Source organism: Desulfoluna sp. (genome assembly GCF_030145185.1).
Taxonomy (GTDB): domain Bacteria; phylum Desulfobacterota; class Desulfobacteria; order Desulfobacterales; family Desulfolunaceae; genus Desulfoluna.
The window spans coordinates 1-57,671 of sequence record NZ_JAQYWB010000023.1 but is presented as its reverse complement, the minus strand read 5'-3'; the positions used below and the strand labels follow the sequence as shown (position 1 = coordinate 57,671).

Below are 57,671 nucleotides of genomic sequence, written 5' to 3'. Positions count from 1 at the left end.
TCACCCCGTCTTGTGTGGGACGCTCCGAGACGGACATCCCTTTAAGGCGTTTTACCAGGGGGATCTGGGTGAACAGCGAGAGGATTCTCTGGCCAGACGCTTCATTTTCTTGAAAGTAGCGCCAGACAAGGGAAATGACAAAGCTGCAGATGCCGATCATAAACATGTTTCGCCAACGCCAGGCGATAAAATTTTCAATGGTGTTTACCTTGATCACCATGATGGGAAAGGTGAGAAAGATAAACCAGAGGGCGACGACGAGCGATTTCTTTATTTCAGATAACTTGAACATCGGGATACCTGTATCCATGGTTGCGGTTCCGGGGGTGCCCGGTCAAAAACGTTCCGAGTCGAGTCCGGTTAAACTTTTTGGGTGGTATTGCGACCGAGAAGGCCGGCCGGCCTGAAAATGAGAATCAGGACCAACAAGGCAAAGGCGAAAACATCTTCGTAATCACTTGAGATGTAGCCGGTGGCTAAGCTCTCGGTCATGCCGAGGACCAGCCCCCCGAGGACAGCTCCGGGAATACTGCCGATACCTCCGAGTACAGCGGCGGTAAACGCTTTAATGCCTGCCATGAAACCAATGTAAAAGTTGATCTGACCCATTTGTGACGCCACAAGGACACCGCCGACGGCAGCCAGGCTGGAGCCGATCACAAAGGTGAAGGAGATCACTTTGTTGACGGAGATACCGACCAGCATTGCCATGGTGCGGTCCTGGGCGGTGGCTCGCATCGCTTTTCCCATGGTGGTGTATTTAATAATGTAGGTAAGAAGCATCATAATGATGACGGTGGAGACGAGGATCATCAGGGACGGGGAGCCGATGATATGAGAATAGGGCTCCCAGAACTCAAATTCAGGAATCAGCTCTGGGAAAGGGAGAAATTTGTCTGTCTGGGCCAAAAGGACATAGTTCTGAAGGAAGATGGACATACCGATGGCGCTGATAAGTGGGGAGAGTCTCGGGGCTTTTCTCAAGGGCTTGTAGGCCACTTTTTCCACCGTATACCCGTAGGCCGAGGCCCAGATAATCGCAGCAAGTCCTGCCATGACGACGATGGCCAGCTGAGGAAATCCGAGGACGGTGAGGACGCTTGCAACAATGAGGGCGGTGTAGGCCCCCAGCATATAAATTTCTCCATGGGCAAAGTTGATCAATTCAACGACGCCGTACACCATGGTGTAACCGAGGGCGATGAGGGCATAGATACTGCCCTTCACCAAGCCTCCCAAAAAGAGTTCAAAGAAATACTCCAGCTCCATATTATCCATCTCCAGTGGCCTTTTATGGCCGGTACTGCTTATCTACGGATGCGGGGTGGGGCAGGGACCCACACCGCATAAAGCAATGCATCATGTGTTTTAAATATCAGGTTCCTGCCTGCCCCGCGCCTTGGGGCAAGCGGCCTTCAATCAAGGCCTTCGGCGTTCCAGCGAAACAGGGGCGAATCTCAGTGAGATTCGCCCCTGTTTGGTTAACGGTCAGATACCCGGGGGCCGTCTCAGTTCAGTTCAACAAACTGACCCTTCCGGACCTGGTACATGGTGAACCCCACACCGATGGGATCGCCTTTTTCGTCAAAGCGGATCTTGCCAAGGGGAGTCTCTACGTATTCGGTCATCAGCGCCTTGACCACAGCGTCGTATTCAGTGCTTCCGGCTTTTTCAACGGCATTGAGGATGGCCAGGGTGGCCGCATAGGCTTCCAGGTAGAAGGCGCCGGGGTCATCGCCGTAGGCTTTCTTATGCTGCTCTTTGGCTTTGATGGCCAGGGGGTTCTTCGAGTAGTCCATGGGACCTGACACATAGACACCCTCGGCATCTTTTCCGGCCACTTTAATGAAGGTTTCGTCCTTCAGGCCATCGGCACCCACAAAGAAGGCCTTCATCTTCTTTTTGTTCATCTGGCGGATAATTTTGGAGGCGTCGGAGTGGTATCCGCCCCAGATCACGGCATCGGCACGGCTGCGCTTCACTTTCTGGACGATGGGGCCGAAGCTGACGGATCCGGAGGTGACCCCTTCAAATAAAACCACCTCGGCGTTGGGGTTGGCTTCAACAAACTGCTTGGCCAGGGAGGCCGCGCCTTTGCCGTAATCCCCTTTGTCGTGAAGGATGGCGATTTTCTTGGCACCGAGTTTTTCGATGACAAATTTTACCTGAAGCTCTGCCTGCACCTTGTCGTGGGCGATGGTTCGAAAAAAGTTGGGGTAGTCGCCACTTAAGGTCAGGTCCGGGGCCGTAGCGGAAGGTGAGATGCAGACGAGCCCTGCGCCGTGGTAGATTCCCATGGCTGCTTTGGTGGCACCGCTGCAGATATGGCCGAGGACAATATCCACGCCGCTGGTGACCAGTTTGGTGGCGGTGCTGGTGGCCACTTCGGGTTTGCAGACGTCATCTTCGATGATCAACTCCACCTGCTTACCGAGGACGCCGCCGGCGGCATTGATGTCTGCGACGACAAATTTGGCGGCATTCACCGTGGGGAGGCCATAGGATGCGAGGTCACCACTGTGGGCGCCTGCGACGCCAAGCTTGATGGTGTCAGCGGCAAAGACCTGGCCAGCGGTGAGACACAGTGCGAACAATACCGACATTACCGTTGCGGTAAGAGAAGTATGAAACCTTTTCATGTGTTTCCCTTTTCAATAAAAATTAGTGATCAACCGAAAATTGTTTCTGCAAATAAACATACGAAAACGTTCACCCCGAGGATTTCTTCTGACGAGTGAAAAGTGGGGCTTTGCGATTCAGTAATCTTTTTTCATAATATAACCTTTGCGTAAAAGTCAATTATAATTACGTGAAACGGCGCGGGGTCAATCCTTGTGATATGTAAATATTTCAGCGTTTTTACTTTATAATTATAGAGTTTTACTTGACAGGGGAACGTCATACGCTTTAATTTATAAGGGTTACCATTTTTTAAAATTTATGAGATAAAACATTTTTTTTTAAAGCGTTGTTTTCTGGGCCTGTGGGGGTTTAGACTTGACCGATTCGGGAATACCTGCGATGGCAAGTAGTTGACCTGTGTTTAAAATAGTAACATGTTTTCACAAAGGTTTTGTATTTCTTAATTTTTGATTTAGACAAGCAATGTATGGCTTAGAGAGGGAACGCCGCCTGTAGTCATTTTCCGTTCGTGTTTCCTTGAAAATCCAGTCTTTATCTTGAAAGTCCACTCTTTATCTTGAAAAATCCACTCTTATCAGGAGGGAGCAGTTATTATGTATGTTGGCAGAATCATGCACACCAATCTGATTACGGTTAAACCTGAGACGACGATCAAGCAAGCCATGGATCTCCTGAAGGAACACCATATCGAGCATCTCGTGGTTCTCGATGAGTCTGGCAATCTTAAGGGCATTCTTTCTGACAGGGATGTTAAGTATAACCTGGCCTCACCGGCAACAACCTTCAGCACCCATGAACTGAATTATCTTCTGGATCAGGTCACGGTGGGCATGATTATGATTAAAAATGTCATCACGGTGACCCCGGGCACGACTGTGGAAGAAGCGGCTCTTCTCATACGAGACAATGAAATCAGCTCCCTGCCTGTGATGAAAGACAATCATGCTGTCGGCATCGTCACCAAGACCGATGTCATGGGCGTGCTGATGGATGCCATTGGGCTGGGGGAAGAGAACGAGCGAATTATCGTTCTTGTCAGAAATCGACTCGGCAGGATTGCCGAAATTACAAGCCGTCTGAGGGATGAAGGGATCAATATCACCAGTCTGATTACCTGGCCTGAAAAGGGGCTCGACGGGGTCTATCAACTCGTCATTCGAGTGGCCGGAAAGGACAAGCGCAAGGCGGTGGATGCACTGGAAGCCATGCAGCTTAAAGTGATTACCGAATATATTGAAGATCACTCCACGTGTATATCCGATTGAATAGGTGGATGACGATTAGATGAAACAGATGGCCTGAAATTTGGGGTCAAAGGAGGTGACGTCATGATTGAGAGCACCATGAAACGCATTGAAGCCCTTCTTGAAGCCGCTGATCAGATGGATCCGGGCAGGCGCAGGGAGCTCCAGGCTCTTTTGGAGACTCTGAAAGAGGAGGTAGGGATTCTTGCCGAGAGTCATCAGGAGGAAGCGGAGAGCATCGCCGGGTTTACGGGATTGACCACCCACGAAGCGGTTCGGAAAAGCCCGGACCCCAAGCTAGTCTCTATTTCATCCGAGGGGCTTCTGGCCTCTGTGGAAGGATTGGAAGCCTCCAACCCACGGTTGGTGTCGGCGGTCAACGCCCTGTGCTCTTTTTTTGCCGGGCTGGGTATTTAGCCCGGATATTTCACGGAAAGAGTTCGGGGCATTTGTCTGAAAAATGATTCAATCCATATGAAAAGGGCGCAGCGACAGTGGCTGCGCCCTTTTTGTTGTCTACAGCCGCTCTTCACTTCGCGTATATGCCGGTTTCCCCATGATGTGGGTGGCCGTGATGAAGCGGTCGTCCCCTAAAATCATCAGAACGAAGAGACGTTCTTCAAGGCTTTCAGTGCGCGTGGTGCGCCGAGCCGCCAGGGGGGTGGCTTCCGGGTCAAGGACCAGAAAGTCTGCTTCTGACCCTTTCTGAAAGGACCCGATCCGCGTCTCTAAGCCCAGGGAACGTGCTCCTCCCAGGGTGGCCAGATAAAAAGCCGTGGTCGCGGCAAGGGGCGTGCGGCACAGTTGACAGACCTTAAACCCTTCGGCCATCGTGTAGAGCTGGGAAAAAGAGGTGCCACCCCCTACGTCACTTCCGAGGCCCACGGAGATGCTATGCCGTTCGGCGTTGTCCATGCGAAAAAGGCCGCTTCCCAGAAAGAGGTTGGAGGAGGGACAAAAAGAGACGGCAGCGCCACTGTCCGCGAGGCGCTCATATTCACCTTCGCTGAGGTGAATGGCGTGGGCAAAGAGCGAGCCTTTGCCCACGAGTCCGAAGTGATCATAGACATCCAGATAGTTTTCAGCTTTGGGGAAGAGCTCTCGGACCGTTCTTATCTCTTCGTGATTTTCTGATAAATGGGTGTGCATGATCAACCCGTCGGCTTCTTTCATCAACGCTTGCGCCGCATCGAGCTGTTGGGGTGTGGAGGTGACGGCAAACCGGGGAGTGACGGCATATCCGAGGCGACCTTTGCCATGCCAGCGTTCGATAAGCGAAAGGCTCTCATCAAAGGCAGATTCAGGGGTATCTGTAAGAAAATCAGGGGCATTGCGATCCATCAGGGTTTTGCCGGTGACGAAGCGAAGGTTGCGCTTTTCGGCTTCCCGGAAAAGGGCCTCGGCGGATTCGGCATGAACCGTGGCCATGGCCAGGGAGGTGGTGGTGCCGTTTTTCAGGGTTTCATCAAAGTAACGTTCCGCCCCCCGTCGACAAACCTCTGGGTCGGCAAACCGTCCCTCTTCGGGAAAGGTATAGGTATCGAGCCAATGGAGAAGCTCGGTGCTGTTGGAGGCGATGATCGATAGTTGAGGTGGGTGGATGTGGGTGTCCACAAAGCCGGGCAGGATTAATTTGCCGCTGTAATCATACCCGGTGGTTACGGCCTCTTCGTGGGCCGGGCAGTCACATCGGTCTCCTGCAAATTGAATGATGCCGTTCTCAATCAGCAGCATTCCGTCAGGATGATAATGCCATGCTTTGTCCCCTGCAATTCGGGGGTCTTCGGTAAAGTAGAGAATATTGCCCTTGACGGCAATCACGCTCCGGGATGATTTAAAATGAGACATTTTTATTTGGTTTCGTCTGTTGTCATTCATTACCAGGATAGAGACGCCCGTGTTACTCTTACGGGTCGAATCAAAACGTTTGCACGTCTCCTGAGGGGTCTCGGTTAAAGCCGCATAACTGGAGAGGCCAAGGCTCTCAAATCAAAATTTTAACACAAAAATTTTAGACTATTCATTTTAGTTGGTGAAATGCAAGTGATCTCTTTTTCTGCAGGGGTGAGATTCTTTAGACTTGCTGAAAAGGGGACTTTCATATATTTGGTTTGAGTTACTGCTTACATTGATGGTCCCGTACATCTTCGGGACAGCCTGCTTTCGATGTGCCGAAGACGATTGATTCGTTCTACAAGATTTCGTGGCATACCGGGGACGTGTTGGATCTCAGGATTCTGTGTCCTGCCCATCAAAGCCAATTCATATGTGGAGGATGATATGCGCAAGGTTCTGGTTCTGCTGGTGCTCGCCCTGCTTGTGGCTGGGGTGACAGCACAGGCGGCTGAAAAGAAAATGAAAATTGGTTTTGTCTATGTCTCTCCAGTCGGGGACGCGGGCTATTCTTATGCCCACGATGTGGCTCGAAAAGCCATCGAAGCCCTTCCCGGTGTGGAGGTCAAATTCCTGGAGTCGGTCAAAGAAGGTGCTGATTCCGAACGTGTCTTTTTAAAAATGGCACGCAATAAATATGACCTGATTTTTGGCACCAGCTTCGGGTACATGAACCCCATGCTGAAGGTTGCGAAAAAATTTCCGAACACTGTATTTATGCACTGTTCCGGTTACGAAACCTCGAAAAATATGGGCAACTATTTTGGCCGCATGTATCAGGCTCGCTATCTTTCCGGCATGGTGGCCGGTTCCATGACAAAGAGCAATGTCCTTGGCTATGTGGCAGCGTTTCCCATGCCTGAGGTCATTCGAGGGATCAACGCCTTTGCCCTGGGTGCCCAGGCTGTGAACCCCAAAGCCCAGGTGCGCGTCGTTTGGACCAAGACCTGGTACGATCCGGCCATTGAAAAAGAGGGCGCAAAGAGCCTTCTTGATGTGGGTGCCGACGTCATCGCCCAGCACCAGGACTCTCCTGGTCCCCAGGAAGCAGCCGAGGAACGCGGCGTGTACTCCATCGGATACAACACCGACATGAGCAGTTTTGCCCCCAAGGCCCACCTTGTGGCTCCCATTTGGAATTGGGCGCCTTACTATATAGAGGTGCTTAACAGCGTCAAAGACGGGACCTGGAAGAGCGGATCCACGTGGAATGGCCTGGCCGAAGGCGTGGTGGACTTAAGTCCCATGAGCGATATGGTTCCAGCCGATGTGAAAGCCACCGTCCTGGCACGAAGATCTGAGATCAAAAAAGGCGACTACGTTGTTTTTTCTGGCCCGGTCAAGGATCAGTCCGGTACGGTTCGCATTGCCGACGGCGTCGTCCCCTCCGATCAGGATCTTCTGAAAATGGGTTGGTTCGTCGAAGGGGTCATCGGCACCACCAAATAGTGCTCTGGCATTTGTGATTGCAGCATCGCGGGGGGAACGGTTGTTCCCCCCTATTTCTTTATGGACCCAAGGACAAATGAGTCACACAATAAGATGTTCGATTTAACCATAAGAAAACGTCAGGAAAGCCTGGGCTGGACCGCAGTCCTGATTTATTCCGGAGCCGTGGCCATGGCACTGCTCTTCAGCGCCGGCCTGTTGTTCTTTCAGGGCAACTCTCCCATCGAAGGGTTGAGCCTCCTGCTTGAAGGGGCTTTTGGTTCCTCGTATGCCATTGAGGATTGTCTGATCAAGGCGATTCCTATTTACCTCTGCGCATTGGGTGTCGCCATCGCCTTTAAGCTTCAGATCTGGAATATCGGAGCGGAAGGACAGTTTGCCCTGGGCGCCATCGGTGCCACCTGGGTGGCCATCACCTTTCCCGGACACTCTTCCTGGGTGATGATTCCGTCCATGATGGCGGCTGCCTTTCTCTGTGGCGGACTCTGGGGTGTCATTCCGGCGGTTTTGAAACTCAAGGCGAATGCCAACGAGATCATTGTGACCCTGATGCTTAATTATATCGCCATTCTGATTCTTGATTATCTGGTTTACGGACCCTGGAAATCCCCGGACAGTTTTGGCTTTCCCATGACCCAGGAGTTCTCCTCCGGGGCCATCATCGGCAAGATTGGAGAGACCAATCTTAACTGGGGACTTCTGATCTGCCTGATTTCGGGCCTCGTTATCTACATTTTTTTCAAGTTTACCGTGATGGGGTTTGAGCTTAAGGCCAGCGGGGAAAACGTTCGAGCCGCACGCTACGCGCGGTTTCCCTATGGGCGTTTGGTCATTATCTCCATGCTGCTCAGCGGTGCCTTTGCCGGTTGGGCGGGATTCGTGGAGGCCTCGGCCACACTGAACAGACTCCAGCCCACCATCATGGTGGGGTATGGCTACACCGCCATTGTGGTGGCCTGGCTGGCACGTCTTAACCCCTTTTATATCGGCATTTCATCCTTTCTCCTGGCGGGACTTCGGGTGGGGGTGGAAAACCTTCAGCTTGAGCTCCAGGTCCCCGCAGCCTTCGGTGAGATTATGGAGGGATTGATTCTTTTGACGATCCTTGCCGGAACTTTTTTCATCAATTACCGATTTGTACGGAGGCCGCGGCCATGACCCCCGATATCCTCATTCCTCTGCTGGCGGCCACGGTTCAGTCCGGCACCCCCATTCTTTTTGCGACCCTGGGGGCCATTTTTTGCGAAAAATCAGGGGTTTTGAACCTTGGCGTGGAAGGTATTATGGCGGTGGGCGCCCTGGCAGGGTTTGCCGTCTCATATTACACGGGCAGTGTTTGGTTCGGGTTTCTGGCGGGGGGCCTCGCCGGTATGCTGATGGGGGGCGTCCATGGCGTGGTTTGTCTCGGATTCCTGGGTAACCAGGTGGTTTCAGGACTTGCCCTGACCATTTTAGGGGTGGGGCTGGCCAATTACCTTGGCACCCCTCTGATCGGGTTGAGCGCTTCGGGGTTCGTCCCGGTGGACCTTCCATTGCTTGCCCGAATTCCCTTTTTAGGGCCCATTTTTTTTCAGCAGGACCCTCTGGTTTACGTCTCGTATGGGGTCCCCGTGGGCATGTGGTACTTTTTCAAATATACCCGGGCCGGGCTCAGGCTCCGGGCTGCCGGTGAAAATCCCGATGCCGCATTGGCTGCAGGTATCCATTCCGTCAATTATCGATGGCTGGGCGTGTTGTGCGGCGGTTTTTTCATGGGGCTCGGCGGGGCCTATCTTTCCCTGGCTTATACGCATATGTGGGCAAATCATCTTACGTCCGGACGGGGCTGGATTGCCGTGGCCCTGGTTATTTTTGCCTTTTGGAACCCGTTGCGGGCTGTTGCCGGGGCCTATCTGTTCGGCGGTGTCATGGCCTTTCAGTTCCGGCTTCAGGCATCGGGGACCCATATCCCCTCCTCGTTTCTTTTGATGCTGCCTTATGTTCTGACCTTGAGTGTGCTGGTCTTCTCTTCCTGGAAAGGGGGCAGCAGTGCTACCCCCCAAGCACTTGGGGTGAATATAGAACCGGCGGATTGATTTCTTGGATGAACGTCATCCTTCATTTATAATGAACCCTTAAACAACCCTTACCGATGCGTAAATGTGGAGTAAAGCATGAGCGATTCGACTCGATATCAGAGGCGCCACCCCATCTCTTGGGAGCAACTGCACCGTGACGCCAAGGCCCTGGCCTGGCGTCTTCTTGACATGGACATGACCTGGAAGGGCATCGCCGCCGTGACCCGCGGAGGGCTGGTTCCTGCGGCCGTTATCGCCCGGGAGCTGGAGATCCATTATGTGGAGACCATCTGTATCTCCAGTTACACCTGGAAAGAACAGGGTCAGGCCACGATTATCAAGCCCCTGCGGGACAGCGGGGAGGGGTGGCTGATTATCGATGACCTCGTGGACACCGGCAAAACAGCCCAGGTGGTGCGCAATATGCTCCCAGGCGCCCATTTTGCCACTCTCTACGCCAAACCCGAGGGCAAGCCCCATGTGGACACCTTTGTGACCGAGGTGACTCAGGATACCTGGATTCTCTTTCCCTGGGATTCCGAGTCCCGGTTTGTGGAACCCATAGCCGGGATGAATAAAAAGAAATGAAACAGCCAGCCGACATCGTCATTGCCCTTGAAGGGATCAGTAAATCCTTCGGAAAGGTCCACGCCAATAAAGACATTTGCCTCACCATCCGCAAAGGGACGGTGAAGGCTCTGCTTGGAGAGAACGGGGCGGGCAAAAGCACGCTCATGAGCATCCTGGCCGGTCGCCTTCAGCCCGATTCCGGGAGCATCACGGTGGATGGCACGCCCACGCATTTTTCGTCTGCCAAAGAGGCCATTGATGTCGGGATCGGGATGGTCTATCAGCATTTTAAGCTGGTGGAGTCCATGACCGTCGCGGAAAATGTTTTTCTGGGGCAGGAGGGAGGGCGGATGCTCAAGCCCCGCGCCATGGAAACGAGGGTGAGGGAGCTGGCGAACGCGTACAACCTTGATATTGACCCGGCGGCCACGGTGGCCGATCTCTCCATGGGTGAAAAACAACGGGTTGAAATTTTAAAACTTCTCCTGCGCAAGAGTCGGATTCTTATCTTCGATGAACCCACGGCCGTGCTCACCCCCCAGGAGGGGGATGAGCTTTTCAAGGCCCTCTCCTTTATGGCCGATCAGGGAAAATCCATCGTCTTTATCAGCCACAAGCTAGGGGAGGTGATGCGAGTGGCCGATGAGGTGGCGATCCTGAGAAAAGGGGAGATCATTGAGGAGAAGAGCATCTCGGAGGTCACCTCCAAGGATGATCTGGCCCGCATGATGGTGGGAAAAGAGACCTTCCTCTCCGTGGTGAAAAATAAGGTGGAGGGAGGGGAATTGGTCCTTGATGTGAAGGGGCTGGACGGAAATGGCCTGAAAGGCATTTCACTCAACCTTCGCCGCGGGGAAATCCTCGGCATCGTCGGGGTGGCTGGAAACGGTCAGAAACCCCTGGTGGAGACCATCTGTGGATTGCAGGCCCCCGAAAAAGGGGAGATCACCATTCTGGGGAAAAGCTGGAAATCTTTTTTTTCCCGGAGAAAAAATCAGGACACCTTAAGCTACATCCCCGAGGATCGCATCGGGTTGGCCACCTGCCCCTCCATGAACCTGTCGGATAATTTTCTGCTGACCACCCGCAAGGGGTTCAAGCGGGGGCCATGGCTACGACGCAAACGGGTAGAAAGTGAGTCCCAGAATGTGGTGGATCGCTTCAGCGTTCTTCCCGGGCATATTTCTGCCCAAGCTCGCCATCTCTCTGGAGGCAACCTCCAGAAGCTGGTGCTGGGCCGCGAGTTTTTTCGGAATCCCGGCTTGATTGTCGCGGAACAACCGACCCAGGGCCTTGACATTGCCACGGCCAAAGCCATCTGGGATCATCTGGTGACGGCCCGGGAAAGTGCGGGCATTCTTCTGGTTACCGGAGACTTGAATGAAGCGTTTTCCCTGTCGGACCGCGTGGCGGTGATGTTCGAGGGGGAGATTGTCGATCTCTTTGAGGTCACTGATATGGAAAAACGCGGGCGCATAGGCCTGATGATGGCCGGTGCGGCGTAAGGCGATGGCAGCACCGAGCTGTCGATGAATCAATTTTCGAGAAGCGATCAGGTAAGGATGCGGGTTATGGGTTTTACAATGGGTGAGGGGCGTCTGGGCAAGTGCAGTGCGCTCCTGATGCTGATGGTTATGCTTTGGGTCTTTACCCCCGTGTGCACGTGGGCCGGCACGGACTCAGCTGTGATTTTTATGTACCATCGGTTTGGGGATGCCCGTTTTTCATCGACCAATATCCGGATGGATCAGTTTAAGGCTCATTTGGCGTACCTTGAAGACAACGGTTTCAAGGTGGCGCCCCTTAATGAGGTGGTGGCCGCCCTTAAAAAAGGGGAAGAGTTACCGGATAAAACCGTCGTCCTCACCATGGATGATGCCTACGCCAGTTTGTATGATAACGCCTGGCCCCTGCTGAAGGAAAAGGGCTGGCCCTTCACGGTCTTTGTCAGCACGGATGTTGTGGACCACCATTATAAAGATTACATGACCTGGGATCAGCTTCGGGAAATCAGCGAGGGCGGGGCGCAAGTGGCCAATCACACGGCCTCTCACCCATACATGATCAAACGTTTCGATGAAGAGACCCAAATTCAGTGGCTTGGGCGGTTACAGGCCGACATTTTGAAAGCTCAGGGACGCCTTGAAGAAGAAATAGGCACCTGTCCTCAGCTGCTGGCTTATCCCTACGGGGAATACAACACCCAGGTGGCAAACATGGTGTCTGAACTGGGATACACGGCTTTTGGGCAGAATTCCGGCGCTGTGGGCACGTTTACCGATTTGAGGGCCATCCCGCGGTTTCCTTTGTCCGAAAGGTACGGAGACATGAAAGCATTTCATATGAAAGCCAACGCCCGCGCTCTGCCGGTTGTGTCAGAGACCCCGTGGAATCCCCAGACCCTGGAGACCCGTCCTGAGCTTGAGATTACCCTTGCTCCCACGGACGCATTGCTGGATGAGTTGAGCTGCTATGTGTCGGGCCAGGGGCGTGTGGAGATTCAATGGGTGATCCCCGGGAAACGATTTAAAGTGCAAGCCAGGGACGCTCTTTCTGTGGGAAGGCATAAATACAATATTACCGTTCCTGGTAAAGATAGGTCGATATATCACTGGTTTTCACGTCAATGGATTGTCCGTTAGTAAAACGCCGATTGCTTGTGTCCCCCCTGTGCAGACGTTTTTACGGGGGTGGCGGTATTTTTTGAGACGAAGAAAAAGGATTTGCCAGAGGCACCCATCTCATGTAATATTCCGGCCAAAAAAAAGGGCAACAAGAATCATTTCATTATTTTTTGAACCCAATCCGGTATTACCGGATTTTTTTGTACCCTTGATGGATATCCCTGACCCAAGGGGTATGCATTTTTACCGGTGACAGAGACACGCTGACGTTACCGGTTCTCAGGGGTGCCCATATAATCTTAGCAAGGCTTCAAGGACCGGGGGGAACCCGGCCCACAACCTGTCTTCTGCTACCCAACACCCGGAAATGGTCCAGTGGTACTGGCATTTTGTATTCGGATTTTATGACCGGAAGGGTGTCGTGTATTCAGGCGTTGGTGAAGGCGAGATCCACGCGTTTCTGGTGCGTCGGCTGCCTGTATGATGCACCGTATTTCTGCTTTATTCCATGGGGATAGGGCGGGTTACCGTATCTGCGACGTCTTCATTTTGTCTTGACTGTTAGAAGGAAGGTTCGGATTTTTATCCGTGAGGGCTTCGGTCTTTTATTACACATCCGCTTTTTGGAGGTAACGTTCATGAAAACCATTCCACCGGAAAATGCTTATTCCTTTGATGATGTTCTTCTTATTCCGAACTATTCCGATGTGCTCCCTAACATGGTGGACACCACCACGCGTCTGACTCGAAATATTACCCTTAATATTCCCCTGCTCAGTGCGGCCATGGACACGGTGACCGAATCCCGCGCCGCCATCAGCATGGCCCGCAGTGGTGGGATCGGCATCATTCATCGCAACATGCCCATTGAACGGCAGGTGATTGAAGTCAACCGTGTGAAGAAATCTGAAAGCGGGATGATCATCGATCCGGTGACTGTCAGGCCCGATGCCACCATCTTTGAAGTGAACAAGTTGATGAAGCATTACCGGATTTCCGGTGTGCCGGTCACTGTCGGGGAACAATTGGTGGGTATTGTCACCAACCGGGACCTCCGTTTTGAGACCAAGTTGGAACGAAAAATTTCTGAGGTTATGACCTCAGAAAACCTGATTACCGTTCCCGAAGGAACCACGCTCGAAGAGTCCAAAGCCCTTCTGCACAAGCATCGTATTGAAAAACTCCTCGTCGTAAATGTCGAAGGTAAATTGGCCGGTATCATCACCACCAAAGACATCGAAAAGGTTAAAAAATACCCCAACGCCTGTAAAGACAGCGTTGGCCGTCTGCGCGTTGGGGCTGCCATCGGTGTGGGTGAGGATATGATGGAGCGCGCCGAGGCCTTGATCAAGGCCAGCGCCGATGTGCTCTGTATTGATACCTCCCACGGCCACTCCAAGAACGTGATTGATTCCATCATTAAATTGAAAGCTACCTTTGAAGGCGTGGAGATTATTGCGGGCAACGTCGCCACCGCCAAAGGGGCTCAGGCCCTGGTGGACGCCGGAGTAGACGGCATCAAGGTGGGGATTGGTCCCGGTTCCATCTGTACCACACGGATCGTCTCAGGATGTGGTGTTCCCCAGCTGACCGCCATCTCCAACTGCAAGGCCGTTTCCGACCGTACCGGTGTGCCTTTGATCGCTGACGGTGGGATTAAGTTCTCAGGAGATATCGCCAAGGCCATCGGCGCGGGTGCCCACAGCGTCATGCTGGGTGGTGTTCTGGCAGGGACCGAAGAGAGCCCCGGTGAAACCATTATCTATCAGGGCCGGAGCTATAAAGTCTATCGCGGCATGGGGTCCCTGGAAGCGATGCAGTCCGGCAGCAAGGATCGGTACTACCTCGGTGAGGACGAAGAGAACGAAAAACTGGTTCCTGAAGGGATCGTGGGCCGGGTGCCTTACAAGGGCTCTCTGGTCGACAACATTTTTCAGTTGATCGGTGGCCTGAAGGCCGGAATGGGTTATGTGGGATCACGGACCATCGAAGAGCTTCGTGAGATGGCTCGTTTTGTCCGCATCACCAACGCAGGCCTTCGAGAGAGCCACGCGCACGATGTTATTATTACCGAAGAGGCGCCCAACTACCGCCTCGAATAAGCGGTTCGAGCCGTTTTTGAAAAAGGGGCGATGAGTTCATGGCCCTTTGACTGAGACAGGAATGAAAGACCCCCTCCTTTGTGGGAGGGGGTCTTTTTTGTTCGGGGGGCAAAAAGGGTTGCAACGGGGTGCCAATGGCGATATTTCTGACTCTGCTGTTGCTCTCTCTCCTCCAGGTGGCCGGGCATACGTAAATACAGTGCCACTGTGAACCTTGACCCTGAGGCTGCGCCGAGATCCCCTGCTTTTCAGTGAACAGGTGACGCGTCCTGTAAAGAATCAATGACTTGTCTTGTTTCTGACATAAACGCCAGAACGAATTTAAAAACCCCATACATCCCGATATACGAGGCCATGACGCAATCATCCGACGGTATTCCCGATTTTGTTCATCTGCATGTTCACTCCCAGTACAGCCTTCTGGACGGTGCCATTCGACTGGATCCACTCTTAGAACGGACCAAAGAGTTCGGCATGAACTCCGTGGCCGTGACCGATCACGGCAGCATGTTTGCCGCCGTAGAGTTTTACGATAAGGCCAACCACGCCGGAGTGAAACCGATCATCGGGTTTGAAGCGTACATGGCACCCCGGGGGTTAAAACGCAAAGAGGGGCTGGAAGATGGCACCGGTCTTGCTCACCTTGTGCTCCTGGCAGAAAACAACGTTGGGTACACCAACCTCTGCAAGCTGGCCTCCATCGCTCAATTACAGGGGTTCTACTACAAGCCCCGTATTGACCGTGAGGTGCTGGCAGAGCACACCGAGGGGGTCATTGCCCTGTCGGCCTGCCTGGCCGGAGAAATTCCCAAGCTCATCATGAAAGGGAAGCAGCAGGAGGCCGATGCTCTGGCCTGCCACTACCAGAAGCTTTTCGGAGAGAGAAATTACTTTCTGGAGGTCCAGGAAAACGGCCTGGTCGAGCAGTATAAAGTCAACGAGGCGCTCTTTGACATGAGCAAGCGCCTCGGCATTCCCATGGTGGCCACCAACGATTGCCATTACTTGAATTATGAGGACAATAAAGCCCACGAGGTTCTTCTCTGCATTCAAACGGGCACCACCATGGATGATCCGAAGCGCTTTAAATTCGGCACGGATCAGTTGCATTTCAAGTCCCCTGCCGAGATGGCCAGAGCCTTTGGCAGCACCCCGGAGGTGCTTGCAAACACCGTCGCCATTGCCGATCGGTGCCATATTGAGTTTGATTTCAATACCTACCATTTCCCCCAGTTTGATGCCACCAGCGAACACACCGCCGATGAGCTCTTCGAGATTCAAGCCCGAGAGGGGTTTCAAACCCGTATGGCGGCCATCGAGGCCAAAAACCCCGATGTGGACCGAGCGGTTTATGAAGAGCGCCTCGACTATGAAGTGAAGACCATCATCGAAATGGGATTCCCCGGCTATTTTCTCATTGTGGCGGACTTCATCGGCTACGGCAAGGCCAACGGCATCCCCGTTGGGCCGGGCAGGGGATCGGCGGCGGGCAGTATCGTTGCCTATTCCATGAACATCACCGAGCTTGATCCCATTGAGCATGGCCTGATCTTCGAGCGATTCCTGAACCCATCTCGAATCAGTATGCCTGATATCGACGTCGATTTCTGCATCCGTGGTCGGGAGAAGGTGTTTAATTACGTGGTTGGCCGGTATGGGGGCGGGGACTATGTAGCCCAGATTATTACCTTCGGGACCTTGAAGCCCAAAGCCGTCATCCGGGATGTGGGGCGTGCCCTCAACATTCCCCTCTCCGAGGTGGACCGGATCGCCAAGCTGGTCCCCGATACCCTGGGGATCAAGCTGAATCAGGCCCTCATCGATGAACCGGAACTCAAAGAGCTCGTGGATTCGCGAGCCGACTACACCGAACTCATCAATGTGTGTCGGGTTTTGGAAGGCTTGACCCGTCATGCCTCCACCCACGCGGCAGGGGTCGTGGTCTCGGATAAGCCTCTGGTGGAGTATCTTCCGCTGTTTAAAGGCCGAAACGGTGAAACCATTACCCAGCTGGACATGAAGCGGGTTGAGCAGATCGGCCTCGTCAAGTTTGACTTCCTGGGCCTTCGAAACCTGACCGTGATTGATGACGCCTTAAAGATGATTGAACTGCAGGGCATAGAGCGCCCCGATATGACCCATATCGATGTGGCAGACAAGCCTACCTTTGACCTCTTATGCAGCGGGAACACCACGGGCGTCTTTCAGCTTGAAAGCTCGGGCATGAAGGATCTTCTGGTTCGGCTCCGGCCCGAGGCCTTCAAAGACATCACGGCTCTGGTGGCCCTTTATCGCCCTGGGCCCCTCGACTCCGGCATGGTGGATGCCTACGTGGATCGAAAGCACGGCAGGGAACCCGTGGAGTACCTTCTTCCGGGGCTGGAGGGGATCCTGGAAGAGACCTACGGGGTGATTCTCTATCAGGAGCAGGTGATGCAGCTTGCGGGTGTCATCGCCAACTACACCATGGCGGAAGCAGACGGCCTGCGAAAGGCCATGGGCAAGAAAATTGCCGCGGCCATGGCCGAGCATCGCACCCTTTTTATGAAAGGGGCCCTTGAAAACAATCACCCCGAAGACAAAGCGGGTGCTCTGTTTGACTTGATGGAAAAATTCGGTGGCTATGGTTTTAACAAATCCCACAGCGCCGCCTACGCCCTGGTCTGCTATCAGACAGCCTGGCTGAAAGCCCATTTTCCCGTGGAGTTTATGGCGGCCCTTCTCACCAGTGAGATTGGAAACGCCGACGGCATCGTCAAATTTATAGCGGAATGCAAGAACAACCATATTGATGTGTTGCCCCCGGACGTCAATGAGAGCCTGGGCGTTTTTTCGGTCCTGGACGGTCGCATTCGATTTGGGCTCACCGCCGTCAAGGGTGTGGGCGAGGGCCCCATTGAGGTCATTCTCAATGAACGAAAGGAGAATGGCCCCTTTGTCAGTATCTTTGAGTTCTGTGAACGGGTGGACCTTCGCAAGGTGAACAAGCGTGTTTTAGATGCCCTCATTAAAAGTGGGGCCTTCGATTTTACGGGGGCATCGCGTAACCAGCTGATGGTGGTGATGGAGGAGGCCTTAGATCACGGTTCCCGCGTCCAGAAAGAGAAGAATGACCCGCAGCTCTCTCTTTTCGGGGATGCCTCAGGTGGGGGGGCCCGCATTAATGTCCCGGTCCTGCCGGATGTGCCGGCCTGGGAAGAGCGCCATCGTCTCACCCTCGAAAAGGAGGTGCTGGGTTTTTATATTTCCGGTCACCCCTTGAATCAGTATGAAGAGATCATGAAAGGCTATGCCACCCTCACCGGACTCAACAAGGAGAACGCTGTGGAAGGTGCCCCCGTGAGATTTGGGGGGATGGTCACCACGGTGAAGGTGATTCGAACCAAAAAAGGGGACCAGATGGCCTTTGTGTCCATCGAAGACCTCTACAGCGACATCGAGGTGGTGGTTTTTCCTTCCACCTTTGCCGATGCCCGTCATCTTCTGGCCCCTGACACCATCGTGATGGTCGAAGGCGTCTCCCAGGTCAAAGAGAACAACGTCACCATCGCAGCGGAACGTCTGGTTCATATGGATGATGTAACCGGCCTCTGGACCGGAGGCGTCGCACTTCATCTGGACGCCGGTGAAATTCAGATGGAGTTGATTCCTCGGTTGGATGCCGTGTTAAAGCGTTACCCCGGTCCCAGTGGGGTCATCGTGTATCTTCTGCTTCGAGGTCACTCCATGACCACCATTGAGTTGCCCGACTACGCTGGCGTGACCGTTTCCCCACAGCTTTTGGATGACCTGAAAGCCCTGGCAGGGAAGACACATGTCCGTACCATTGCGACACCGCCCAAAGTCAAAGAACGGAAAAAACCGGCCTGGATGAATCGGAAAAATGGCAACGGAAATGGAAATGGGAACGGGAAGGGCAATGGAGGCAATTAGATCTGCCTGTGTCGTTTAAGCCTCCTAACCCGGATATTTCATGAGAAAACAATCAAGACTAAGGAATAATCCGTAATGGCAGTTCTTCGCAGTCATATTTTCAGTCGTTTCAAAAATGCAAAATGTAATCCACGGTATTCTGTCTGATTTTCTCACCTTTCAGGCGAGCCGGGTGCACTCATCTGCCGCGTTATCAGAGCTTTGAGGTAAACCACTACATCTTCAGCTCTGATGCCTTGCATATGAGCGCACCCAACTCGTGAAATATCCGGGCTAAATAAATGGATGTTTTTAAAGACGCTGAGATCTATATATCGAAAACAAAACGGGTTTCAAGGCACTGCCTTGAAACCCGTTTTTATTTGTCGTAAGGGACAGGTCTTTGGATGACGTATCTGGCTATTTTTTACCGGAGGCGCAGCCTCGTCCAATATGAATTTCTGAGTCATCTCCACGGGTCATGTGGGTTGTTTTTCCATACATGCGCGTGTTCATTCGGATAAAATCGAGGGTGTCCTCATAAAAACTGAGCTCGTGATTGTATACCTTGACCTCTGTGACGGCTTTGTCCGTATTTAGTTTGGTGCAGGGTTGGCCCTTGTAGCAGGGGACAAGTTCAATGAGGCCGAGGAATTCTGACCCTTCGAACAGGCTGTAGGTGCCATAGCGAATGGGGATTCCCTGGAGCAGTTTGCCGTCACTGGGGACATTGCCGTAATACGTCATCAAGACGTCTTCCTTGGAGGTCTCGCTGTGCGTGGGGGCAATGCGTGCGATGTAGAGTTCTTTTTCCAGGGTGGAGCTGTTGGCAATGTTCTGCTTCTCTTCCAGTTTCAAGGTCCGAAAATCGGTCCGTGTAAATCCTTTATATCGGCAGAGGCGTTCCAGTCCGAGCACGTGGTTGTCTGAGGAGACGGATCCTAAAATAGAAGTGTCCATTAAATCCATGCCATACTCGGCCTTGATGATGGGGAGACGATAAATGAGTTCCCAGCCCTTGGTGTCACGCGTGCCCTGGCTGAAGGCGTCGTTGTATTTGATACGGTTGAAGAATTGGGTGATTTCACTGAAATGAATCACGCTGTTTCGGGTCTCCCCCAACTCGAGGAATGCTTTGTCGTAGTAGCTCAGGAAGGTCAGATTGAAGGGGTTTCCCTGATCGAAATCACTGACTTTCAGGTAGGCGTTGATGTTGTCAAGATCCGTCGGGAAAAAGTATTTCATCCGGAGTTCGACAATGTTGAGGTTTGCACTGATGAGGCGTTGCAGCCTCTTCAACTCAAGGGTCAGGGCAAAGGTCTGTTGTTTTCCCTCAATGTCCATCAGGGGAATGGTAAAGGATTTGGAGCCGATGGCATCGTTATTGGTCAAGGCGTGACTCATGGCAAAATCGCCGGTGCGCATGTAGGCATAGGCCAGAATATGATAAATTTTGGCCTCCAGATCCCGGACCTTGGTTTGCCCGCGGTTTGACTTGTTCGCCGTGGTGTCCGCATAGCTGATAAACTCTTCATAGAGGGCATCGAGTTGGCCCTCAAAATACCTCAGCTCCCGGATATAGCGCTGGATCATCCTTTTCGGGACGGGTCGGCCGGTTTCGATGTCAGACCAGAATTTCGGGTAGTCCCGGTTGACGAACAGCTCAATACCTTCCAGAAAAATGCGGCTGTCCTCGTAGATACTGGTGAGGTAATTGGCTTTCAGTTCTTCCATGGTGGTGGCTTCGGCAGAGAAGGTGACGGGCGGCAGGCAGAAGGTGACCAGCACGAGGGCACCTGCCAAAGACGTGGCGCGTATGAATGCCGTCAAACGGTTTGCGAAGGCACGCAGGAGAACCCCTGATGAGGGAGGGATCAGGTCACGGGATCTCCGGCCTTTCGGGAGATCCAGGAGGAGGGGCGATGTCTCTTCAGTTTGGCTATTCATTCTAACTCCTGTTTTGCTGTAATTTCAACTGAATGATCCGTTCCGCACGATATTCCCGAGGGACCGATGCATCGGGACTCGTGGGGTATTTTTTCTGATAGTAAAGAAAGAGGCCAAGAAAACTCTTGGAGTCCGGCATTTTTTGGAAAGCCGTAAAATCCCCCCCCTTACCGTTGAGTGAAAGTTTTTTGCAAAGGGTAAGGAAGGCTTTTCTGGAGTGATAAATGGCCATGGCTTCACTGCGGTTGTCATGGGCCCTTGCGTAATACTCCGCCAGGCACCTGTGAAAAACCGAGGCATATCGCCAGTAAGAGTTGGACGAGGAGGTGAGGGACTCCACCAGGTTGCCCTCCATTTCGGCGTATCTTCCTGAATCGGAGGTGAGCCCGGAGAGCCGTTTTGCATCCAGAATATTGGCCAGGAGGTAGGCCATGGTAAATCGCGAGGAGTCCCCGATGAACGGGCCTCCATCCTCTGGGCTGGGAATGCGGAGCCCCATCAGGCCGTATTGGTAGAGGACATCCTCCATGAGCCGAAGGTTGCCTGTCTCCACCCCCAGAAGAATCAGTTCGTTGTATATTTTTTTTCGGTAGGAGATGTTGTAGCGAATCTCCTGGGCTGCCCGGTCATAGTATCGCTGATAGAGCGTGAAGAGCTGAGCCCTCGTGGCGGGCAGGGTGTTGTTTCTCAGCACGGAAAATCCTCTTCGGGCGAGGTAGAGGCTCACCACAAAGTTGGTGTTGCCGGAATCTTTGTTGACCTCCTTGACGTACTGGGCATAGGGGGTGCCGTTGACGATGCCTCCCGATGTGCTCAAGTCGTTCAGTCGACTCAGGAGGGTGCGGGTCCGGGTGTGAGTCAGGGGGTCGGTTTTTTCATCATGGCGGAGGCTCCTCCCGAGAAAGTGATACCTGAGGTAGAGCTCGTACAGGGAGAAGAGTTGCGCTGACGAAGGGGTGTACAGGCTCTCCCCGCTTGTTCGGTGGTATCGTTTCCAGAGGGTCTCCAGCCAGTGCCAGGTTTTTGCTTCACAGGTGTGATGGATGGGCTGAGGGTTGTCCCCGTCGATCCAGTGTCCAGCCAGAAGCTCCGTTTCGATCATCATGGCCAGGAAGTGGACGTTTAAGTAGGTGTCGGCTTTGCCCCGAATCCTGAAGCTGACATCGTCCATCATGCGAAGGGAAGGCCCGTTACCGCTCTGGATTTGAGTCAGTTCCAGAAAAGGTGAGATGTAGTGGCGGCTGAGCATCAGGTATTGCCTGAGCTCTGCATCGGTGACGGGAATATTTTCTTCCTGAGGTCTCTTCTCCAATCCAAATCCATATTTGATCTTCTGGAAGTGGAGGTAAAGAAGAAAATATTCGTAAGAGATGTCAAACCGAAGGCGCTGCAGACGTTCCCCGTCCTTGGAAATTTCAAACTCTTCGGTGAGCCGGTCGATGCGTTTTACCATGGTTTCGATGTCATCCACCGGGAGAAAGGGCCCCTCCTCGGGGACGACAGCCAGGGTATTCACCCGGGCCATGTCACGATCGCTTAAGGCCGTGATCCCTGTGTGGGCCGGAGGCTGTTGCTGGGGGACCGCATGGAGCAGATAGAGGCTTCGCCCGCGGGTCTTGAATTCCTGCATAAAATCCGCGCTTGCAGGGCTGCTCCATAGAAAAAAAACCATAAGGGTCAGGTAGATCCGTTGCTTCTTCATTATAAAAGATACCCCTCCGGATTCCTTGAATCCTGCATCCGGTTGTAAAGATCCACATCCTCTGGGGGGAGCAGGAGGAGGACTTTTTTGCCGAGTTTTTGTGCGATCGATTGATAGTATTCGTATTGCCGTTCGTAATCATCTCTCTCTGTTGCGTCGGAGGGGAGGGCACCCGGCAGGGTGCCGGAGATGAACCCTTCTCGTCGCGCGGCCTCAAGGTAATAGGAGCGCGCCAGGTCAAAACTTTGGGCGGCGACTTTCAAGGCTTGGGTGCGAAGTCTCGGGGTCGCAAGATAGGTGTCGGCGATGATGCGGTAAATTTCATATCGGTTGTCTTCTTTATGCACAAGGACTGAGCCCAGGGTATACTTTTCGGATCGAATAAATTCTGCCAATTCCCGTTCATGGCGGATGATAAGGCTCACCTTGCCCTGGGCCGACAACTCACGAAACAGGAGGGTGTAGGCCCCCAGCAGGTTTACGTGGTTGACGCGAAGATTCGGTGCTTTAACAAAGGCTGCGGTAAAGTCGTGCAGGCAGCTTCGCGTGGCGTTGGCCAGGGGAAGCCTCGCATCCGAAAGGGTGGCTTCGAAGAGCCCGGCCTGGAGGAATTCAAAGATGTAATCAATCTCTCCCCGGTACCGGTGAAAAATATGGTTGATGCTGGTGGCCTTGTATTCTCCTCCGTAAATTTCTTCCCCTCCGAAAATTTTTTCCAGATCGGTAAAGACGATGTCGATTTTGGCCCTGGCTTCGTTATAGAGGGGCTGAACGCTTGTGTTGAAGAGGCGTTCTCGTTCCTCCCTGTCGAGGCGTTCCCACCCATCGGCATGTTTCTTTAAGGCCTCCAGAGGCTCACGACAGGAGTAGAGGTTATAGAAAATCCATCCTGTGGGGCAGACGTTGAGTTCATCGAGAATTTTTTTATACGTGGTCCGGTCTTCGACTTTGATTCCTTGTTCTATCTGCTTGAGAAGCCAGCTCTTCATGGCCGACAGAACCACCAGGTCCACTTCCCGATTGTCCATCTTCAACATATCGAGGGTTTCTTTGAAAAGTTTCTCCACGCTGAACTGCTTGGTCCCCTGATTGATAAAGAGCATGAGAGGGAGGACGGTTCGGTGCGATACAGCCTGCTCTGTCCACGTTTGCCGCAGGGAATGGGCGATGATGAGACTGCTGATGGACAGAGGGAGATGACGCTTGAACCAGTCGTAACTGTTCAGGGCGATGTGGGTCTCTATGTCCATAAAGTAAGCAAGGGTGGCGTCAAGCCACGCGCTCTCATCCGGGGTGAAGATGCGTTCCCAGGGTGAGGTCTTGGAGGAGAGCCCGCGACGCCTGAGGTTGTCCAATTCCGTACACACCATCACCATGGTTTCAAGACCTTTGATGTCTTCCTTTTTAAAAGGCGGAGGGGTTTCCGGACTGGATGACAGCTGGGCCACCGTGGTGTTGATGGCCTGAATAAGGTGCTCCTGGGTCAAATAGAGATAGTAGTAAAGGCACTTATAGTAGAGCTCCTCTTTGACGAAGAGCGACCGGTTGGGATAGTACCCGTTTTCAAAATAGCGAATAAAACGAGCGGCTTCATCCGTACGGTTAAGCACGCAGGTTTCAAGGTAGAGACCATTGTAACCGGTAAGATTGATCTTTTCGTCGAAATAGATGTTTGAAAAGGGTTTCACCTTGAGCTGACTGTACTGGGTCAGTTGCGCTTCCGTCTGGCGTGCGGTGGTGATGTTGAGATGGCCGTCCTTCTCAATACCGAGGTGGGAGTCCAGCAATTTAAAAAACGAGGCCCGCTGCCGGGATGTCATCTGGTCTCTCATGTAGAGTTTGCCTACGGCAGAAATCCAAAGCATGGGGCTCTGCTTATTGGACACAGAAATTTTGGGTTCGGAAGAGCTCCGCTCATCCTCCATCTCCATCTCCATCTGGAACTCTGTCATCTCAGAAACCGCGAAAAGAGGGAGGGGAGACATCAGCAAGCCCCCCAGGAGTGTCATCAGGAAGGTAAAAATCCAGAGATGGCATCTACCCAAGGGGCGGGGTGGGGTCGTTTGGTTTGCAGTGATCATGGATTACATTGTCCTCCGTGGCAGGATTCGCTCAAGGGTGGAGACCACCTCAAACGTGGCGTCGTTGGGTTGAAACGTAAGCGTGGCTATGGGATTCGTACCGCTTTGGATAACCACCGTGCAGGTATACCCCTGGATGCGATAGCGATAAGGGCTTTTTTCTGGCTTCATGTACCTGATTTTGCGATAGATCTCCTCTTTGAGGCTCGTAACACGCAGGGAATGCTTCAGGGTGCTTCCATGGATGGTCACCCATGTGTGAATATCCTGCGGCGTTTCAAGGGCCGACGCCTCCACAGGGACGGCGGGCAGATGTGAGGGCAGCGCCCCGGAGGAGAAAGATCGGGCACGTTTGGCGGTCTGCGGCGGCGAGGTCTCTTTTTCAAAGGAGGCCGCAGCAGGAGGAGCCGATGGGGCCGAAAACTGGGTGATAACCGGTGCCGGCCCCGACCGTTTTATAGCCGATACCCTCGTTGCCTGAGAGGCAAGCTCAGGTTGCCGGGCTAAAACCTTAGCCGAGACACCGGCAAGGGCCATGGGGCGAAATTTTTTTTGAGAGGGGGCCTCCGATGGCGTCGGGTCCCTGTGGGGCTTTGTCCGCGGAACAAGGGCGGATGGGGTCACCGATTGGGGCTGGGGGATCCGTTTCCGGCTCCGCATCCGTTCAGAACTCTTAGCCACGGGACGAGGGGAGGGCTGGGCGACGTTCAACGTCTCTGGCATTGAAAGGGGTGGTGTGCTTGACACCTTTCGGAGCCTCTGTTCCCTGATCGCCGGGGTTTGGGAGCGCGAGGGTGCAGGTTTTTGGGCAGGGTGTGTCGCAGGCAGCCGGGGTTGGGGTTTCACCGGAGAAAGTCGCCTTTTCTCGGGCAGAGACTGTTTCTGCAGGCGCAGGGGAGGCACCAGGGGCTTGGGGGTCAGAGTCAGTGCCTTCTTCTTCGGGGGAGGCAGACGGACCGGAGGCGTTCGTTTGATGACGGTTGTCGGAGGCAACACCCGCTTCGGAAGGGGTTTGGGTGATTCGAGAATCCGCGTCAGTTCTTTTTTTCTGGGCGCGGCACTTTTCTTTGCGGCCTCTTTGACCACCGTGAGAAAGGTCAATTTTTTCTCCACGGTGACTTTGGGGAGCATGGGTGCCTGGGGAAGCAGGATAATGGTTCGGGTGGGGGGAAGATTCAGCGCGTCTGAAAAAATGATTTTATACAGGGTGAAAAAAGTCAGGGAAATAACAAGAATCATAAAAGAGGGACTGACGATCCATTCACGGCGCGCATGGCGTGCGACGGCTCGGGGCATGACAATACGCGCCGAACCGTATCCGAAATATTGCATGGGCATCGAGCGCATAAAAATTTATTCCCCCTTGTCTCCGGGCTTTATGCTGCGGGCTTCTCATATCCATGCCCTCCGGAGACGCGTTGTCTCAGACAAAAAAAGTGATTTAAAGCGGTCCTGAAATCTTTTGGACGGTGACTCGCTTCTCATCGTCGTCGTAAATCTTTTCGATGAGGGCCATGGCCATCAGAGTGTCTTTACTCAATGAAAATTGGTCGGGAACCAGCATGGGACGATTTTTGCCTTCATGCTTCATGTCTGTCAGGCGGTCTTGCAGGCTTTGAGCATTCAGGGTGTGTTCTTCGGGTTGTACCTTTCCGTCAACCACCGTGACCCACTGAAACGGAGTGGTCTCCGGGATGGTGGGCTTGAGAACGCGAATCTGGAAAGAGATTCGGGCCTGGTCCAGCGTGGAGATGCTTTGGGTATCCACAACCCTTGGGATCGTCATTTCGCCGATGTGCACCGGGTTTTTTCCGATGGTGGAGGCCTGGGTAAAGGCAATCAACAACAGAAAGGCCAGATCGGCAAAGGAGAAAAGCCAGATTTTAGAATCTTCGTATCTCATGGTCATCGCCTGGGTTTAAAGGGTTGACGTTTCCACCGAGTTGGCTGACGCATCCGGGTCCGTTGCAGCACAAATATAAGGATGAAAGCTCAGTGCCCGCTCAATACGCGAGGTGGACAAGTTAACCAGGCTTTTTTTGAATACCTCAAGGATCACAAAGCAGGTGAGGGCGATGAGCGTGGTAAAGAGCGCGATGCCGAGGCCGGTGGTGTTCAGGTCACTGTTTGGATCGCCTTTGGCCAGGAAAATCATGATCATCCCAAAAATGGTCCCGATAAAACCCATGGGGGGAAGCAGGTTGGTGATCATGGTGATTTTGTTGATATAACGCGTGTGAAAGATGTTTTCCATCATCTGGTGGGTGGCATCCACCAGAAAAGAGACAGGATAAGGGCTTCCTTTGTGTTCATCATGAGCGGCCCGGAGGGTTTTGGCGGCCACGGTCATCAGCAGGTCATCAAGACAGGGCGGCTCGCAGGCCACGGCCGCGAGTGTCTTTTTTTTGACGAGCCGGGCATGGCGATAGGCCTGGATAATAAGCCAGATGGCGTTAAAAAATAAAATAGTGCTGCCAATGTAAACCAACCCCTGAACAAGATCACCGACCAGGTTGGGGTAGAGCTTGAAGATGTGAATGATGAATTCCATACGGCCTCGGGATCTCGGATTATCTGTGTTATTAGATAGTCTGGATATTTAAATAAATCAGAGGATAAGCATCGGTGCGGGGCGTCTTTGCCCAGGATGTCTTTGACCAATGCGTGAGGTACACTTTGTACCGATAATGAAATATATGATTCATATAGTTTACAATGTAAACTCAGGTATGCAAATTAGGGGATATAGCCTTTATTGTCAATAGGTCAATCCCATTTATGGCTTCTTCCATCCGCAGGAAACAGGACGATTGTGTGAACCATGGACGGAGAAAGATTCATGATTATCAAAATGTCGTCTTGCACAGCCGCAGCGCAAGTGGCATATGAACACAAGGCTTATATAACGACGAACGTTTCACGATATCGGAGATGAAAGCGCATGGACGCTGGGTTGAATTTGTTTACAGGAAATCGTCTGGAGATACTGGCCAGGGCCCTTTCCAAAGTACTGGAAGCCCCCATGGGGAACCCGCTGGAACCCGATGTCGTGGTTCTTCAGAGTCAGGGCATGGCCCGGTGGCTCTCCCTGGCCCTCGGCCGGAACAATGGAATCTGCGCCAACGTTCGATGGCGTTTTCCCAATGCTTTCCTCCAGGACATGTTTGGGCTGGCTGTCCCCGACCTGGCTGACACGCGGCGATTTGACGCCAAATCTGCCGCGTGGAAGATCATGGGGTGCCTGCCCGAGTGGGTGACGCAACCCGCTTTTTCTTCCCTGGCCCATTACCTGGGCAACACGGATGAGCCCTTGAAACGTTACCAGATCTCCGAACTTCTGGCGGATACCCTCGATCAGTACCTCACGTATCGACCGGACATGATTGATTCCTGGGAGGCAGGGGAGGGAGATGATTTTCAGGCGATTCTTTACCGTGACCTCCTCGGCTCCCTTGGCTTTCGTCATCGCGTTCACCTGATGAAAGACTTGAAGGCTTGCATTGAAACTCATCGGAATGATAAGGGGATATTCCCTGAACGGATCTGCGTTTTCGGTATCTCTTCTCTGCCTGAATTTCATATGGAGCTTTTTATTGCCCTTTCGGAGGTTTCTCAGGTGAACCTTTTTCTGCTGAATCCCTGTCCTCAGTTTTGGGGAGATATTCTCTCCGATTCTGAAAAACGACGCCTCAAACAGAAACAGGGACTTGAAGAGGAAGAGGACGCCACCCTTCTTATGGAAGAGGGGAACCCTCTGCTGGCATCCATGGGTGGCCAGGGCCGGGAGTTCTTCGACATGATGGCTGAACGTGGGCTGGAAGAGATCCCTCTGTTTGTCGACCCGGATGAAGAGACCCTCCTCGGCTCGGTTCAGGCCGATATCTTTCATTTAAGGGACCGCACCCGGGATGCCTGTGAGCGTTTCTCCCTGGAGGCCTCGGATACCTCCTTTACCGTTCACAGCTGCCACAGCCCCCTCCGGGAAGTCGAGGTGCTGCGGGATTCACTTCTGGCCATGATGGACGAAGACCCGGGTCTCCGGCCATCGGATATCCTGGTCATGGCCCCGGACATCGATACCTACGCGCCGGTCATCGAAGCGGTCTTCAGCCGCCGCGTGGAAGGGGCGATCCGGATTCCCTTTTCCATTGCGGACCAGGCCAACAAAAGCGGGGATCGTGCTGTTGAGGCACTGCTTCTTCTTCTTGATCTGACGGGTTTTCGCTTTGAAGCGGGGGGCATTCTTGAACTTTTGGAAAATGATCGCATCCGAAGTGCTTTTGGGATGGCTGAAGGGGATCTTGAGCGGGTCAGCCATTGGATTCAGGAAACATCCATACGCTGGGGGGCAGACGGTGAGCAACGCGGCGAGGAAGGTTTCTCCTGTTTTGAGGCCAACAGCTGGAAGGCAGGCTTTGACAGGCTGTTTACAGGTTATGCCGCAGGGGACGAAGAGTCGTCTCTCTACGACGGCATCCTTCCCGCCGGACCGGTGGAAGGGGAGCACGGGATGCTGCTCGGTCGCCTGGCTTATTTTATGTCCTGCCTGACAGGGTACGTGAAAGATCTGGAGCGCCCTCGCAGCGCCAGGGCGTGGACTGATTTTTTTGAAGGGGTTCTGACCACCTTTTTGACCGATGATGAAGGGACAGGCGAAGGACTCCAGGGGATTCGAAACGCCCTTTACCGCATGGCCGATGCCGCCGAGGAAGCCGGAAATGAGGATGCCGTTGTTTTTCCCGTGGTGCGCTTTATCCTTAAGACCGCCCTGGGCGAGCCGGATCCTGTTTCGGGATTTATTACCAGCGGCGTCACTTTTTGCGCCATGCTCCCCATGCGCAGCATCCCCTTTCGGGTGATTGGCATCCTTGGCATGGGGCACGGCACCTTTCCGAGGCAGCAAAAGGCCCCCGGATTTGATCTCATCGCGGCATCGCCAAGACGGGGGGATCGCTCCCGACGAAAGGATGACCGCTATCTGTTTTTGGAGATCCTTCTCTCCGTCCGGGAAAAACTTTGGATCAGCTACACCGGGCAGAGTATCCGGGATAACGGCACCCTTCAACCCTCGGTGCTGATCTCAGAACTCTTGGATTATGTGGACGCCACAACCACAGAAGGGGCGTCTCATCAGATTAAAGTAAAACATCCCTTGCACCCCTTTTCCAGCGCCTATTTTCAGCCCGGAAATCCCTCCCTCTTTACCTTTGACGCGGCCAGTCGCCGTGTGGCGGTCCGTATGACGGAGCCGCCGGTTGCTCCCCCGCCTTTTTCCAGCCTTGCAGAGGTGGAGGGCGAATTTCTCCAGCCGGCTCAGATCTCTCTGGAGGTCCTTGAGGCTTTTCTGATACACCCCTGCCGGTATTTTCTGCGTGAGCAGCTGGGCATGGAACTAAGGGGGGGAGAAGACGCCCCGGAAAATTGTGAACCATTTACTTTGACAGGGTTGGAACGCTTCCAGGCCGGGACCCTTCTTTTTGAAAGCGCCCTCGCCGGAGAGAGCCTTGAGTCCCCTCTGGATGTGGTGTCGGCCATGGGGCTCTTGCCTCGCGGGGAGGTGGGCGTCCATCTGCTCAGGGAACTCACCCATGACGCCCGGGCCGTGGCCGAGGCCCTTGGCCCTTTGACCCAAGGGACGGAGCCCCTCTATGAACGACAGTGGATAGAAATCTCCGGCGTTGACCTCGCCGGAGAGGTGGGACCCTTTTTTGGTGAGGTGCTTGTGACGGGGCGCTTCGGCAAGGTTCGGGGGCAGGATTTGATTTCCGCCTGGCTGCGTCTCCTGATCGCCGCCACAGCCGGCATGCCGGTGACCCGGGCGGTGGTGGTGGGGTTGGACAGGAAAACCGGTGGTGCCCAGATTGTCCCCATGGTCGTCCCTCCCAATCCCCGGTCGGTGCTGGAAGATCTGGTCCGTCTCTGTGTCGCGGGAGGGAGCGGCCTTTTGCCCCTGTTTCCCATGGCCTCCGAGGCCTATGTTCAAGAGCTTATGAAAACCTGTGACGAAGGAAAAGCCATGGCAAAAGCACGTGCAGCTTTTTACGGCAATGCGTTTTCCATCATGGCAGATCTCAATGATCCCTGGATAAAAATGGCCGTGGGGGGCCGGGAGCCCTTGGCGGACGCCTCCTTCGCGCGATGTGCTGAGATTCTTTATCGACCGATTCTGGAGGCCTTGACAGCATGAAAACCTTAGCGACCCTGCGTCTCGACGCCACTCCCCTTGCCGGGCGAAATCTCATCGAAGCAAGCGCTGGTACCGGAAAAACCTATACCATCGCGGCCCTCTACCTGCGTCTCGTGGTAGAGGAAAAGATGTCTGTGGACCGCATCCTGGTGGTGACCTTTACGGAAGCCGCCACCCAGGAGCTGGCCGAACGCATTCGGGAACGGCTGCGCGAAGCCCTCCATTTTCTCGAAGGCACCCCAAACGATGATTCTCTCTATGCCTCTTTGTTTCCCGATGGAGCCGCGCACAACGATGCGGCCCGTCGTCTTCGAACGGCCCTTCGCAACTTTGATGAAGCGGCCATCTTCACCATTCATGGCTTTTGCCGGCGGCTTTTGTCGGACCATGCCTTTGAGAGCGGCTCGCCCCTGGATATGGAACTGGTCACCGATCTCAGTCACTTGAAGCAGCGGGCAGTGCAGGATTATTATCGGAGGATGGTAGAGGGAGCGACCTCTCTCTACGCGGCCTGGCTCAAGGACCAAAAGATTCTGCCCGAGAGTCTGTTAAGGTTTCTCTCCTTCAGCACCCCCTTGTCCCGGATCTCCTTTTTGCCTGAGGGGGAACCGGTCTCTGCCGCGGAGTGCGAGGCGCAATGTCTCACATCCCTGGGGCGGGCATCGCGAATATGGGGCCAGGAAAAAGAGAACGCCTTACGCATCATCGCAACGGACCCGGCCCTTAATCGGAACAAATACCGCAAAGGGGTGGAGAGAAAGGCTGAGGCGGCGGCCCGGGACCTTTTTTCCGGCAGCGTTCCCTTTGGGGAGATGAAAGATCTTGAAAAATTATCTCTCTCCACCTTGTGCGCCGCCACCAAAAAGGGAAAGGCCGTCGAAGAGAACCCGCTCTTCGGGATCATGGATACCCTTCTGGAAGACCTTGAAGATTTGAAAATTATTTATGAGCGCAATCACATGGCTCATCTGATCGCCCTGGCCCGGTATGTGGATGAGACTCTGTCCAAGGACAAAGAGAGTGCCGGAATCATGGGGTTCGATGACCTGCTCTCCCGGGTGGCCCGAGCCCTTGGAGACGACGGGGGAGACACCCTCGCCCGGGGCGTGAGTCAAAACTACGATGCGGCTCTCATTGATGAGTTCCAGGACACCGACCCCGAACAATACGAGATTTTTGATCGCCTTTTTAAAGAGACCACCCTGTTTATGATCGGAGACCCCAAACAGGCAATTTACGGGTTCCGCGGGGCCGATATTTTTGCCTATTTAAGGGCCGCCGGTGAGGCGGAAAAAGGGTATACCCTGGATGTGAACTACCGCAGCACCAATGGCATGGTCCAGGCTGTCAACACCCTTTTTTCACGCGGTGATGCTCCCTTCCTTTTTGACCGGATCCTCTTTGCTCCGGTCAAAAGTGCCGGGGGAGACAATGCAGAGACGCTGACCCTCGATTCGGAGCCCATAAGCCCCCTTTTGATTCAGCGATTTGAGGCCGGGGAGAAGCCCCTCTCCAAAGAGGTGGCCCAGAACCTCTGTATCGACCTCTGCGGGGCCGAGCTGGTCTCTCTGCTGCGCATGGGACGGGAAGGCCGCGCTTTGATCGGAGCGGCACCTTTTACAGAAAAAGATGTGGCGGTGATCGTCAGGACCAACGATCAGGCTAGGGCCGTGAAAAACCATCTGACGACCTTGGGGGTTCACGCCGTTCTCTACAGCTCAGGAAATATTTTTGACAGCGAGGAGGCCGAAGAGACGGCTCTTTTGCTTGCCGCCTGCCTGCGGCCCTGGCGCCTCTCTCTGGTCAAGGCAGCCCTTGCCACCCGCATGATCGGCCTGGATGCCGAGGCCATCGCCGCGCTGGACACCTCCCCCTTGCAGCTGGAACACTGGAGTGTGCTTTTTGCAGAGTGGCATGCCCTCTGGAAAGAGGAGAGCTTTATGCGGATGATTCGCCGCTTCATACGGGCGCAGGAGCCCTATGAACGTCTGATGGGCCTGACAGATGGCGAGCGCCGGGTCACCAACATGCAGCATCTCATCGCCCTTCTGCATCGGGAAACCATGACGCGCCGCCTCTCACCGGAAGGACTCCTCCGGTGGCTGTCCCGCATGCGGGATCCTGCCTCACCGAGACTGGAGGAGCATCAGCTTCACTTAGAGAGTGATCGGACGGCGGTGCAGATTGTCACCATTCACAAGAGCAAGGGGCTGGAATACGGGGTGGTCTTTTTGCCATTCCCCTTTATGGGATATCGGGAGCCCAAAGGGGGGGCTCTCTATCACGAAGGGGAGGACGCTCTGGTCTACGATGTGGGTTCAGAGGACTTGGAGGAACACAGGGCCCTGGCCGCGGGAGAGGCCCTGGCCGAAGAACTTCGCCTGCTGTATGTGGCCCTGACCCGTGCCTGTCATCATATGGTGATCCCCTGGGGACGGGTCAAGGGCTTTGAGCGGAGCGCCATGGCACGGCTTCTTCATGCTCCGGAGAGCAGAAGTGCCGAAGAGGCGGCCTCTCTCATCGTCTCCCGGAACGAACATGACCTGGTCACCGATCTGCACGAATTGGAGTCAGCCTCGACCGGAGCGGTGACGATCCAACTTTGCGAGCAGGATGAAGAATCGATCCCCTTGACCTTTCAGGAGACTCAGGCCGAACTGGCCCCGGCGCGGCAGTTCAAGGGCAGGCTACCGGATCCGCGGATTGTCACTAGCTTTTCAGGCCTGGCTTCTTCGGGTAGAGAGTCCCATGAAGCCGATTACGACGCCTGGGTCCACAAAAAACCAGAGGAGGAGGTTCCGGCTGAAGGTATTTTTGCCTTTCCCAAGGGGGCCGGCCCCGGCACCTTTATGCACACGCTTTTTGAAACCCTTCCCTTTGACGCGGAAGAGTCGGTCAGGACCTCTGCCTGCCGTGAGCTGCTGCTTAGGCATGGGTACGATACCGAACTTTGGACCGAAGCTATCTCCGGGATGGTGAGAGAGGTCCTGAACACGCCTCTGAACGCCTTTGAGACCCCCTTTACCCTGGCGGAGGTGCCCGTGCGGGAGCGTCTCCACGAGATGGAGTTTACCTTTCCCTTGAAACGCATCACCCCCGGCGCCCTGAAAGAGGTCTTGAATCGCTGGGGGTATGGGCCGCTTGAAGGGGGCGAGCTGAGGATGGAAGGGCTCAGCTTTTCCCCGATTCAAGGGTATCTCAAAGGCTTTGTGGATTTGATTTTTCAGGTGGGAAAAGGCTTTGGGATTATCGACTGGAAGTCCAATCACCTTGGAAACAGCCCGGAGGACTATCATAAACAGGCCCTGGCTCACGCCATGAGCGAACATCACTACGGCCTTCAGTATCTCCTCTACACCGTGGCCTTGAATCGTCACCTCGCCCTTAAATTGGGCGAGGCGTATGACTATGAAGTCCATATGGCCGGAGCCTGGTATGTCTTTCTTCGGGGTGTGGATGGCTCCGGCAAGGGCGTCTACTTCGATCGGCCTGAGGAGGGTTGCATACGGGAATTGGACGCCTTGTTGATCGATCTGCCCTGAGAAGAGAGAGGGCAGAAAAAGGGGCCACCCCCTAACCCGGATATTTCCGGGCTAAGCGGGGCGGTTGAATTCCGGCATGTGGGTAAACTGAGTCTGTTCCAGGGCCACTTCCGCCTGGAACCGGTCGTTGTCGATGGCAAAGGCGATGCGTCGGTTCTCGTGATAGTCGGCATCGATGGTGAGGGTGATGGCACTGGTCAGAGCCAATACTTTGGGTTGCCCCCACATGATGGAGAGGCCAAACTCTGTTTCAATGAGGCGGGTAAACTCTCCGACCACCTGATTAAAGATTTCACCAATGCTGTCGGTCACCTCGTTGGAGGTAAAATCCTTGACGAGATTTTCTGGGGGAATGCCCATGGACACCATGTAACTCTGATAGAGTTTGACGGCGGTCCGATCGCTGAAATTGAAGACAATCAGCCCGCTGAAGTCTCCGCTCAGCTGAACGAAGCAGCTGATATCCGGTCGCATGATCAGCTTGGGGATGGTCTGGAGGGTGGGGGCGAAGGAGATAGATTTCCGGATGCTGAGTTCCAGCACATAGGTAACCGCCTCGGAGAGAACGGCTGCGATAAGATCAATAGTCGGTGCTTCTTGAAGCTTCATGAATATGCCTGTCGTACTGAAAGGTTAGTGAGTTGTCGGCGAACCGGCTGCATACAATCGCGTATATTATCACAATGAGGAAGAGATGATCCAATGAATTTAAAGCAGGAAGCCATGAAGCCCTCTGGCTGGAAGGTCTGGATGGAGCAGGGTTTTTCCCATACCGACCTGGCCTTTGCCTCGTTTCTGGCCGAGCGGCACGCACAGGATGAGTCGATTTTTTTTGCGGCAGCTCTGGTGAGTCGTGAGAGCCGACACGGGCATATCTGTATCGATTTGAACAGGTTTGCTGGCTATTCAGTGGCGGACTGTGTCAGCCCGATGGACGGCGGAAGCTGGGGAGAGCATCTTCGAGAGCTGGGCGTGGCCGGAAGGGATGACCAGGGCTCGCTTCTTGTGCTCGATGATCGAGGGCGACTTTATCTGCGACGCTATTACCGCTTTCAGCAGGAGGTGGCCCTGTATATGGCCGGAGAGTGTCGCCTTTCAGATCTCCCGGAAGCGGAAATGAGCGCCCTGCAAGAGGGCCTCAATCGGTATTTTCCCGCCCTTGCAGAGGACGGAATGGATCGTCAGAAACTGGCCGCGGCGGTGGCGTTGCTGCATCGATTCTGTGTTATCTCAGGCGGGCCGGGAACGGGAAAGACCACCACCGTGACGAAAATCTTATCGCTGCTTGTGGAACAGCATCAGCGTCGATTCAGCGGGACGCCGACCATTGCCCTGGTAGCTCCTACTGGCAAAGCGGCCGCCCGCCTCATGGAGTCCATGGCAGGTGCTTTAAAACGGTTGGATTTAAAGGACGCCGTGAGAAACGCGCTTCCCAGAGAGGCCGCCACCATCCATCGAATTCTTGGCAAATTGGGGCGGGGCCGTCGGGAACTCTTCCGCCATCGCGAGCCCCTTCCTTACGACATCATCGTGGTGGATGAAGCGTCCATGGTGGATCTTCCTCTCATGGGGCGCCTGGTTCGGGCCTTGTCTCCTTCCACCCGGCTTATCCTCATGGGGGATCGGAACCAGCTGGCCTCGGTGGAGGCGGGTTCGGTGATGGGGGACCTCTGTCACGGGAAAAAAGGGGACCGCGTCTCACCGGAGCTGGGGCGCATGCTTTTAAAAATAACGGGGAGGAGTCTCCCGACGGATCCCCAGCTCCCCCCCCTTGCCGACGCGGTGACCACCCTGACGAAGAGTTATCGCTTCGGGGCCTGTCCGGGCATCGGTCAAGCCGCGGACGCTGCCAATCGGGGGGACGTCCAGGCTCTCTCCAGAATCGCCGATCCGGGTTTTCTTCTGGCAGGTCCCGCCCTGGGCGATAGCCCCATGGCCTGGCTTGAGGCGAGGGTTCGGCATCATCTGGCCGGATATGCCCGGTTAACGGATCCCCATGACATGCTGGCGGCCATCGATCGGTTTCGAATTCTCTGTGCCGTTCGAAAAGGCCCCATGGGGGTCTTACGCATCAATCAATGGGTGGAGCGCTGCATAGGGCTCGCAGGGGCGGATCTCTGGTACCGCGGCCGGCCGGTGATGGTGACGGAAAACGATTACACCTTAGGGCTCTTTAATGGGGACACGGGGATCACCGTTAAGACGGGGGGAGAGTTGGCCGTGGCTTTTCCCGACACCGAAGGGGGCTTGCGCCATATCCATTGCGCCCGACTCCCCTCGGTGGAGACCGTCTTTGCCATGACGGTTCACAAGAGCCAGGGCTCAGAATTCAACCATGTGACCTTGCTGCTTCCTGACAGCGATGCCCCGGTGTTGACCCGTGAGCTGATCTACACCGGGATTACCCGTGCGAGGGAAGAGGTGGCCGTGTGGAGCGCTCCTGAGATCCTTGAAAGAGCGCTTTCCAGGCGAACCCACAGGGCCTCGGGTCTTCGAGAAAAACTCTGGAAGGGTGAATCGAGATAAATGATTTCAAATCAGGTCATCAGACGCCGGGAAAGGCCTTCCAGGGCGTCCAGATAATCTCGGAAGCCCACATAAAAGAGGTCGTTGTGGTCTGCATTTTTCACCTCGAGAAAGTGTTTCTCTTGTGAGGGAGAGGCTTCAAAGAGATCTTCACCTTCGTGAAAGGAGATGATGCTGTCTTCAGCGGCATGTATCACAAGAAGAGGGCCGCTGTACGTGCTGATTTTTGTCAGGTTGGCCGGTCCCCTGGATTCATGGGGGAGCTCTACCCACCGGGGCAGTCCAAGGGTGTGGAGGAGAGGAATGAACCGGGCAAATCCGCTTTCGATGACAAGTGCCTGGATGCACGCTGGAAAAAAAGTCGCCACCTCGATGGCCGGGGCACTGCCGATGGAGCGTCCCATCACCACCCGAGGGGCGTCGTACTCTCGGTTTTTCAACCATCCGTCCAGAAAGGAAAAAGTCGTTCTGGCATCGGAAAGCATATGAGCCACCGAGGGCTCCCCTTGCGAGAGGCCGTATCCCCGGTATTCTGCGATAAAAAAATTGTACCCGCATCCGGTAAGATGAGAGGCGAATTCATCGTAATCAGAGGCGACCTCTCCGTTGCCGTGAAAGAAGAGGAGGCAGGGCCACTCTTTGCCTTTAAGATGGCAACGAATGACAAGGCGTTCTCCATCATGGGCAGGGATGAAGAGATCAAAGCAGGTGGCGGTCTCTTGTTCGACGGGAAGTCCCGGCCGAGGGTGAAACAGCAGGCTGAGGACATCGTTGCGATCAAAGGGGCAGGGGTCCGGCATGGCATCTCTCCTGAAAGGACATTAATCCACTGGGTTTGTTTCACTCGGTATTTTTTTTAAAATGATTCGAGCATCGGCGATATCAATCCCATGATCGTGGACAATCACTGGATTTAAATCCATCTCTTCGATGTCCGGATAGGATTCAATGATTTCAGAGACGGTCAGCAAAAGCTCACTGAGCGCCTGCTTGTCCAGGGCAGGAGACCCTCGAAAGCCATTTAATATGGGAGCCGATTTGATCTCATCAATCATGCGTGTGGCAGCGGTTCGAGAGAGAGGCAGGACCCGGAAGGAGACATCGCGTACCACCTCCACAAGGATCCCACCAATGCCGAACATCACCACAGGACCAAATTGACGGTCAATTTTTGTTCCGATGATCACCTCGACGCCCTTTTTCTTCATGCTGGACACCAGACAGCCTTTGATGACCGCACCGGGTTTGTATTCCCGGGCGTTGTCGATGATGCGGTGAAAGGCGTTTTTAATTTGGTCCTCGTTTTCCAGATTGAGTCGCACCCCGCCTGCATCACTTTTATGAAGGATATCCGGCGAAACAATTTTGAGCACAGCGGATCCCTCGAATTCACGGGCCAGGCGGACGGCATCATCGGCTGTTTTGGCTAATTGATCATGGGTTGCCGGGGCACCATGACAGCGCAGGAGCTCTTTGGCTTCGTGCTCAAAGAGGTAACGACGGCTCTCTTTCCGTGCATTCTCCATAATCCGGAGGGCCTTTTTTTTGGCCTTGGCGCCCCAGTTAAAGTGAAAATTTGTTTTGTATTTGTACGCAGAAATGTATTGCCCATAGCGGGAAAGCGCCCCGATGCACCGGGTGGCGATGTCCAGAGACTCGTAGACCGGGATCCCGTAATAACGCAGAAGCTCAAGGGAGTGTGGCTTGACCGAGTTATACAGGCTCTGCAAGACGATGGGTTTTCCCGTTTTTTGAACCAGCTTGCCCATCTGGTGAGCCGCATCTTCCTCAATAAACCTGAGTTTTTCGGCGAACCGAATGGCGTAGCCCCCAAAGAGCCCGGCAATGAGAAGACCACCGACGTTGGAGTCGCTTAAAATGATTCTGGCACATTGAGCAAATATTTCAGGGTTGGAATCGGTCCCCCCGGCAACATCCACGGGGTTGGTGACCGAGGCATTGTGGGGAAGTATGTCTCGCAGTTTGGCCTGGGTCCGGTCGGACAAAGGGGGGATCTCCACGCCTAAATCGGTGAGAAGGTCCGATGCGATGGTGGCATGCCCGCCTCCGTCCGCCAGGATCGCCACCTTTTTGTTTCGTATGGGGGGAAGGCTGGAGAGGGTTTCCGCAACAGGAAAGAGCTGATCAGGGTGCTCAATGTAGATAATCCCCGCACGTTCAAAAGAGGTTCGGGCCACTTCGGAGATTCCTGCCAAGGCGCCGGTGTGAGATCCCGCAGACTTTTGTCCCGTAGAGGACCGGCCGCTTTTCAGAAGAATAATCGGTTTTTCACGGGAGGTTTTGTACACCTGCTGGAGGAAGGTTCGACCATCCCTTAAGCCCTCCACATAGATGAGAATGGCTTTCGTCTTTTCATCATTTCGAAAAAATTCCAGATATTCGTCAAAATGGATATCGGATTCGTTCCCCACGCCGATGTAATAGGAAAATCCTTTGTGGCTGCGAAGCCTGGCCTCGGTGATCAGGTGGAGTGCGATGTTACCGCTTTGGGTGAGCAGGGCAATGTCCCCTTTGGGAACATCTGAGAGGCCCACAAGGTTCAATCCCGTCCACATGTTGATAATCCCGGAGGTGTTGGGTCCTACCAGGCGGACTCCATGGGTACGGGCGGTTTTAAGGATCTCCATCTCCAGGCGTTTGCCCTGTCCACCCATTTCACCAAAGCCACCGGCGATAATCACAGCCCCGGCAATCCCTTTACGTCCACAGTCGGCCAGAAGCGTGGGGATCGTTTCCGCCGGTGTGGTGATCAGAGCCAGATCCACCGATTCTTTAATCTCTTCGACATTGGCGTAGCATCGAAGCCCCAGAATTCGTCTTTCTCGGGGGTTTACGGGAAAGATGTTTCCTTCAAAACCACTTTTTTTCAGGGTGGCGACGGCCTGATACCCCCGTTTGGTTTCGTCCCGTGAGGCCCCGATGATGGCCACGGAGTCGGCGTTGAGTATGCGGCGAAGAGCTTCCATGCTTAGATTCCTTTGAACGTGGGTTGGCGTTTTTCCTTAAAAGCATCAATGCCCTCCTGCCAATCTTGGGTTTTCATGCAGGAAAGAATGGCTTCGCTCTCTTCTCGATAGGCATCCGTCAGGGAACGCTGTGGCGCATTTTCCATGAGGCTTTTGGCAAAAGCAATAGAGAGAGGGGCTTTGTGCGTCATGCGGGAAGCGAAGCCCAGGGCTTCCTCCAGAAGACGGGGACCCGGTACACTGAAGAGGGCAAGGCCTGCCACAACAGAGTCCGGTCCATTGAGGCTTCGGCCCGTATAAATCAGTTCCCGTGCGCGCATCAGGCCTACGGTGCGCTCCAAGTGGCGGGTGACGCCTCCCCCCACCATGGTACCCAGCCCTGTTTCGGGAAAGGCCAGCGTGGCGGTGTCGGCCATCAGTACAAAATCGCAGTTCATTGCCAGTTCGGTCCCGGCACCCCGGGCCGGGCCATTTACGGCGGCAATGACCGGGAGGGGAAGGGTGCGAAGTTTCTGGCAGGTGGCGTGGGCCAGCTCAATATAGGCTCTTTTCTCCTGCGGACTGCGTTCTGCGCTGGCGTGGTGTTTAAGATCCGCGCCGGCACAGAAGGCCTCTTTTATTTCGCCGTGACGAACCCGGGGTGAGCCGGTTAAAATGAGTACCCGTATCCGGGGATCCGACACGACAGTCTTCAGGATGAACGTTAACTCTTCATACATGGTTTCAATCACAGCGTTCATTCGATGGGGGCGATTGAGGCGTATGATGCCCGTTTGATCCTGTTGTTCAAAGAGCACGGTGGCGTGGGTCATCGATAGGCTCCTGACCGGTTTTTGTTGCCTCCCACCACGGAGGCGGAAGGAGAGCAAAATTCGTATGGAAAGTGTATTTACTCAATAAAATAGTATTTTAACAAACCCCTGAGGCGCGGGTCAAACAGAACCTGAGTGTTTTTTATATCCACCTATATCTTTTTTTGTTAAGTTTAGTTTTAGTCAGGTGATTTAAAAATTGCTTATTAACTTAATTTTAAGTGATCTTTGCGGTAACGTCATGGGCCTTGTTTGATTTTGGTGAACCCGGTGTCTTCTTTGGTTCCGGGTTGTGGGGGGCGGATATCCGGAGCGGTCCTTTTTAAAACGGGTGGTATAATGACATTAAAAAGAATGGGGATGGTCATGCTCTGTTTTCTCTGCATGGCCTGCTCGTCGAAAGAATACAGTTATCCCCTGCATTTCGAGACCCTGTTAAATGATCATTCAATTCTGGTTTTTGATATGACGATCATGATGAATGACGAAGAGGGCATCAAGGAACTCAAGAAGAAAATTGCTCAGGTTGAATATGGGTTACGGATTGTTTTAACCCAAAGGAATCCCACGCAGGTCAATGTTCCCAAACGAATCAAGAGTGTAATGCGAAAAATATGTAAATCCCAAATGACAAGCCGGGTGAAGAGCTTGGATGTCACAAGTATGACACTCAGGCGGTATGTCGGCGCTTCCAAGTATGTGGATGAAACGCCAAAAGGCATCAGCAGGAAAGGGTTGACCGGTCAGTAGTCGGGAGGTCTGGATTAAACGGGCGCTTTTGCGTCTTCGAATTTTCAAAGCAGGCATGTTGACTTCATGCCTGCTTTTTTTATGATTCCCGGGCGTCCAATGCCTTCGCAATGCCTTCCCAATAAAATCCCTCTTTTTTTAAACAGTGTGTTTCCGGTGAAAGGGCGGAGCGTATTCTGGTCCGTTCATTTCTCGCAAAGAAGGGGAAGGGGTCTTGCAAAATGGGTGTTGTTGTCTCAGGGCATTTCCTGTAGTCTCTGGAGCACGCATCCTGCCGGACGCCTCAGGGAACCGGCATCCGATGCCCACCCTGAGGTGGGGCGCTTTGATGTTCCTTTGCGGCCATCATGCGCTTCAGTCTACGAACCTAACGTCTCCGTGCAGTGAATATGGCTCAAAATCAAGTAGAAAACATCCTGCGCCCGTTTTTGGAAGAACCTCCCAAGAAGGGCTCCTTATCTGCTATCACCGGGTTGGCTGGGGCGGAAAAAGCCCTGGTTACAGCTGAGATATCCCGTTTTTACCCAGGGCCTCTGGTGGTGGTGCTTCCCACCCTGAAGGCGGTGGACACATTCCAGGGGGATCTCGCTCTCTTTGAAGGCGGTTCCCCTGATGAGGTGGCGGCCCTTTTTCCCCCTTATAACATCCTGCCTTATAAATCGGTCTCGTACCATGCCGAAACATCCGCGCAAAGGATTCGTACCCTTTATGCCATGCTGGAAGGGCGGATGCCGAAGATTGTGGTTACCACCGTGGACACCCTGATGCAGCGCCTCATTCCCAAGGAGGAGATGAACGCTTATGCGGATCTTCTCATGGTCAATGAAGAGGTGAATCGTCAGGAGCTCATCGCCACTCTTGTGGCGGGCGGGTATGTTCGCACTTCCATTGTGGAGGACCCGGGTGATTTCTCCGTTCGTGGAGGGATTATCGATTTTTTCTCGCCCTACCATGATGATCCGGTCCGGGTTGAATTTTTTGGTGACATGGTCGACTCTATTCGCCTTTTTTCTGCATCCAATCAACGAAAAAAGGGATCCCTTTCTGAAGCCGTTATCCTTCCAGCCCGGGAAACAATCCTGAGGCGGGAAGACCTGGAAGGGGTGGTGGGTCGGATCCGAAGAGCTGCCGCAGATGCGGGCGTACCCCTTGAAGAGGTCAAGGATCTCGTGGGCAGGATCAAGGCGGAAGAGGGCGAATCCTGTGTGGAGAGCCTCCTGTCCCTGGTGTATCCCAAGCTGGATACCTTCATGGATTATCTTCCCTCGAATGCACTGATGGTCATTCCGGACTATGACGGGGTACGCAGGAGCCGTGATATTTTCCTCCAACGGATCGCAAGTAATTACGATCTGGCCCGAAAGAGCAATCGCCTGACGGTGAAACCGGAACAACTTTTTCTGAGCCAGGAAGAGCTGACGTCCCACCTGGCGAGGTGCCGGGTCCTTGAATATGCCATGGTGCCTGCCACGGCCCCCCCCGAAAAGGGGCGGACCCTGGCCCTGACCGTTTCCGATCACAGCGCTTTAACCGCAGAGCTCAAAACCCGTCCCACCCAAGAGGAGTCCCCCCTGAAGCCTCTGGTGGATCGGCTCGACACCCTTCGGCAGGAAGGGCACCTTACCTGGATACTCTGCAGCCGAGAGCCCCAGGTGGAAAGGCTTCTGGAGTTGCTGAAGCCCTATGGTATCGAGCCGACGGTCGAGGCCTTCAACCGAGAGGCCACGGCCCGGGGTGGGGCGCTTCGAATTGCCATGGGCAGCTTGTCCTCCGGCTTTTTATGGGCCGATGCCGGACTGGCCGTCATTACCGAAGATGAAATTTTTGGCGCCAAGCGTCGTGTGGTGCGGAGCTCCAACAGGCGCGCCCGCGATGAACTGCTCTCCCTTGGAGAATTGAAAGAGGGAGACCTCGTGGTTCACGATGAGCATGGGATCGGTCGCTACGTCGGGCTGACGAAGATCGTGGTGGGGCGCATCACCAGTGATTATCTTGCCATCGTCTACAAAGACGAAGACCGCTTCTATCTGCCCGTGGACCGCATGGGCCAGATTCAAAAGTATGTCGGTGTTGAGGGTCATAAACCGCTTTTGGATCGCATGGGCGGTAAATCCTGGGAGAGGGTAAAGGCCAAGGCCAAAAAAGATGTGGAGAAGATGGCCGGGGCGCTTCTCAAGCTCTACGCCGAGCGTAAGGTCAAAAAAGGATTTCAGTTTTCCCCTGCGGATGCCTATTTTAATGAATTCCAAGCCTCTTTTCCGTATGAAGAGACCCGTGATCAACTGAGAGCCATTGACGATGTTCTGGAGGACATGGAAAAAGAGTCCTCCATGGATCGTTTGGTGTGCGGAGATGTCGGCTACGGCAAGACGGAAGTGGCCATGCGCGCCGCGTTTAAATCTGTGTCGGATGGAAAACAGGTGGCGGTGCTGGTGCCCACCACGGTGCTTGCTGAACAGCATCTGAAGACCTTTCGAGAGCGATTTGATCGTTACCCGGTCATCGTGGAGAGCTTGAGCCGCTTTCGTAAAGCGTCTGAGCAGCGTCGTATTGTCGAAGCCCTTGGGGAAGGCCGGGTAGACATTGTCATTGGAACCCACCGTCTCTTTTCTTCGGATATCATTTTCCAGGATCTCGGCCTGCTTATCATCGATGAAGAGCAGCGGTTCGGGGTTCGGCACAAGGAAAAACTAAAAGGCCTCAAGAGCACGGTGGATGTCCTGGCCCTGTCGGCCACCCCCATCCCGAGGACATTGCACATGTCCCTTGCCGGGATGCGGGATATCAGCGTGATTTCTACCCCTCCCGAAGAGCGGCAGGCAATCATCAGTTATATCTCTGAATATGACGATGCCATTGTGGGAGAAGCGATCACCCGAGAGTTGGGTCGCAGCGGGCAGGTCTTTTTTGTCCACAACAACGTCGCCTCTATCGAGCGAATGGCCGATCGCATTCGTGAGCTGGTGCCCACCGCCCGTGTGGGCGTCGCCCATGGACAGCAGAACGAACGGGACCTCGAAAAGGTCATGTTTGCCTTTGTGGAGAGGCAAATTGATGTGCTGGTGACCACCACCATTATCGAATCGGGTCTGGACATCCCTTCCGCCAACACGATGATCGTGAACCGTGCGGACCGATTTGGCCTCTCTCAGCTTTATCAGTTGCGGGGGCGCATCGGGCGGAGCGACGAACAGGCCTTTGCGTATCTTTTTGTTCCAGAGGAGGCTCGCCTCAGTCGGGATGCGGCGCGCCGCATGAAGGTGCTCATGGAGCACACCGACCTGGGGTCCGGATTTCAGATCGCCATGAGCGACCTTCAGATACGCGGCGGCGGGGCGGCGCTGGGGGCTTCTCAATCAGGTCATATCGCCGCTGTGGGGTACGATATGTTTCTTACCCTCATGGACGAGGCCATTTCCGAATTAAAAGGCCAGCCCAAAATTCACACCCTGGAGCCGGAGATTAATGTCAACTTTTCTACCTATTTGCCCGAAGATTATATCCCGGACATTGAACAGCGGCTGGTGCTCTATCGCCGTCTTGCCCGTCTGCGAGATCTCAAGGAAATTGCCGATATCAAACGGGAAATCATTGACCGATATGGAAAGATGCCCGAAGAGGCCGTCAACGTCCTTCTCAAAATCATGTTGAGGATTCAGGCGGTAAGGGCCGGTGTGAAAAAACTGGAGTTGTCAGGGACCCAGCTCTCCCTTTCATTCTCCGATCTGCACCAGAAGGTCCCCCATGCCATTGTCGAGGTGACGGCAAGGGGAGAGGGGCGTTACGAGTTGACACCGGATTTGTTGTTTCGAGCCGCTCTGACCAAGGGGAGCAACAGCAGTCTCCTGACGCAGTGTAAGAACATTCTTAAAGAGGTGGGGGCCTATGTTAATCCAGCGGATGCTTAAAAAGGGACTGTTGCCCTTCCTCCTTCTTCTGTTTCTGGCCGGTTGCATGGGAGGCGAAAAAGAGACGTCTGCGACATGGCTTCTCTCCTGCAAGGGGCGGTGGGTCACGGTCGGGGATTATCAGGATGCTCTGAAGCTGGCGCTGCAAGGGTACCCATACGAAGGCCTCTCCAGGACGGATGAGGTGGTTGCCATCAGGGAAGGGGTCCTTCATCAACTCCAGGAAGAACTTTTAATCTTGTGTCTTGCCGACGAAAAAGGGATCCTTCTTGGGGAGGCCGAATTGGACAAGGCCGTTCAAAATGCCCGGAAGGGGTATCCCGAAGGTGGGTTTGAAAAGGAGCTGATGAGTCGGGGGATCTCTCTTGCCATGTGGAAGCGACGCCTTGCCAAACGCCTGTGGGTGGAAAAGACCCTTGCCACTGAATTTGTACTGGAACGTCCTTTGACATATAAGGACTTTCAGGCTGCCTCCGGCGAAAGAACCCAGGGGCTGAGCGAGCAGGCGCTGATCCATCGGGTCAAGCGAAGTCGGATGGAGACAGGCTATCGCAGCTGGCGACAGGAGGTTGAAGGAAAATATTCAATTGATGTTAACGGCAAATTGTGGGAAAAGATCCTTGAAGAAGGCAGGCCGTAGCTTTCCGCGGCGGGGGACGGCCCCTGAACGTGGGGACCATCTACACCGAAACTCCGGGACTTTTTTTGCCTTACAGGCGGTTCGGGAATGCAGTGTATAATCGAAATCGGATGGAATATGATCAAGTTAACGACCGATAAGTTTGGAACATTATTTTTTTGTGCCCTCGTGACTGTGTTTATCTCCCTGGCAGCAGGGACGGTCAGCGCGGAAAAAGCTGAAGTGATTGATCGTATCGTGGCTGTGGTTAACGATGACGTGGTCACTCTTACTGATCTGAATGAAGAGCTGGCGCCTTATGAAGAAAAAATGCGTCAGATGAACTACCCTCTGGAGAAAGAGATGCAGATGCGGTTCAAACTTCGTGAGGACGTGATCAACCAACTTGTGGAGAAAAAGCTCACCGATCAGTTGGTGGTGAGAAAAGATATTCACATCGGGGAGGAAGAAGTAGATCGTGCCATTGAACGGGTGAAATCTCTCAACCAATTTACCGACGAATCGCTGAGATCTCAACTCAAGCAGCAGGGGATGGCGTATGAGGCTTATCGCGCCGAGATCAGGCACCAGCTTTTGAGAAATCGTCTGGTCAGCTATGAAGTCAAATCTAAAATCGTGATTACCGATGAGGATATTCAGGCTTATTATAACGAAAATAAGAAGGACCTCGGGGAAAAGCCCCTTGAGGAGCTTCGTACATCCATTGCCGACCAGCTTTATCAGGACGCCGTGGGAAAGAAATTTGCCCAGTGGCTGAGCGATTTAAAAAAAGATGCACACATCAGGGTTATTCAGTAACACCGCTATTGCGCGGTAACGAGGGAAGGGGTGGGGCTTATGTCTGGCCACAATGAAGAGACGCAGGAACGGCCCCATTTTGGAGAGTACCTTCGAGACATTCGGTTAAAAAAAGGCATCACGATCGAAGCCGTCTGTCACGAGACCAAGCTCTCTCGTTATATGGTTGAGAATATTGAAGCTGGAAATCGCAGCGTGCTGCCTGAAGATGTGCTCCTTAAGAGTTTTCTTCGTTTTGTCGCCGATGCCTGCGGTGCCGACGGCGATACCGTGGTTTCCCTTTATCTCGAAGCGTATCCTCCCAAACAGGAGCGACATAATTTTTACAGCCCTAAAAACCGTCGACGGAATTTTGGCCTGTTGTTTTTATCGTTTTGTCTGATTCTTTTTGTCACAGGTGGTTTCTTTTTTTTTTTTGACACCCTCTGAAAACAAGGGTGCACAACAAAGTGAGCCTCCTTCTGAGGCTCGAATCATTCCCCCCAAAGAGGTCAAAAAGAAAGCACATCCCGATAAGGCGCGGGATATGTTGCTTCTGGAAATATTCTCGGCAGGCAAAGCGCATGTTAAGGTGAGCCATGACGGCAGCCTGCCAAAAACGTATGTAATGAAACAAGACGAACGGGTTTTAATCCGTGCGGTGGAATGTTTTAATATCCTTTTGGAAGATAAGTGCGCCGTCGCACTGTTTTACAACGGTCGACCGGTGTCCATCCCTGGGCAATGCGGTCGACCGGTGAATCTTTGGATTCCCTGACGACATTTAGATTTTGCGGATCCTTCGGGATCCCCTGACAGACATGAGCACGGACGGGCTCATGTCGGACACGTACTGCGTCATTTTCGTGTGACGCCTGATCTTTTAGCCCCGATACGACCAGGACAACCGCGCCGCCGGCGATGTCGGGCTTTGATGCAGAACACAGCAGTCCTGAAGCGAAAATCGTCACCCGTGCCGTGACGCTTCATGAGTGCTGTGTGCTGTCTCTTATCTGGCCCTTCGTTACCCGTCGTTTCGAAGGGCCAGTATTGCGGGGAGGTAAGCCATGAGTGAAGACAGAAGTAAGATCCTTGAAGAGACCATCAAGCGGCTTTTAAGGCGCGGAGCCAGCAGCAATCTTCAAAAAATAGTGAATAAAACCCATGCGGCGGATCTCTCCGTTATCTTCAGGAATTTGTCGGTGAACAGTCAGCGCAGACTCTTCGACATGATCAACGATTATGAGCAGCGGGCGGTGCTCTTAAGCGAACTCAGTGAATACACCGTGACGGAGTTTATCGAGACCATTGAGGTGGATGAGCTCCTGGACGTTTTTGATCACATGCCCGCCGATGACGTGGCGGACCTGATTGCTGATCTTCCCCGGGATAAAGCCGACGCCGTTCTGGAGAAGATGAATACAGAAGAGTCCGAAGAGGTGGAGGACCTTCTCAGTTACGATGACGATACCGCCGGCGGTATTATGGTGCCCGATTTTGTGGCGCTCAGTGAAGAGATTACGGCCAGAGAGGCCATTGAATCTCTCCAAAAAGATTTTCCCGATGTTGAGATGCCCTTTTACCTTTATGTGGTAGACGATCATGAGCGGCTTGTGGGGGTGGTGTCTCTGCGGCAACTAGTGGTCGTCAAACCCGCCACCCCGCTTAAAGAGTTCATGACCACAGATATTTTCTCGGTCAAGACGGACGTGGACCAGGAAGAGGTCGCCCAGATCGTCGCCCGTTACGATATTCTGGCCGTTCCTGTGGTGGACGACAACAACCGCCTCATGGGCATCGTCACCGTCGATGACGTCATCGACATTTTTCGCCAGGAGGCCACAGAGGATATCCTCAAAATGGCCGGTGTGGGCGAAGAGTTTGTGGAAACCCAGTCGGTCATGAGCAGTACCCGCATTCGACTTCCCTGGCTTTTTGCCAGCTGCATCGGGGGCATTCTCGCCTTTTTTATCATTGGTCATTTTGAAGACTCCTTGAAGCAGGTCACCTATCTGGCGGCTTTTCTTCCTGTGATCATGGGGATGGGGGGGAATATCGGCACCCAGTCTTCCACGATTGTGGTTCGTGGTCTGGCCACGGGGCGTCTCGTTTCTGATGACCTGAGGCATGTGGTGTCCAAGGAGCTTTGCATCGGTGTGATTTTAGGCACGATTTATGGGGGGCTCATCGCCGTCGCTGCGCAAATACGTTTCGGCGCGGAACTTAACACGGCCATGCTCTCCGTCTCTGTGGGGCTGGCGGTGCTCTCGTCCATGTCCATCGCGGCTCTGGTGGGTTCTCTGGTCCCCATGATCTTTGGGCGAATCAATATCGACCCGGCGGTTGCCACCGGTCCTTTTGTCACCACCAGCATCGATATTATCAGTGTCTATTGTTATTTTCGGATCGCCACTCACCTTCTGGGGCTCTGATAACCGATGGCACTCGTTGCGCAGGTGATTATCCGGAAGGCGCCGGCCATTCTACTTCGTAAGGTGGAGTATGGGGACCACGATGTGGTCCTCACCTTCCTCACTCCGGACGAGGGGAAGATGAGCGCCTTTGCTAAAAATGCCAAAAAGAGCGTCAAGCGCTTTTCCGGTGTGTTGGAACTCTTCACCCACCTTGAGATCGTCATCAGGCAAGGCAAAGGCCTTCCCTACCTTGATGAGGCCTCCATTTTATCCCCTTATGAATCGATTCGGACCGATTATCTGAAATCAGCCTATGCCGGATACTGGTCCGAAGTAACCATTCAGTGGCTGGAAGAGGGCGTGCCTCAAAAACGTCTTTTCACCCTCTTTGAGTCGTCCCTTGCCGCCCTCCATGACGCCCGGCGATCCCCCGGCACGGTCAGTATTTTGTTTCAGCTTTTGTTTCTTGATATTGCCGGCTTGGCTCCGTCGCTCAGTCGATGTGCCGGTTGTGGGGTGGACATGGAAACCCTGTCTCAAGCCAAGGCTTTCTTTGACCTGGATCGTGGCGGGATGGTCTGCCCACAGTGTCGGGGAGAAGCCCGTCACCGCATGGCGATCTCCGTCGGGACGCTGAAGCAGCTTCGATGGGTGCTGAACGAAGGGCTGGAGGGCGCCTTCCGGGTGCGATTCAGCCCGGCTGCGGAACGGGAGGGGCTGTCCCTTATGGAACGCTTTTTGCCAATGCATCTCGGACGTGAACCGAAGAGTCTCTCGTTTCTGTCAAAAATCCGATCATTTTAAGGACGATCACCTCATGCCTCACCCTATCGGAAGACCCATCACCACCCCCACCATCAGCTCCGCCCCGTGTCGTGTGGATATGGGGGGAACTCTGGATCTGGCCACCTTTTATCTCCCTTTGCAGCATCTCAACCCGGCAACCTTTAACCTGGCTCTGGATCTTCGCACCCGTGTTCGCATTTCTCCCTACAAAAAAGGGTGGGTGCGCGTGGACTCCCGTGGTTTTGAGTCGGCCGAATTTCCTGCCCGTGAGCTTCCTTTTGCCCATCCCATGGGGTTGATGTTTGGTATTGCCGCTTTTTTTGATGTGTCCGGGGTAAAGATCGAGATCGATTCGGCCTCCCCGCCGCGCAGTGCCCTTGGGGGGTCCTCCGTCGCTGCGGTGGCCCTTTGTGCGGCTTTTCTCTCGGCTCTGGAGGGGGTGGAAAACGGCGAGGCGTTACAAACGCGTGCGGCCCGGATCGCTCAGTCCGTGGAGAGCGCCGTGGCAGGCGTGGTTTGCGGCATCCAGGACCAGATGGCCGCCGCTTTCGGCGGGGTCTCTCTCTGGCATTGGGATGGGGAAGGGCAGCATCGACACGCCTCGGTGTTTCATGGGGAAGAGGTGGATCTGGCTCCTCATATCGCGGTGGCCTATTGCGGCATCCCCCATGATTCCCTGAACGTCAACAGTCGGTGGGTCAAAGGATTTTTAAGCGGGAGCTGCAGGCAGGAGTGGCACCAGATTATTCAACTGACCCATGACTTTGCCGAATCCCTGGGACGTCAGGACTGGCAAGGGGCTGCCGAACTGATGAATCAGGAAACCCGCATCCGGGTCGCCATGACCCCGGATGTGCTGGATGAAACCGGGACTCGATTGGGAAAAATCGCCGAAGAGCACGGCTGCGGCGCACGATTTACCGGGGCTGGCGGAGGCGGATGCCTCTGGATGGTGGGGGAGGCGGATGCCATGGTGTCTGCACGAAACGCCTGGAAAACGAGCCTTGAAGAGACCCCGGGCGCTCGCTTGCTTCCCTCTGGCGTGGCCTGGTCAGGGGTGGTGATCGAGCCATCGGACAAAATCTATGAAGGAGAGGGCCTTTTTCAATGATCGGACAATGACAGGTTGCGTCATTCACCCCCTTGGAATTATACGGGATCGGTGTCCTGCGCCTTTTGATTGACTATCGCCATTTTATCATGTAGTTTTCTTGAGTTAAAATAAGATGGTCATGTAATAAAGGGAGGCAGCCCCTTCTCTCTTTGTACCGTGTGTTGTGATAATGAACTATTCTCAATATATAGAATACCGCGAAGCGGTACCCTGTCTTTGTGACGGGCCATCAAATCATGTGAACCTTTACGACCGTGAAAGGGGCCGGGTATGAGTCCATACCCCCTTGTGAAGCGTCTTTCCAGGCACCGTGTTATTTGAGGAATCAAAAGATGAACTTTCAGGATGTGATTTTGTCGTTGCAGAAATACTGGGCGGGCACCGGGTGTGTGTTGAGCCAGCCCTATGACCTTGAAGTGGGGGCCGGAACCTTTCATCCGGCGACCTTACTGAGGTGCCTCGGGCCTGAGCCCTGGAAAGTGGCCTATGCTCAGGCCTCTCGTCGTCCAACCGACGGTCGTTACGGCGACAACCCCATGCGTCTGCAGCACTATTACCAGTTTCAAGTGCTCATGAAACCTTCACCCGCCAACGTCCAGGAGCTTTATCTTGAGAGCCTTAAGGTGCTCGGAATCGATCCCCTGGAACACGATATCCGTTTTGTGGAGGATGACTGGGAATCCCCGACCCTTGGGGCCTCCGGTCTTGGCTGGGAGGTTTGGCTGGACGGCATGGAGGTGACACAGTTCACCTATTTCCAGATGGCCGGCAGTATAGAGGTCAAGCCCGTCTCCGTGGAGTTGACCTACGGCCTTGAGCGAATCTGTATGTACCTGCAGGGTGTAGACAGCGTCTACGATCTGAAGTGGAATGATACCCTGACTTACGGGGATATTTTTCACCAGCAGGAGGTGGAGCAGTCCACCTACAACTTCGAAATTGCCGATGTGGACATGCTCCTTGATCTGTTCAAGAAGTATGAAAATGAGGCCCAACGCATCATCGCAGAGGGTATCGTTATTCCCGCGTATGAATGCTGCATCAAATGCTCGCACCTCTTTAACCTCCTCGACGCACGGGGGGCTATCAGCGTCACCGAGAGAACCGGGTATATCGGAAGAATACGCAGCCTGGCGCGGCTTTGTGCCCATGGTTACATCGAACAGCGAGAGCGACTCGGCTTCCCCATGCTGAAAAAATAGCAGGGATGATTCCCCCTTTGCGGGCAAAATGAGCGCTGATGTTGCCCGTACACATGAAAGATTCCGCTGCGTGATTTTAGCAGCTGACACACAGGTGAGATATGAAGACCTTACTTTTCGAAATCGGAACGGAAGAGATCCCCGCAGGGTATATACGGCCTGCCCTCGACTTTTTAGCCAGAACTGTCGCCGCAAGACTTAAAGAGAACCGCATTGATGCCGGGGACATCACCACGTATGGCACCCCGCGTCGCCTCACCGTGATGGTAAAAAATGTAGCTCTCAGCCAGAAGGCTGAGACAACTGAAGTCACCGGTCCCCCGGAGTCTGTGGGTTATGATGCCGACGGCACCCCGAAGATGCCTGCCATCAAATTTGCTGAAAAGGTAGGGATTGAGGTTGCACAGATTGAAATCAAAGAGACCAAAAAGGGCCGGTATCTTTGTGCCAGCGTGGCCGAAGAGGTTAAGGCGAGCGCAGAGGTTCTGTCGGACATTCTTCCCGAATTGATCCACAAACTGCCCTTTCCCAAAGCCATGCGCTGGGCCGATCTCTCTGTGACCTTTGCACGTCCCGTTCAGAATATCGTGGCCCTGCTCGGAGAGGCCGTGATCCCCTTCGCCTTCGGCAAGGTGGAAAGCGGTAAGGCCTCCTTCGGCCACCGGTTTATGAACCCCGGTCCCGTTGTGATCGAGGATCCCGATACGTATCTGGAGACCCTTGAAAAGGTCAGCGTCATCGCAGATTTTGCTGCCCGTCGCGTCATGGTCAAGTCCCAGGTGACCGAGGCGGCAAAAGAGGCCGGGGGCTTTCTGCTCCCCGATGAAGAGCTTTTTGATACCGTAACCAACCTCATTGAGTATCCCGTGGTGGTGGCAGGTACCTTTGATGAAGCCTTCCTGGCTGTCCCCGATGAGGTGCTGATCACCTCCATGCGCGAACACCAGAAGTATTTTGCCGTGGTGGATGAGGCCGGTAAACTCAAGAACGCCTTCCTTGTCGTTAACAACACACGGGTGAAAGACCTCTCTCTGGTGCGGCGTGGTCATGAAAAAGTGCTCCGCGCTCGCCTGGCCGATGCCAAGTTCTTCTTCGATCAGGATCTGAAGGAGAGCCCCGATACGTGGGTGGAACGACTCAAAGGCGTCCTTTTTCAGGCGAAACTGGGCACGGTTCACGACAAGGCAGGGCGCATTAAAGGCCTTGCCGAAGCGTTGGCCGAAGCGGCTGGCGTTTCTTCCGATGCCGTAAAAAATACGACCCGAGCGGCCGAACTCTGCAAGGCCGACCTGGTGAGTCACATGGTGGTGGAATTCACCAAACTTCAGGGCGTCATGGGCCGTGTCTATGCCGAGCGGGCCGGAGAAGAGGCGTCTGTTGCTGCAGCCATCCAGGAACACTACAAACCTCTCTATTCCGGAGCTGAGCTTCCCCAGACCAGCGAAGGCGCTCTTCTGGCCCTGGCTGATAAGCTTGACACCCTCTGCGGTTGTTTTGCCGCGGGTCTTATCCCCACAGGGGGAGCCGATCCCTATGCCCTGCGTCGCCAGGCCATCGGAATCGCCCAGATCATGGTGCAGAGGGGATATAGCTTCCCCCTTCGTCCCATCCTTGAAAAAGGGGTCATCGCCTATGCCGAACGCATTGATGTCAATGTAGACGAAACCGTCTCTGCCATCACGGATTTCATTCGGGGCCGTATCGACCATCTCCTCTTTGAGGAGGGGTATGCCAAGGACGTGGTGGCATCCGTCACCACCGTTGGCATTAATGTGGTGCCCGATATCTGGATGCGAGTCAAAGCCCTCTCTGAGCTTAAAGAAAACGCGGATTTTGAAGCGGTGGCCGCGGCCTTCAAGCGAGTGGTCAACATTATCAAAAAAGCGGAGCTCTCCGACGGTCTTTCCGTTGACGCGGCGCTTTTCGAACATGAGAGCGAAAAAGAGCTGGTCAGCGCCTTTACCGCCACCCGCATTGAGGTGGAGGCCGCTCTTAAGAATGGGGGGTACAGCAAGGCCCTCTCCGCAGTGGCCGGTTTGCGTCCCTTTGTGGACCGTTTCTTTGAGGACGTCATGGTCATGGCCGAGGATCAAAAAGTGCGGGCCAACCGTCTGGCTATTTTGTCTGGCATTGCCGGACTCTTTAACGATATTGCGGATTTTTCAAAGCTTTCTGCGTAACCCTGACCGCCACGTAACACGATCGACCGTGGTGTGATGACTAAATGAGGCGTTTTTCGATGACGATTTTTTTTGATCGCATCTAATATAATCACCATTAATTCGGCCTTTTGGTGTGCATCCAAAAGGCCGCTACCCCTGAAAAAATGGAGGAGTCCATGGCTGGATTTGATCCCGAAAAGGATAAGAAACTCAAAGAGTGGCGATGTGAAGACACTGGTCTTCTCGTCTCTATCAACCAGTACGATAAAGGCGAGCCCAAGGTACAGATCGGGCCGCGCATTCTGAAAAAAAAGGATGGCAGTGATCGCGCCCCTGCCAAGGCCGGGCGTCTCTCCATCAGTGACATCAGCTTTATTTATGATATCATCGACGATATTAAGGATGAGCTGGAAAACAACCTCGACCCCATCGGTTAAATCCCAGGTTCTGCAGGCCCGTCGGTTCTTCGACGGGCCTTTTTTATGAAGGCCTCCACGGGTTTGATGTTACATGCGTTTGATACGGCCACACCCCCTGTGGCGTGAGCCGCGTGGGGTGATGATCTCCTGCTATATTGATAAACCATCAAAAAATCAGGGTGTCATGCTCCGATCTATTATATATTGAGTGTATGGCAGGTTTGGAACGGTGGTCGATTGTTCTATGTCGATTTACGGGCACATGACACACAGTCCTGTCGGAGAAAACCGCACCCTTGTCGACGTGGTTTTCTGCCTGTAACGCGACGATACCCGACCTCATACGGATTCATCATTCAACAGTGAGGACTTCAACATGACAACTGGCATTGTAACCCCCCCGTCGGGACCGGATATTCCAGAAAAAGTCGTTCTTGTGGCCACTCAACCGGATTTTTCAGAATTGGTTAAATCCATGGGTGCCCAGGAGGTGAAAGGCGTTCCCATGCCCATGCGATTATTTCAGGCCGGGGACACAGCCATTGCCGGCCCTTTTATGGGGGCTCCCCAGGCGGTCATGCTCCTGGAAAACCTGGTGGCCTGGGGCGGAAAATATTTTTTGATGGCCGGGTGGTGCGGTTCTCTGACGGGCAAACTTGCCATCGGTGAGACCCTTCTTGTCACAGGAGCGTATGTGGATGAGGGCACCTCTCTTCACTATGGCGTTGAAACCACAGGGCATTGCGTCTCACCATCGGTGTCCCAGACGGCCTTTGTTCGGGATATTCTCTCCACGTCAGGAACACCTGTGGTGGAAGGCAAGGCCTGGACCACCGATGCCATCTACCGCGAGACGCCGGAACGTATCAACCGGTTTAAGGACCTCGGAGCTGTGGCTGTGGAGATGGAATCATCGGCATTGTTTACAGCCGCCTGCTACCGGAAAGTAAAATTGGCCGCATTGATGACGGTCTCTGATGATGTCTCTGGGTTAAGCTGGAGCAAAGGCTTCGGCACCCCACGCTTCAAGGAGGGCCGAAAAAGAACCCTGGGCGCTATCTGCCATTTAATCGGTCAGTCAAGCTGGGCTCTTGCATCGTAAATTTTTCTGAAACTCCGGGCTGAACCTGGCCTGAATTGAATAACGGATTCTATGAATGACATTGAACGGCTCGTTGAGGAGCTGACGCAGTTGAATGAGGCTTACCGGCGTGGCGAGCCCCTGGTTTCGGATACGGATTACGATGAGAAGGTTGAGACGCTGCGTGCTCTCAATCCCGCCCACCCCTACTTGAAGGCGGTGGAGCCGGAGACCTTCAATGGCAGGGGAAAGGTGCGTCATCCTGTTCCTATGCTGTCCACCGAAAAAGCATATAAAATCGAAGACCTCGAACGATTTGTTAATCGAGTAGATAAAGCGGCTTCTGAAATCGGTATCGAGTCGGTGACGTATCAGGTGATGGCAAAACTCGATGGGCTGGCCGGACGGGATGACGGGACGGAGTTTGCCACCCGCGGCAACGGCTTTGAAGGCTATGAAATCAGCAACGCCTTTGCCAAAGGGGTGATTCCCCTTGGAGGGCGTGGAAAAGGGCTCGGCGAAATCGTCATGGGCCTTTCTTATTTTAATACCCATTTGAAAGACCACTTCGAACATCCCCGCAACATGGTGGTCGGTATTATCACCTCAGATGTCCTGAATGACCATGCGAAAAAAGCCCTCGAAGATCAGGCGGTTCGTTTTGTCCCCTATGGTGAGCTCAAGAGGTGGACGGGCAGCGGGCCGGAGATGATTGCGTCCATGGACAGCATACGGGCAGAGGTGCTTGAAGGCATCGATTATCCGGTGGATGGCCTGGTGGCAGAGATAACCGATGAGACCTTGAGGGCCCACATGGGCGCCACCAGCCACCACAACCGCTGGCAGATCGCCATTAAAACCCGGGGGGAGAGTGCGGTCACCACCGTGGAAAATGTGATCTGGCAAGTGGGGCGTACCGGCAAGGTGACCCCGGTGATGGAGGTGACCCCGGTGAAAGTCTCGGGTGCCACCATTCGACGCGTCACGGCCCATAACCTGGAACGCCTTCGTTCTGAAAAGGTGGGAATCGGCGCCGAGATCGAGATCATTCGAAGCGGTGAGGTGATCCCCAAACTCGAGAAGGTGCTCACGCCTGCCGAGACGGTTTTGATTCCTGAGGTGTGTCCGGTCTGTGATGCCCCCCTGGAAGAAGACGACAAGTTTTTGCTCTGCGTGAACCCTTTGTGCAGCGCCAAGGCAGAACAGCGCATCATTCACTGGTTTAAAACACTGGGCAGTGCCGACTGGTTCGGGAAAAAGACCGTCCAGAAGCTGGTGGAAAAAGGATACGACTCCCTGGAAAAGATCTACAAACTGAAGGCTATGGAGTTTCAGGCCCTTGGTTTTGGACCGGTCCAATCGGAAAACCTCTACAATGCCCTCGGCATCAGCCGGACAACATCGGTGGAAGACTGGCGCTTCCTGGCGGCTTTTGGCGTGCGAAGCCTGGGCAAAAGCGAGGCCCGCAACCTGTTGGCGATTTTTCCGCTTGCCGACCTCCTGAATCAAACCGGTGATGATATCCTTGCTGCCGAGATTCGGGGCTTCAAGGAGGCCAAGTGCAAAAACATCGGCACTGGCCTGGCCCAGGTACGTGAAACCATTCTTCATATGCTGGCGTTGAGCTTTGTGATTGAACCCACACCCCTGACCTCTGAAATCAACGAGGTGGAAGCGACGTCACCGCTCTCGGGAAAAGGGGTGGTGTTTACGGGCAAGATGATTCGCGGAAGCCGGGAGGAGATGCAGGAGATGGCCCGAAAAATCGGGGCCGTGGTCCAGTCTTCGGTCACCGGCAAAACCGATTATCTTGTGTGCGGGGACAACGTGGGAGCTAAAAAAATTGAAAAAGCTCAGGAAAAAGGGGTGGCCGCCATCGACGAAAATCGTTTTTATGAGCTTGTCGAATCGTAACTATTCAGCTTCAAAAGAAGCCTCCGGCGGCAAGGTGTGCCACCTTGAAAGCAGGTTTTAGTGCAGTATAAACTCTGTACACTGGGTATTGTTGGCAACCTGTAGACATAATGATTGCCAAGTAGAACCTGCGCTCCATGAAAAGCGTGGATTATGCATTATATTAAGAAAATAACGCACAGAGCCAAAATCATGGAGGCAGGTATGGAACCAATTTTATCGTATG

General features: G+C 53.9%; 41 protein-coding genes (1 of these 41 running past the window's edge). 27 read left to right on the top strand and 14 right to left on the bottom strand.

What is annotated here, in order from left to right; genetic code table 11:
• From livM to Q1Q75_RS09435, 3 genes are all read right to left on the bottom strand, one after another.
• Positions 1-310, bottom strand: the beginning of a protein-coding gene (gene livM, locus Q1Q75_RS09445) for a high-affinity branched-chain amino acid ABC transporter permease LivM (RefSeq protein WP_300669742.1). The gene continues 962 nt to the left of window position 1, outside the view; the window shows 310 of its 1,272 coding nt (coding positions 1-310); its start codon is at positions 308-310; its stop codon lies off the left edge, out of view.
• 50 nt (positions 311-360) lie between these two features.
• On the bottom strand, positions 361-1,269 hold the full coding sequence (locus Q1Q75_RS09440) for a branched-chain amino acid ABC transporter permease LivH (protein ID WP_300669740.1): 909 nt from the start codon (positions 1,267-1,269) through the stop codon (positions 361-363).
• Positions 1,270-1,508: 239 nt separating this feature from the next.
• Positions 1,509-2,639: a branched-chain amino acid ABC transporter substrate-binding protein gene (locus tag Q1Q75_RS09435; RefSeq protein WP_300669738.1), complete on the bottom strand. Its 1,131-nt coding sequence runs from the start codon at positions 2,637-2,639 to the stop codon at positions 1,509-1,511.
• A 597-nt stretch (positions 2,640-3,236) separates the two neighbouring features.
• Between Q1Q75_RS09435 and Q1Q75_RS09430 the strand changes: the two genes are divergently transcribed.
• Both Q1Q75_RS09430 and Q1Q75_RS09425 read left to right on the top strand, forming a co-directional pair.
• Positions 3,237-3,908: a CBS and ACT domain-containing protein gene (locus Q1Q75_RS09430; protein ID WP_300669737.1), complete on the top strand. Its 672-nt coding sequence runs from the start codon at positions 3,237-3,239 to the stop codon at positions 3,906-3,908.
• Between the two features lie 63 nt (positions 3,909-3,971).
• Positions 3,972-4,304, top strand: coding sequence for a hypothetical protein (locus tag Q1Q75_RS09425; RefSeq protein WP_300669735.1), 333 nt, complete (start codon positions 3,972-3,974; stop codon positions 4,302-4,304).
• Positions 4,305-4,403: 99 nt separating this feature from the next.
• On the opposite strand, the gene guaD is transcribed toward Q1Q75_RS09425, so the two are convergent.
• Entirely contained in the window at positions 4,404-5,735 is a 1,332-nt protein-coding gene (gene guaD, locus Q1Q75_RS09420) for a guanine deaminase (RefSeq protein WP_300669733.1), read from the bottom strand.
• Between the two features lie 432 nt (positions 5,736-6,167).
• On the opposite strand from guaD, the gene Q1Q75_RS09415 reads away from it, so the two are divergent.
• The 8 genes from Q1Q75_RS09415 to dnaE all read left to right on the top strand — a co-directional run bounded on the left by Q1Q75_RS09415 (position 6,168) and on the right by dnaE (position 18,515).
• Complete coding sequence (locus tag Q1Q75_RS09415) at positions 6,168-7,229, top strand: BMP family ABC transporter substrate-binding protein (RefSeq protein ID WP_300669732.1); 1,062 nt, start codon at positions 6,168-6,170, stop codon at positions 7,227-7,229.
• 93 nt (positions 7,230-7,322) lie between these two features.
• Positions 7,323-8,387, top strand: coding sequence for an ABC transporter permease (locus Q1Q75_RS09410; RefSeq protein ID WP_300669731.1), 1,065 nt, complete (start codon positions 7,323-7,325; stop codon positions 8,385-8,387).
• Positions 8,384-9,304 carry an ABC transporter permease gene (locus Q1Q75_RS09405; protein WP_300669730.1) on the top strand — a complete coding sequence of 307 codons (921 nt, stop codon included), beginning with the start codon at positions 8,384-8,386 and terminating at the stop codon, positions 9,302-9,304. Before Q1Q75_RS09410 ends, Q1Q75_RS09405 begins: the two co-directional genes overlap by 4 nt.
• 78 nt (positions 9,305-9,382) lie before the next feature.
• Positions 9,383-9,874, top strand: coding sequence for a xanthine phosphoribosyltransferase (gpt, locus tag Q1Q75_RS09400; protein WP_300669729.1), 492 nt, complete (start codon positions 9,383-9,385; stop codon positions 9,872-9,874).
• Positions 9,871-11,361 (top strand): ABC transporter ATP-binding protein, encoded by a 1,491-nt coding sequence (locus tag Q1Q75_RS09395; RefSeq protein WP_300669727.1) that lies wholly within the window; start codon positions 9,871-9,873, stop codon positions 11,359-11,361. The genes gpt and Q1Q75_RS09395 overlap by 4 nt, the downstream gene beginning before the upstream one ends.
• Before the next feature lie 66 nt (positions 11,362-11,427).
• Positions 11,428-12,498 (top strand): polysaccharide deacetylase family protein, encoded by a 1,071-nt coding sequence (locus Q1Q75_RS09390; RefSeq protein WP_300669725.1) that lies wholly within the window; start codon positions 11,428-11,430, stop codon positions 12,496-12,498.
• 620 nt (positions 12,499-13,118) lie between these two features.
• Positions 13,119-14,582 carry an IMP dehydrogenase gene (gene guaB, locus Q1Q75_RS09385; protein ID WP_300669723.1) on the top strand — a complete coding sequence of 488 codons (1,464 nt, stop codon included), beginning with the start codon at positions 13,119-13,121 and terminating at the stop codon, positions 14,580-14,582.
• Between the two features lie 354 nt (positions 14,583-14,936).
• Entirely contained in the window at positions 14,937-18,515 is a 3,579-nt protein-coding gene (dnaE, locus tag Q1Q75_RS09380) for a DNA polymerase III subunit alpha (RefSeq protein WP_300669721.1), read from the top strand.
• Positions 18,516-18,914: 399 nt separating this feature from the next.
• On the opposite strand, the gene Q1Q75_RS09375 is transcribed toward dnaE, so the two are convergent.
• The 6 genes from Q1Q75_RS09375 to Q1Q75_RS09350 form a co-directional block, all read right to left on the bottom strand.
• Complete coding sequence (locus Q1Q75_RS09375; RefSeq protein ID WP_300669719.1) at positions 18,915-20,441, bottom strand: hypothetical protein; 1,527 nt, start codon at positions 20,439-20,441, stop codon at positions 18,915-18,917.
• Between the two features lies 1 nt (position 20,442).
• Positions 20,443-22,143 carry a hypothetical protein gene (locus Q1Q75_RS09370; protein ID WP_300669717.1) on the bottom strand — a complete coding sequence of 567 codons (1,701 nt, stop codon included), beginning with the start codon at positions 22,141-22,143 and terminating at the stop codon, positions 20,443-20,445.
• Positions 22,143-24,224 (bottom strand): hypothetical protein, encoded by a 2,082-nt coding sequence (locus Q1Q75_RS09365; RefSeq protein WP_300669715.1) that lies wholly within the window; start codon positions 24,222-24,224, stop codon positions 22,143-22,145. The genes Q1Q75_RS09370 and Q1Q75_RS09365 overlap by 1 nt, the downstream gene beginning before the upstream one ends.
• 3 nt (positions 24,225-24,227) lie before the next feature.
• On the bottom strand, positions 24,228-25,556 hold the full coding sequence (locus Q1Q75_RS09360; RefSeq protein ID WP_300669713.1) for a hypothetical protein: 1,329 nt from the start codon (positions 25,554-25,556) through the stop codon (positions 24,228-24,230).
• A 109-nt stretch (positions 25,557-25,665) separates the two neighbouring features.
• Complete coding sequence (locus Q1Q75_RS09355) at positions 25,666-26,127, bottom strand: hypothetical protein (protein ID WP_300669711.1); 462 nt, start codon at positions 26,125-26,127, stop codon at positions 25,666-25,668.
• A 15-nt stretch (positions 26,128-26,142) separates the two neighbouring features.
• A complete protein-coding gene (locus tag Q1Q75_RS09350) occupies positions 26,143-26,775 on the bottom strand; it encodes a MotA/TolQ/ExbB proton channel family protein (RefSeq protein WP_300669709.1) in 633 nt (210 codons plus the stop codon).
• A 390-nt stretch (positions 26,776-27,165) separates the two neighbouring features.
• On the opposite strand from Q1Q75_RS09350, the gene recC reads away from it, so the two are divergent.
• Positions 27,166-30,411 carry an exodeoxyribonuclease V subunit gamma gene (gene recC, locus Q1Q75_RS09345; RefSeq protein WP_300669707.1) on the top strand — a complete coding sequence of 1,082 codons (3,246 nt, stop codon included), beginning with the start codon at positions 27,166-27,168 and terminating at the stop codon, positions 30,409-30,411.
• A complete protein-coding gene (gene recB / locus Q1Q75_RS09340; RefSeq protein ID WP_300669705.1) occupies positions 30,408-33,953 on the top strand; it encodes an exodeoxyribonuclease V subunit beta in 3,546 nt (1,181 codons plus the stop codon). Before recC ends, recB begins: the two co-directional genes overlap by 4 nt.
• Before the next feature lie 51 nt (positions 33,954-34,004).
• Here the strand turns inward: recB and Q1Q75_RS09335 are convergent, their stop codons facing one another.
• A complete protein-coding gene (locus tag Q1Q75_RS09335; RefSeq protein WP_300669703.1) occupies positions 34,005-34,562 on the bottom strand; it encodes a DUF3334 family protein in 558 nt (185 codons plus the stop codon).
• Between the two features lie 93 nt (positions 34,563-34,655).
• Between Q1Q75_RS09335 and recD the strand changes: the two genes are divergently transcribed.
• Positions 34,656-36,479 carry an exodeoxyribonuclease V subunit alpha gene (recD, locus tag Q1Q75_RS09330; RefSeq protein ID WP_300669701.1) on the top strand — a complete coding sequence of 608 codons (1,824 nt, stop codon included), beginning with the start codon at positions 34,656-34,658 and terminating at the stop codon, positions 36,477-36,479.
• A gap of 11 nt (positions 36,480-36,490) precedes the next feature.
• Here the strand turns inward: recD and Q1Q75_RS09325 are convergent, their stop codons facing one another.
• Genes Q1Q75_RS09325 through Q1Q75_RS09315 form a run of 3 tightly spaced genes read right to left on the bottom strand, consistent with a single transcriptional unit; the run spans position 36,491 to position 40,278 of the window.
• Positions 36,491-37,279 (bottom strand): alpha/beta hydrolase, encoded by a 789-nt coding sequence (locus Q1Q75_RS09325; protein ID WP_300669699.1) that lies wholly within the window; start codon positions 37,277-37,279, stop codon positions 36,491-36,493.
• Between the two features lie 21 nt (positions 37,280-37,300).
• On the bottom strand, positions 37,301-39,466 hold the full coding sequence (locus Q1Q75_RS09320; RefSeq protein WP_300669697.1) for an acetate--CoA ligase family protein: 2,166 nt from the start codon (positions 39,464-39,466) through the stop codon (positions 37,301-37,303).
• Positions 39,467-39,468: 2 nt separating this feature from the next.
• The gene (locus Q1Q75_RS09315) at positions 39,469-40,278 is read right to left on the bottom strand and encodes an enoyl-CoA hydratase/isomerase family protein (protein ID WP_300669695.1); all 810 of its coding nucleotides are present in this window, start codon (positions 40,276-40,278) and stop codon (positions 39,469-39,471) included.
• Positions 40,279-40,617: 339 nt separating this feature from the next.
• Between Q1Q75_RS09315 and Q1Q75_RS09310 the strand changes: the two genes are divergently transcribed.
• The 14 genes from Q1Q75_RS09310 to Q1Q75_RS09245 all read left to right on the top strand — a co-directional run bounded on the left by Q1Q75_RS09310 (position 40,618) and on the right by Q1Q75_RS09245 (position 57,445).
• Entirely contained in the window at positions 40,618-41,028 is a 411-nt protein-coding gene (locus Q1Q75_RS09310; RefSeq protein WP_300669693.1) for a hypothetical protein, read from the top strand.
• A gap of 389 nt (positions 41,029-41,417) precedes the next feature.
• The gene (gene mfd / locus Q1Q75_RS09305) at positions 41,418-44,936 is read left to right on the top strand and encodes a transcription-repair coupling factor (RefSeq protein WP_300669692.1); all 3,519 of its coding nucleotides are present in this window, start codon (positions 41,418-41,420) and stop codon (positions 44,934-44,936) included.
• Entirely contained in the window at positions 44,914-45,576 is a 663-nt protein-coding gene (locus Q1Q75_RS09300) for a hypothetical protein (protein ID WP_300669691.1), read from the top strand. The genes mfd and Q1Q75_RS09300 overlap by 23 nt, the downstream gene beginning before the upstream one ends.
• 117 nt (positions 45,577-45,693) lie before the next feature.
• A complete protein-coding gene (locus Q1Q75_RS09295) occupies positions 45,694-46,374 on the top strand; it encodes a SurA N-terminal domain-containing protein (RefSeq protein ID WP_300669690.1) in 681 nt (226 codons plus the stop codon).
• A gap of 39 nt (positions 46,375-46,413) precedes the next feature.
• Positions 46,414-46,803 carry a helix-turn-helix domain-containing protein gene (locus Q1Q75_RS09290; RefSeq protein WP_300669689.1) on the top strand — a complete coding sequence of 130 codons (390 nt, stop codon included), beginning with the start codon at positions 46,414-46,416 and terminating at the stop codon, positions 46,801-46,803.
• Positions 46,790-47,131, top strand: coding sequence for a hypothetical protein (locus Q1Q75_RS09285; protein WP_300669688.1), 342 nt, complete (start codon positions 46,790-46,792; stop codon positions 47,129-47,131). Before Q1Q75_RS09290 ends, Q1Q75_RS09285 begins: the two co-directional genes overlap by 14 nt.
• Before the next feature lie 289 nt (positions 47,132-47,420).
• A complete protein-coding gene (gene mgtE / locus Q1Q75_RS09280; RefSeq protein WP_300669687.1) occupies positions 47,421-48,785 on the top strand; it encodes a magnesium transporter in 1,365 nt (454 codons plus the stop codon).
• A gap of 6 nt (positions 48,786-48,791) precedes the next feature.
• The gene (gene recO / locus Q1Q75_RS09275; RefSeq protein ID WP_300669684.1) at positions 48,792-49,571 is read left to right on the top strand and encodes a DNA repair protein RecO; all 780 of its coding nucleotides are present in this window, start codon (positions 48,792-48,794) and stop codon (positions 49,569-49,571) included.
• Positions 49,572-49,584: 13 nt separating this feature from the next.
• Positions 49,585-50,664 (top strand): galactokinase, encoded by a 1,080-nt coding sequence (locus Q1Q75_RS09270; RefSeq protein WP_300669682.1) that lies wholly within the window; start codon positions 49,585-49,587, stop codon positions 50,662-50,664.
• A 335-nt stretch (positions 50,665-50,999) separates the two neighbouring features.
• On the top strand, positions 51,000-51,869 hold the full coding sequence (glyQ, locus tag Q1Q75_RS09265) for a glycine--tRNA ligase subunit alpha (RefSeq protein ID WP_300669680.1): 870 nt from the start codon (positions 51,000-51,002) through the stop codon (positions 51,867-51,869).
• A 101-nt stretch (positions 51,870-51,970) separates the two neighbouring features.
• Positions 51,971-54,049 carry a glycine--tRNA ligase subunit beta gene (gene glyS / locus Q1Q75_RS09260; protein WP_300669678.1) on the top strand — a complete coding sequence of 693 codons (2,079 nt, stop codon included), beginning with the start codon at positions 51,971-51,973 and terminating at the stop codon, positions 54,047-54,049.
• Between the two features lie 158 nt (positions 54,050-54,207).
• Positions 54,208-54,468 carry a hypothetical protein gene (locus Q1Q75_RS09255; RefSeq protein WP_300669676.1) on the top strand — a complete coding sequence of 87 codons (261 nt, stop codon included), beginning with the start codon at positions 54,208-54,210 and terminating at the stop codon, positions 54,466-54,468.
• 358 nt (positions 54,469-54,826) lie between these two features.
• On the top strand, positions 54,827-55,552 hold the full coding sequence (locus Q1Q75_RS09250; RefSeq protein WP_300669675.1) for a nucleoside phosphorylase: 726 nt from the start codon (positions 54,827-54,829) through the stop codon (positions 55,550-55,552).
• A 51-nt stretch (positions 55,553-55,603) separates the two neighbouring features.
• Entirely contained in the window at positions 55,604-57,445 is a 1,842-nt protein-coding gene (locus Q1Q75_RS09245) for a BRCT domain-containing protein (protein WP_300669673.1), read from the top strand.
• The last annotated feature ends 226 nt before the right edge of the window (positions 57,446-57,671 follow it).

What these genes read in the sequence shown, in the direction of transcription:
- recO (WP_300669684.1), top strand. Translation starts at nt 48,792, where the DNA reads ATGGCACTCGTTGCGCAGGTGATTATCCGGAAGGCGCCGGCCATTCTA.
- recB (WP_300669705.1), top strand. Translation starts at nt 30,408, where the DNA reads ATGAAAACCTTAGCGACCCTGCGTCTCGACGCCACTCCCCTTGCCGGG.
- gpt (WP_300669729.1), top strand. Translation starts at nt 9,383, where the DNA reads ATGAGCGATTCGACTCGATATCAGAGGCGCCACCCCATCTCTTGGGAG.
- guaD (WP_300669733.1), bottom strand. Translation starts at nt 5,735, where the DNA reads ATGTCTCATTTTAAATCATCCCGGAGCGTGATTGCCGTCAAGGGCAAT.
- recC (WP_300669707.1), top strand. Translation starts at nt 27,166, where the DNA reads ATGGACGCTGGGTTGAATTTGTTTACAGGAAATCGTCTGGAGATACTG.
- glyQ (WP_300669680.1), top strand. Translation starts at nt 51,000, where the DNA reads ATGAACTTTCAGGATGTGATTTTGTCGTTGCAGAAATACTGGGCGGGC.
- Q1Q75_RS09415 (WP_300669732.1), top strand. Translation starts at nt 6,168, where the DNA reads ATGCGCAAGGTTCTGGTTCTGCTGGTGCTCGCCCTGCTTGTGGCTGGG.
- Q1Q75_RS09360 (WP_300669713.1), bottom strand. Translation starts at nt 25,556, where the DNA reads ATGCAATATTTCGGATACGGTTCGGCGCGTATTGTCATGCCCCGAGCC.
- Q1Q75_RS09435 (WP_300669738.1), bottom strand. Translation starts at nt 2,639, where the DNA reads ATGAAAAGGTTTCATACTTCTCTTACCGCAACGGTAATGTCGGTATTG.
- Q1Q75_RS09430 (WP_300669737.1), top strand. Translation starts at nt 3,237, where the DNA reads ATGTATGTTGGCAGAATCATGCACACCAATCTGATTACGGTTAAACCT.
- glyS (WP_300669678.1), top strand. Translation starts at nt 51,971, where the DNA reads ATGAAGACCTTACTTTTCGAAATCGGAACGGAAGAGATCCCCGCAGGG.
- Q1Q75_RS09245 (WP_300669673.1), top strand. Translation starts at nt 55,604, where the DNA reads ATGAATGACATTGAACGGCTCGTTGAGGAGCTGACGCAGTTGAATGAG.
- Q1Q75_RS09335 (WP_300669703.1), bottom strand. Translation starts at nt 34,562, where the DNA reads ATGAAGCTTCAAGAAGCACCGACTATTGATCTTATCGCAGCCGTTCTC.
- guaB (WP_300669723.1), top strand. Translation starts at nt 13,119, where the DNA reads ATGAAAACCATTCCACCGGAAAATGCTTATTCCTTTGATGATGTTCTT.
- Q1Q75_RS09255 (WP_300669676.1), top strand. Translation starts at nt 54,208, where the DNA reads ATGGCTGGATTTGATCCCGAAAAGGATAAGAAACTCAAAGAGTGGCGA.
- Q1Q75_RS09425 (WP_300669735.1), top strand. Translation starts at nt 3,972, where the DNA reads ATGATTGAGAGCACCATGAAACGCATTGAAGCCCTTCTTGAAGCCGCT.
- Q1Q75_RS09325 (WP_300669699.1), bottom strand. Translation starts at nt 37,279, where the DNA reads ATGCCGGACCCCTGCCCCTTTGATCGCAACGATGTCCTCAGCCTGCTG.
- recD (WP_300669701.1), top strand. Translation starts at nt 34,656, where the DNA reads ATGAATTTAAAGCAGGAAGCCATGAAGCCCTCTGGCTGGAAGGTCTGG.
- Q1Q75_RS09315 (WP_300669695.1), bottom strand. Translation starts at nt 40,278, where the DNA reads ATGACCCACGCCACCGTGCTCTTTGAACAACAGGATCAAACGGGCATC.
- Q1Q75_RS09270 (WP_300669682.1), top strand. Translation starts at nt 49,585, where the DNA reads ATGCCTCACCCTATCGGAAGACCCATCACCACCCCCACCATCAGCTCC.
- dnaE (WP_300669721.1), top strand. Translation starts at nt 14,937, where the DNA reads ATGACGCAATCATCCGACGGTATTCCCGATTTTGTTCATCTGCATGTT.
- Q1Q75_RS09375 (WP_300669719.1), bottom strand. Translation starts at nt 20,441, where the DNA reads ATGAATAGCCAAACTGAAGAGACATCGCCCCTCCTCCTGGATCTCCCG.
- Q1Q75_RS09250 (WP_300669675.1), top strand. Translation starts at nt 54,827, where the DNA reads ATGACAACTGGCATTGTAACCCCCCCGTCGGGACCGGATATTCCAGAA.
- Q1Q75_RS09310 (WP_300669693.1), top strand. Translation starts at nt 40,618, where the DNA reads ATGACATTAAAAAGAATGGGGATGGTCATGCTCTGTTTTCTCTGCATG.
- Q1Q75_RS09295 (WP_300669690.1), top strand. Translation starts at nt 45,694, where the DNA reads ATGATCAAGTTAACGACCGATAAGTTTGGAACATTATTTTTTTGTGCC.
- mgtE (WP_300669687.1), top strand. Translation starts at nt 47,421, where the DNA reads ATGAGTGAAGACAGAAGTAAGATCCTTGAAGAGACCATCAAGCGGCTT.
- Q1Q75_RS09350 (WP_300669709.1), bottom strand. Translation starts at nt 26,775, where the DNA reads ATGGAATTCATCATTCACATCTTCAAGCTCTACCCCAACCTGGTCGGT.
- Q1Q75_RS09320 (WP_300669697.1), bottom strand. Translation starts at nt 39,466, where the DNA reads ATGGAAGCTCTTCGCCGCATACTCAACGCCGACTCCGTGGCCATCATC.
- mfd (WP_300669692.1), top strand. Translation starts at nt 41,418, where the DNA reads ATGGCTCAAAATCAAGTAGAAAACATCCTGCGCCCGTTTTTGGAAGAA.
- Q1Q75_RS09440 (WP_300669740.1), bottom strand. Translation starts at nt 1,269, where the DNA reads ATGGAGCTGGAGTATTTCTTTGAACTCTTTTTGGGAGGCTTGGTGAAG.
- Q1Q75_RS09370 (WP_300669717.1), bottom strand. Translation starts at nt 22,143, where the DNA reads ATGAAGAAGCAACGGATCTACCTGACCCTTATGGTTTTTTTTCTATGG.
- Q1Q75_RS09290 (WP_300669689.1), top strand. Translation starts at nt 46,414, where the DNA reads ATGTCTGGCCACAATGAAGAGACGCAGGAACGGCCCCATTTTGGAGAG.
- Q1Q75_RS09410 (WP_300669731.1), top strand. Translation starts at nt 7,323, where the DNA reads ATGTTCGATTTAACCATAAGAAAACGTCAGGAAAGCCTGGGCTGGACC.
- Q1Q75_RS09365 (WP_300669715.1), bottom strand. Translation starts at nt 24,224, where the DNA reads ATGATCACTGCAAACCAAACGACCCCACCCCGCCCCTTGGGTAGATGC.
- Q1Q75_RS09300 (WP_300669691.1), top strand. Translation starts at nt 44,914, where the DNA reads ATGTTAATCCAGCGGATGCTTAAAAAGGGACTGTTGCCCTTCCTCCTT.
- Q1Q75_RS09355 (WP_300669711.1), bottom strand. Translation starts at nt 26,127, where the DNA reads ATGAGATACGAAGATTCTAAAATCTGGCTTTTCTCCTTTGCCGATCTG.
- Q1Q75_RS09390 (WP_300669725.1), top strand. Translation starts at nt 11,428, where the DNA reads ATGGGTTTTACAATGGGTGAGGGGCGTCTGGGCAAGTGCAGTGCGCTC.
- Q1Q75_RS09405 (WP_300669730.1), top strand. Translation starts at nt 8,384, where the DNA reads ATGACCCCCGATATCCTCATTCCTCTGCTGGCGGCCACGGTTCAGTCC.
- Q1Q75_RS09395 (WP_300669727.1), top strand. Translation starts at nt 9,871, where the DNA reads ATGAAACAGCCAGCCGACATCGTCATTGCCCTTGAAGGGATCAGTAAA.